General features: G+C 61.2%; 38 protein-coding genes, 1 tRNA gene and 2 pseudogenes. 19 read left to right on the plus strand and 22 right to left on the minus strand.

The features are described 5' to 3' along the window. A partial coding sequence (locus NKH57_RS23825) for a hypothetical protein (protein ID WP_352947829.1) occupies positions 1-242 on the plus strand: 242 nt, incomplete at its 5' end. 362 nt (positions 243-604) lie between these two features. Continuing rightward, positions 605-2005, plus strand: coding sequence for a Do family serine endopeptidase (locus tag NKH57_RS23830; RefSeq protein ID WP_352947831.1), 1401 nt, complete (start codon positions 605-607; stop codon positions 2003-2005). Between the two features lie 289 nt (positions 2006-2294). Here the strand turns inward: NKH57_RS23830 and NKH57_RS23835 are convergent, their stop codons facing one another. Continuing rightward, positions 2295-2501 carry a hypothetical protein gene (locus NKH57_RS23835; RefSeq protein ID WP_352947833.1) on the minus strand — a complete coding sequence of 69 codons (207 nt, stop codon included), beginning with the start codon at positions 2499-2501 and terminating at the stop codon, positions 2295-2297. Positions 2502-2565: 64 nt separating this feature from the next. On the opposite strand from NKH57_RS23835, the pseudogene NKH57_RS23840 reads away from it, so the two are divergent. The 8 genes and pseudogenes from NKH57_RS23840 to NKH57_RS23875 all read left to right on the plus strand — a co-directional run. Continuing rightward, positions 2566-3312 (plus strand): annotated as a pseudogene (locus NKH57_RS23840) (YoaK family protein); the annotation flags it as partial. 244 nt (positions 3313-3556) lie between these two features. Next, a complete protein-coding gene (locus tag NKH57_RS23845) occupies positions 3557-3871 on the plus strand; it encodes a helix-turn-helix domain-containing protein (RefSeq protein ID WP_023758334.1) in 315 nt (104 codons plus the stop codon). Next, positions 3868-5889 carry a hydrogenase 4 subunit B gene (gene hyfB, locus NKH57_RS23850; RefSeq protein WP_502907332.1) on the plus strand — a complete coding sequence of 674 codons (2022 nt, stop codon included), beginning with the start codon at positions 3868-3870 and terminating at the stop codon, positions 5887-5889. Before NKH57_RS23845 ends, hyfB begins: the two co-directional genes overlap by 4 nt. Further along, positions 5880-6836 carry a respiratory chain complex I subunit 1 family protein gene (locus NKH57_RS23855; RefSeq protein ID WP_352947837.1) on the plus strand — a complete coding sequence of 319 codons (957 nt, stop codon included), beginning with the start codon at positions 5880-5882 and terminating at the stop codon, positions 6834-6836. Before hyfB ends, NKH57_RS23855 begins: the two co-directional genes overlap by 10 nt. Continuing rightward, positions 6836-7498 carry a hydrogenase-4 component E gene (locus tag NKH57_RS23860; protein WP_023758337.1) on the plus strand — a complete coding sequence of 221 codons (663 nt, stop codon included), beginning with the start codon at positions 6836-6838 and terminating at the stop codon, positions 7496-7498. The genes NKH57_RS23855 and NKH57_RS23860 overlap by 1 nt, the downstream gene beginning before the upstream one ends. Then, positions 7495-8946, plus strand: a complete 1452-nt coding sequence (locus NKH57_RS23865; protein ID WP_352947841.1) for a hydrogenase 4 subunit F — start codon at positions 7495-7497, stop codon at positions 8944-8946. Before NKH57_RS23860 ends, NKH57_RS23865 begins: the two co-directional genes overlap by 4 nt. A 19-nt stretch (positions 8947-8965) precedes the next feature. Further along, positions 8966-10483 (plus strand): hydrogenase large subunit, encoded by a 1518-nt coding sequence (locus NKH57_RS23870; protein WP_352947884.1) that lies wholly within the window; start codon positions 8966-8968, stop codon positions 10481-10483. 12 nt (positions 10484-10495) lie between these two features. Next, positions 10496-11026, plus strand: a complete 531-nt coding sequence (locus tag NKH57_RS23875) for an NADH-quinone oxidoreductase subunit B family protein (protein WP_352947844.1) — start codon at positions 10496-10498, stop codon at positions 11024-11026. A 73-nt stretch (positions 11027-11099) separates the two neighbouring features. Here NKH57_RS23875 and NKH57_RS23880 read toward each other — a convergent pair whose 3' ends face one another. Continuing rightward, the gene (locus NKH57_RS23880; protein ID WP_352947887.1) at positions 11100-12260 is read right to left on the minus strand and encodes an aspartate aminotransferase family protein; all 1161 of its coding nucleotides are present in this window, start codon (positions 12258-12260) and stop codon (positions 11100-11102) included. 195 nt (positions 12261-12455) lie between these two features. Further along, a complete protein-coding gene (locus NKH57_RS23885) occupies positions 12456-13343 on the minus strand; it encodes a LysR family transcriptional regulator (protein WP_023758341.1) in 888 nt (295 codons plus the stop codon). A gap of 98 nt (positions 13344-13441) precedes the next feature. Between NKH57_RS23885 and NKH57_RS23890 the strand changes: the two genes are divergently transcribed. After that, complete coding sequence (locus NKH57_RS23890; protein ID WP_352734507.1) at positions 13442-14407, plus strand: alcohol dehydrogenase catalytic domain-containing protein; 966 nt, start codon at positions 13442-13444, stop codon at positions 14405-14407. Between the two features lie 236 nt (positions 14408-14643). On the opposite strand, the gene NKH57_RS23895 is transcribed toward NKH57_RS23890, so the two are convergent. Then, the gene (locus NKH57_RS23895; RefSeq protein ID WP_352734529.1) at positions 14644-15561 is read right to left on the minus strand and encodes an AraC family transcriptional regulator; all 918 of its coding nucleotides are present in this window, start codon (positions 15559-15561) and stop codon (positions 14644-14646) included. Positions 15562-15693: 132 nt separating this feature from the next. Here NKH57_RS23895 and NKH57_RS23900 point away from each other — a divergent pair. From NKH57_RS23900 to NKH57_RS23910, 3 genes and pseudogenes are all read left to right on the plus strand, one after another. Continuing rightward, positions 15694-16438: pseudogene (locus NKH57_RS23900) on the plus strand (SDR family NAD(P)-dependent oxidoreductase). 10 nt (positions 16439-16448) lie between these two features. Continuing rightward, entirely contained in the window at positions 16449-16850 is a 402-nt protein-coding gene (locus NKH57_RS23905; protein ID WP_352734511.1) for a VOC family protein, read from the plus strand. Between the two features lie 4 nt (positions 16851-16854). Continuing rightward, positions 16855-17196, plus strand: coding sequence for a nuclear transport factor 2 family protein (locus tag NKH57_RS23910; protein WP_352734513.1), 342 nt, complete (start codon positions 16855-16857; stop codon positions 17194-17196). Positions 17197-17344: 148 nt separating this feature from the next. Here the strand turns inward: NKH57_RS23910 and NKH57_RS23915 are convergent, their stop codons facing one another. The 5 genes from NKH57_RS23915 to NKH57_RS23935 all read right to left on the minus strand — a co-directional run bounded on the left by NKH57_RS23915 (position 17345) and on the right by NKH57_RS23935 (position 22059). Beyond that, a complete protein-coding gene (locus NKH57_RS23915) occupies positions 17345-18196 on the minus strand; it encodes a LysR family transcriptional regulator (protein WP_352734515.1) in 852 nt (283 codons plus the stop codon). Between the two features lie 167 nt (positions 18197-18363). Continuing rightward, a complete protein-coding gene (locus NKH57_RS23920) occupies positions 18364-18666 on the minus strand; it encodes a tautomerase family protein (protein WP_352947850.1) in 303 nt (100 codons plus the stop codon). 92 nt (positions 18667-18758) lie between these two features. Continuing rightward, positions 18759-19763 (minus strand): zinc-dependent alcohol dehydrogenase family protein, encoded by a 1005-nt coding sequence (locus tag NKH57_RS23925; RefSeq protein ID WP_352947852.1) that lies wholly within the window; start codon positions 19761-19763, stop codon positions 18759-18761. A 342-nt stretch (positions 19764-20105) separates the two neighbouring features. Continuing rightward, positions 20106-20570 (minus strand): 2Fe-2S iron-sulfur cluster-binding protein, encoded by a 465-nt coding sequence (locus tag NKH57_RS23930; RefSeq protein WP_352947855.1) that lies wholly within the window; start codon positions 20568-20570, stop codon positions 20106-20108. 31 nt (positions 20571-20601) lie between these two features. Beyond that, entirely contained in the window at positions 20602-22059 is a 1458-nt protein-coding gene (locus NKH57_RS23935) for an LVIVD repeat-containing protein (protein ID WP_352947857.1), read from the minus strand. Positions 22060-22161: 102 nt separating this feature from the next. Here NKH57_RS23935 and NKH57_RS23940 point away from each other — a divergent pair, with 102 nt between their 5' ends. Then, a complete protein-coding gene (locus tag NKH57_RS23940) occupies positions 22162-23061 on the plus strand; it encodes a LysR family transcriptional regulator (protein WP_352731698.1) in 900 nt (299 codons plus the stop codon). 9 nt (positions 23062-23070) lie between these two features. On the opposite strand, the gene NKH57_RS23945 is transcribed toward NKH57_RS23940, so the two are convergent. The 5 genes from NKH57_RS23945 to NKH57_RS23965 all read right to left on the minus strand — a co-directional run bounded on the left by NKH57_RS23945 (position 23071) and on the right by NKH57_RS23965 (position 27085). Next, on the minus strand, positions 23071-23583 hold the full coding sequence (locus NKH57_RS23945; RefSeq protein ID WP_023758353.1) for a nuclear transport factor 2 family protein: 513 nt from the start codon (positions 23581-23583) through the stop codon (positions 23071-23073). Positions 23584-23772: 189 nt separating this feature from the next. After that, positions 23773-24738, minus strand: coding sequence for an alpha/beta hydrolase (locus tag NKH57_RS23950; protein WP_352947860.1), 966 nt, complete (start codon positions 24736-24738; stop codon positions 23773-23775). A 98-nt stretch (positions 24739-24836) separates the two neighbouring features. Further along, positions 24837-25646 carry an AraC family transcriptional regulator gene (locus NKH57_RS23955; protein ID WP_352947862.1) on the minus strand — a complete coding sequence of 270 codons (810 nt, stop codon included), beginning with the start codon at positions 25644-25646 and terminating at the stop codon, positions 24837-24839. Positions 25647-26200: 554 nt separating this feature from the next. Further along, positions 26201-26277, minus strand: a tRNA-His gene (locus NKH57_RS23960). A 349-nt stretch (positions 26278-26626) separates the two neighbouring features. Continuing rightward, a complete protein-coding gene (locus NKH57_RS23965; RefSeq protein WP_352602390.1) occupies positions 26627-27085 on the minus strand; it encodes a phasin in 459 nt (152 codons plus the stop codon). 248 nt (positions 27086-27333) lie between these two features. Between NKH57_RS23965 and NKH57_RS23970 the strand changes: the two genes are divergently transcribed. Beyond that, positions 27334-31077, plus strand: coding sequence for a PAS domain S-box protein (locus tag NKH57_RS23970; protein ID WP_352947865.1), 3744 nt, complete (start codon positions 27334-27336; stop codon positions 31075-31077). Positions 31078-31480: 403 nt separating this feature from the next. On the opposite strand, the gene NKH57_RS23975 is transcribed toward NKH57_RS23970, so the two are convergent. Next, positions 31481-33451, minus strand: a complete 1971-nt coding sequence (locus NKH57_RS23975; RefSeq protein WP_352947868.1) for an acetoacetate--CoA ligase — start codon at positions 33449-33451, stop codon at positions 31481-31483. 212 nt (positions 33452-33663) lie between these two features. Between NKH57_RS23975 and NKH57_RS23980 the strand changes: the two genes are divergently transcribed. Further along, positions 33664-35517 (plus strand): AsmA family protein, encoded by a 1854-nt coding sequence (locus NKH57_RS23980; RefSeq protein WP_352947871.1) that lies wholly within the window; start codon positions 33664-33666, stop codon positions 35515-35517. A gap of 19 nt (positions 35518-35536) precedes the next feature. Here NKH57_RS23980 and NKH57_RS23985 read toward each other — a convergent pair whose 3' ends face one another. The 7 genes from NKH57_RS23985 to NKH57_RS24015 form a co-directional block, all read right to left on the minus strand. Continuing rightward, the gene (locus NKH57_RS23985) at positions 35537-36355 is read right to left on the minus strand and encodes an ABC transporter permease (protein ID WP_023758360.1); all 819 of its coding nucleotides are present in this window, start codon (positions 36353-36355) and stop codon (positions 35537-35539) included. 4 nt (positions 36356-36359) lie between these two features. Then, complete coding sequence (locus tag NKH57_RS23990; RefSeq protein ID WP_023758361.1) at positions 36360-37334, minus strand: ABC transporter permease subunit; 975 nt, start codon at positions 37332-37334, stop codon at positions 36360-36362. Positions 37335-37342: 8 nt separating this feature from the next. After that, positions 37343-38482, minus strand: coding sequence for an ABC transporter ATP-binding protein (locus tag NKH57_RS23995; RefSeq protein WP_023758362.1), 1140 nt, complete (start codon positions 38480-38482; stop codon positions 37343-37345). Positions 38483-38564: 82 nt separating this feature from the next. After that, a complete protein-coding gene (locus tag NKH57_RS24000) occupies positions 38565-39662 on the minus strand; it encodes a polyamine ABC transporter substrate-binding protein (protein ID WP_352602379.1) in 1098 nt (365 codons plus the stop codon). A gap of 344 nt (positions 39663-40006) precedes the next feature. Beyond that, positions 40007-40960, minus strand: coding sequence for a DMT family transporter (locus NKH57_RS24005; RefSeq protein ID WP_352602378.1), 954 nt, complete (start codon positions 40958-40960; stop codon positions 40007-40009). 178 nt (positions 40961-41138) lie between these two features. Next, complete coding sequence (locus NKH57_RS24010) at positions 41139-42038, minus strand: DUF2167 domain-containing protein (protein WP_023758365.1); 900 nt, start codon at positions 42036-42038, stop codon at positions 41139-41141. A gap of 151 nt (positions 42039-42189) precedes the next feature. Further along, positions 42190-43632, minus strand: a complete 1443-nt coding sequence (locus tag NKH57_RS24015) for a helix-turn-helix domain-containing protein (RefSeq protein ID WP_352947877.1) — start codon at positions 43630-43632, stop codon at positions 42190-42192. A gap of 235 nt (positions 43633-43867) precedes the next feature. Between NKH57_RS24015 and aceA the strand changes: the two genes are divergently transcribed. After that, positions 43868-45157: an isocitrate lyase gene (gene aceA, locus NKH57_RS24020; protein WP_352602374.1), complete on the plus strand. Its 1290-nt coding sequence runs from the start codon at positions 43868-43870 to the stop codon at positions 45155-45157. A 58-nt stretch (positions 45158-45215) separates the two neighbouring features. Further along, a complete protein-coding gene (locus NKH57_RS24025) occupies positions 45216-45458 on the plus strand; it encodes an SMc00767 family acetate metabolism repressor (RefSeq protein ID WP_006202762.1) in 243 nt (80 codons plus the stop codon). Positions 45459-45832 lie beyond the last annotated feature (374 nt).

Raw genomic sequence — 45832 nt, forward strand, 5'->3', positions numbered from 1 at the left:
GGTCGAAGCCGATGCTGGACCGGAACAGGGGGGCAAAATCAAGGTTTGTCCTCATAGCCATATCCTCCTTTGAGCAACATGGTTTACAAGAAGGTGCCAAAAAGGCTTGGCGCCTCCTCGGCTCATGCCGGCCCCTTTTGGCGGCCGGCCAACATGAATCTAAAAATCCGTTCCTGCGCCTTCAAGAGGATAGGAAAATTTTCACGTGGCGGGTAGCTTCCCGCGCCGTGACTTGCCGCTGAGTGAGAAGGATCCGCCGGCGGAACGGTCCGCCGATGCCGGCTGACCGTATTTCGCGAGTCGATTACCGCCCGATGCGCTCCATTCAGGTCGGACTCTGCTGACGTCCTAGAAGAGCGCGATAATCCGCCTCTTTGAACAATCTCCTTTGTTGTCGTGGATCGGCAGCTTTCGCGAACCGGTGAGATTTTTGGCGTTTTCGATCGATTTTCAATGGCCGAGGTAGGTTTCAGGCGCAGGATTTCAGCCCTTTGAGCGCCATTTTTTCGGTCCGGTGAAACAATCAGCGTGGATCGCAGTTCTTGCGTTCGTAGGGGCATAGTCACGCAGCGGCGCCGGGGCGGCCCGGGCAGGAGAACCAATCATGTCCTACATTTCGAAGAAGCAATTATGGGCTGGGCTCGTGGCGGGAACGCTGATCCTCTCGGTCGGCGACTTTGCTCCGACCGTAGCTCAGGAGATCCCGAACGATTTCACCGAAATCGTGCGGCAAAAGCTGCCGGCAGTTGTCGCGATCACGACGAGACAGATTATCCAGGACCAGACAACACTCAACGATTTTCTCGACCCGTTCGATAGTCGCGGCTTGGGACCTGCCCAACCGCAGGTACGAGAAGCCCTTGGCTCCGGGTTCGTGATCAGCCCCGAGGGCTATATTGTCACCAACAATCATGTTGTCGCCGACGCTACCGAAGTTCACGTCCTGTTTTCCGACAAGGAATCTAAGCCTGCTCGCCTTGTTGGCCGGGACCCGGCCACGGATATCGCCGTGCTGAAGATTGAGCCGCGGCCCAACATGACAACAGTCGCTTGGGGCGACTCGGACGCAATGCAGCCGGGTGCCTGGACAATCGCGATCGGCAGTCCATTCGGGCTCGGCGGAACCGTCACAGTTGGTGTGCTTTCTGCCCGTTCACGCGACATCCAATCCGGGCCTTTTGATGATTTCCTGCAAACAGACGCCTCCATCAACAGGGGCAATTCCGGCGGACCGTTGTTTAACGTGCGCGGCGAAGTGATCGGGGTCAATGCCGCCATCGTCTCGCCGTCCGGGGGCAGCATCGGCATCGGATTCGCCGTGCCTTCGCGGACTGCCCAGAGTGTCGTCGACCAGTTGATCCGCACCGGCCGCATCGAACGCGGCTTCATTGGAGTGCGGCTCCAGGAAGTCTCGCCGTCAATTGCCGAGGCTCTTGGAATGCCAGGGCCAATGGGCGTGCTGGTCGCTTCCGTCGAGCCCGGCAGTCCGGCCGACAAAGCAGGTTTACAGTCGGGTGACGTCATCACCCGTTTCAACGGCAAGGACATTCAAAGTGTTCACGATCTAACTCTTGCAGCAGCAAATCAGAAGCCAGGGTCAAAGGCGACGCTGACTAGAATCCGCGATGGCAGCCCGCAGGAACTGGCCCTGACAGTTGGTCAACGCAAGGACGAAGAGGTGCAGACGGGCGCTGTTCCTCCCCCCGCGGCCGCAGACCAACATCTTGGACTTTCGCTCAGCCCGATCCCGGACGAGGCGCGTCAGCAACTGGGTCTACAGCCGGGCACGACCGGCGTGTACATCCAGCGAGTGGCACCCAACAGCCTTGCCGAGGAAGGCGGCCTGAGGCCTGGCGACGTGATCGTCTCGGCCAACAACCGGAATGTGACGCAGCCTTCGGATATCCAGCAAGAGTGGTCGAAATCCCGTCAACAGAACAAGCCAATTTTGCTGCGCATCGACAGGCAGGGACAATCACTTTTCGTAGCCCTAGCGGCCTCCTGATATACAATGCGTCAGAACTGCTGCGTAGACTGCTGTGCCAAGTCAGGTGCCTGACGGAGCATCGGGTTCGACGGCGCCATAAGTCGCGCCTTCTGAGCCAGTACGCGATCTGCTCAAAAGATTGGGATACGCATCAAGGCTGCCGCTGCCCTTGTTCCTCGATCGCCTTCAAGCGGACGATCAAAACCGAGCAAAGGCCCTGCGCCATGACTTGCGTCGAGACGCTGCCGAGGTGGACGGCGGATTGCCGAGTGCGGGCGATCACTATTTTTCGATTTGTATTGATGTTTCATACTCCAATGATACCATGCTGAATATCATTTCTCATATCAGACATCAGCACCTCGATGATCACTGCTTCCCAGCTTGGTGCCGCCAGCGGCGTCAGGTTCGGCACCCAGAAACGCTGCTGGGCAGGCCAAACTAGATCATACAAAGCGCTTGGCGCCACGCATTCACCGTCCTTCGTCCTCCCTTTCCTTCCAGAAACACCCAATGAGCCTCTCCCGGCACGTCAGCTTGCGGTCCCGCTTTTCCGCTTGGAAGGGCAAGGTTCGCTCATGATCATGTATCTGCGCCGATTGACCGGAAAGGAACGAAGCGAAAGAACCGATCGGCATCTCGCCCGTTTCTTGACCTTTGTCGCAGGGGCGGCCAATGCCGGCGGCTTTCTGGCGGTTCAGCAGTACACGTCCCACATGTCCGGCATCGTTTCTTCGATGGCTGATCATTTGGCGCTCGGCAACGTCGAACTGGCGCTTTCCGGGTTGGGGGCCTTGTCGTCATTCGTCGCAGGTGCGGCCTGTTCGGCAGTCCTGGTCAATTGGGGAAGGCGGCAGAGCCTGCAGGGCGAGTATGCGTTTCCGCTGGTCCTGGAAGCGATCCTGCTGATCTGCTTCGGTCTGCTCGGCAGCCATCTTGCGCGCCATGAAGCCCTATTTGTGCCAATGACGGTGATGCTGCTTTGCTTCATCATGGGCTTGCAGAACGCCATCATCACCAAGCTGTCGGAAGCCAGAATTCGGACGACGCATGTCACTGGCCTGGTGACTGATATGGGCATCGAACTGGGCAAGCTGCTCTATTGGAACATCCCAGGCAATAACTCGGACGACCTGTTCGTGAAGGCAGATCGAAGGAAGCTGAGGCTGCTAGCCTCGCTGGTTTCATTGTTCTTTATCGGCGGCATCATCGGCGCCGTGGGTTTCAAACACGTCGGCTTTGCCGTGACCCTGTTTCTCGCAGCTATGCTCCTTGTGCTTGCCTCCATGCCCGTCCTGGAGGATGTGTCCGTTCGCGTGAGGCGGCTCTGGCCGTAGTTCGACAGACCCTTGCTACATGCCGGATTTTGCCGCGCGCCGGATTTGGCTGCACTGCTGCACCGACTTCACAAACCTTCTTCTGTGACCTTCGTCATGCGCCGCTTCGCACAAAGGCCGTAGCGGCCAAGGCAGATGCGTCACGCATCATTATTTGAATGCTCTACATTTTAATATATGCTGCAACTCGTAGAGATAATATCTCAACGCTGGGTAAGAGGGGGATGCGACCGTGATAACCGCTCCACAGTTGCGTGCTGCGAGGGCACTCCTTGGCATCGATCAGCGCAGGCTTGCCGAATTGTCCGGCCTTTCCGTGCCGACAATTCAACGCATGGAAGCCAGCGAGTCGATTATCCGGGGCAATGTCGATTCCCTCATGAAGTTGATCGGGGCACTCGATCTCGCCGGCGTCGAATTGATTGCCGAAGGTGCCTCTAGCCAAACGGGCGGGCGCGGCGTGCGGCTGAAGGCAGACTTTGACCCTGCCAAGGTTCTGGGCGGGGTCGATGCGGATGCCAAAATTCCCGTGAGGAGCGTGGCGTGATTTCAGGGGCCGCGGTCCTCCTATGGAGCGTTGCTGCGCTCCTGGGGACTGCGGTGCTTGCGATTGCGGAAAGCCGCAGGTCGGGCTCGGGAACACGCCTGATCTACAGCTTGACGCTCGGTATTTCGGCGGCTGTGCTGCTGGTTCTCGCCAGCCGCATCATCGATGATCCCGTCACTCCATCGACTGCCGCGTTGCCTCTTGGGTTGCCATGGATTGGCGCTCGTTTCCGCTTGGATGCGCTCTCCATGTTTTTCCTCGTCGTGGTCAACTTCGGCGGCGCCATGGCCAGTCTCTACGGCCTCGGATACGGCAGGCATGAATCCGCTCCACATCGAGTGTTGCCGTTCTTCCCGGCCTTCCTCGCAGGAATGAATCTTGTCGTGTTGGCCGACGATGCCTTCACCTTCCTGCTTTCCTGGGAATTCATGTCACTGGCCTCCTGGGCGCTCGTCATGGCGCACCATCGCGAGCGGGACAATGCGCGGGCGGGTTACATCTATCTCGTGATGGCGAGCTTCGGCACACTCGCGCTGCTGCTTGCATTCGGCCTCCTGTCAGGCCCTGGCGGGAACTACACGTTCGAAGCGATGCGTGCTGCCGCGCCCACCCCTTTCGTCGCAACTTTCGTCCTGGCGCTCATGTTGCTGGGCGCGGGCTCCAAGGCGGGACTGGTCCCTTTGCACGTCTGGCTCCCACTCGCTCACCCGGCCGCGCCAAGCCACGTCTCGGCTCTGATGAGCGGCGTCATGACGAAGGTGGCCATCTATGGTTTCATACGCGTTACCTTCGATCTGCTCGGTGAGCCGGCATGGTGGTCGGGCGTTGCAGTGCTTTTTCTCGGAGGCCTGACGGCGGTTCTCGGCATCCTTTACGCCTTGATGGAAAAGGACCTGAAGCGGCTTCTTGCCTATAGCACCATCGAAAACGTCGGCGTGATCTTCGTAAGCCTTGGACTGGCGCTGGCATTTAAGGCGAACGCGATGCCATCGGCAGCAGCATTGGCCCTCACCGCCGCGCTGTTCCACGTCCTCAACCATTCCTTTTTCAAGAGCTTGCTGTTCTTCGGTGCGGGCGCCGTGCTGACGGCAACCGGCGAGCGAGACATGGAGAAGCTTGGCGGGCTCATACATCGCATGCCCCTAACAAGTTTTGCCTTTCTTGTCGGCTGCGTCGCGATCTCGGCACTTCCACCTTTCAACGGGTTCGTTTCCGAGTGGCTGGCCTTTCAAGCCATATTGCAGAGTCCCGATCTGCCACAATGGGGGCTGAAAGTCATGGTGCCTGCCGTTGGTGGTCTGCTGGCACTCTCGGCGGCACTGGCCGCGGCCTGCTTCGTGAAGGCGTTCGGGATCACGTTCCTCGGCAGGCCACGCTCGGCCGCAGTTGAACGCGCGTACGAGGTCGATCGGTACTCGCTGGCGGCAATGTTCGCCCTCGCGGCACTTTGCCTGTTTGCAGGGATCCTTCCAGGTCTAGTCATAGACGGCCTCTCGTCGGTGACGCGCCCGCTGGTTGGCAGCCGCATGCCTGTGCAGATGGCGCAGGCCTGGCTGTCAATCGTGCCGATAGCGGCGAGCCGCAGTTCCTACAACGGCCTGCTGGTGTTCCTGTTCATCGCCTTTTCCGCCTCCGCCGCGGTATATGTGATCCATCGCTTCGCGTCGCATGCACTCCGCCGGGGTCCGGCCTGGGGTTGTGGTTTTCCGGATGTGATTCCAAGCTCGCAGTACACGGCCGTTAGCTTCGCACAGCCCATCCGCCGCGTCTTCGGTACATTCGTATTCCGCGCAAGGGAAACGGTCGAAATGCCGGCCCCTGGTGAGATCGGCCCAGCTCGTTTGAATGTCGAAATGCATGATGTGATCTGGGAGGTGGTCTACCAGCCCATCGCCAGGGGCATCGACTTTGCGACCGAGCACCTCAACCATCTGCAGTTCCTGACGATCAGGCGTTACCTGACCCTCGTCTTTCTTTTTCTCGTGGCCTTGCTTCTGGTGCTCGCACTATGGCCCTGATCCTTGAGTTGGGCGTTCAAGGTGCGCAGATGGCACTCGTGCTTTTGCTGGCACCGCTCCTGACCGGCTTCGTGCGCAAGGCAAAGGCACGACTGTTGCGCCGCCAGGGTCCCTCCCTGATCCAACCCTACCGCGATCTCCTGCGGCTGATGCGCAAGGAAGTCGTTCTGGCGGACAATGCATCCTGGCTGTTTCGCGTGACACCCTATCTGATCTTTGCCGCTACCTGGGTCGCCGCCGCACTCATCCCGACATTCGCCACCGGCCTCACATTCAGTTGGACCGCCGATCTCATAGCCATCGTCGCACTGCTTGGAAGCGCACGGTTCTTCCTGGCGCTGGCGGGGTTGGATGTCGGTACGAGCTTTGGCGGCATCGGCGCAAGCCGCGAGGTGATGATCGCTTCCCTGGCCGAGCCCGCCATGCTGCTGATCGTGTTCAGCCTGGCGCTCGTCGCCGGCGCCACGCAGTTGTCCACAGTCGCTGCCTTCATGGGCTCGCCACAGGTTGGCCTGCGCGTATCGCTCGGGATGTCCCTCATCGCTCTCGTGATGGTGGCGATTGCCGAAAACGCCCGCATACCGGTGGACAACCCATCGACCCACCTGGAACTCACCATGGTTCATGAAGCGATGGTGCTGGAATATTCGGGTCGACATCTGGCGATGATCGAGTTCGCGGCCTTCCTCAAACTCCTGCTGTATATGTCGTTGATTTCCTGCGTCTTCCTGCCTTGGGGGCTGGTGACCGCCCGAGCCGGACCGGGATCTTATGTTCTGGGCGTCGTTTTTTATATCGGCAAACTTGCCGTCAGCGGCACTCTCCTCGCCCTGTTTGAGACTGCCATCGCCAAGATGCGGGTCTTCCGCGTCCCGGATTTCCTGGGCGCCGCTTTGATGCTGGCCCTGCTCGGCACGCTTCTGCTGTTCGTCTCGCGGAGCCTGTGATGCACAGCCTCACCTTCGACATCGCTCACCTGCTCGCCGGCGGCCTGGTGCTGGTCAGCTTCATGATGCTGTACCAGGATCGCCTCTTTGCTCTGATCAACGTTTTTGCGCTTCATGCGATCGTCCTCGCCATGTCCGTGGCCTGGCAGGCATACATTCAGGACGCCCATCATCTCTATGTCACTGCGGCGATCGCTCTCGTTTTCAAGGCGATCGTAATTCCCGTTGGGCTTCATCGCATCATTCAGCGGCTCGGCATCCATCGCGACATCGAGACCGCCGTCGGCATCGGTCCGACCATGCTTGCCGGAATAGGCCTGGTGACGCTCTCGATGGTACTGATGCTGCGGGTAACTCCCGAGGCTGACCCCCTCGCCCGTGAGGACCTGGCCTTCGCGCTGTCGATCATATTGTTGGGGCTTCTGGTGATGGTCACCCGCCGTAATGCCGTCAGCCAGGTTGTCGGCTTCATGTCGCTCGAGAACGGCCTGGTGCTGGCCGCCACGGGAGCCAAGGGCATGCCGCTGGTCGTCGAGATAAGTGTCGCCTTCTCGATCCTAATCGCCTTCATCGTCATCGGCGTCTTCTTGTTTCGCATCCGCGAAAGGTTTGACTCGGTGGATGTCGGCGCGCTCGACGACTATAGGGGCGAGCGCCGATGACCGCGTTTTCCTTCGATGCCGTGGCCGCCATTTTGGTGATACCAGTCGTCGCGGCCGCGCTTTTCGCGGCGCTGCCGAACTATCGGTTGACGGCCGGCCTGAATGTCGCTGCGAGCTTCCTGACCTTGCTCGCCGCGCTGTCACTGTTCGTGATGGACCGACCAGAGCCCGGCCAGTATCTGCTCGTCGACGATCTCAACATCGTATTCATCGTGCTCAACACGTTCGTCGCTTTCACGACCAGCGTTTTCAGCGCCTCCTACATTGCGCACGAACTGCATACCGGACGACTGACCGCGCCGAATTTGCGGTTCTACCACGCAATGTACCAGATCATGATGTTCGGCATGAACCTCGCCTTTGTGTCGAACAATATCGGTTTGATGTGGGTGGCGGTGGAGCTTGCCACGCTGACCACCGTGCTCATGGTCGGCATCTATCGCACGCATGAAGCACTGGAGGCCGCCTGGAAATACTTCATTCTGGGAAGCGTCGGCATAGCACTTGCCCTCTTCGGAACCATCCTCGTCTACATGGCCGCCCAGCCAGTTGTCGGCGAGGGCACCAATGCCATGGTCTGGACAGTGCTTATCGATCACGCCTCGCGCTTCGATCCGGCATTGCTCAACGTCGCTTTTGTCTTCTTGCTGCTCGGCTACGGTACAAAAGTTGGGCTTGCACCCTTGCATGCCTGGCTGCCCGATGCGCACGCGGAAGGCCCGACGCCGATTTCCGCAGTGCTGTCGGGCTTGCTGCTGAACGTCGCGCTCTATGCCGTTCTGCGCTTCAAGCTGCTGCTCGCGGCAAGCCCAGAAGCAATCGCGCCTGGACCACTGATGATCACGATGGGGTTGACGTCGCTCGTTTTCGCGGCGTTCATGCTCTACCGCCGCCGCGACATCAAACGCCTGTTCGCGTACTCCTCGATCGAGCACATGGGCATCATCGTGTTCGCTTTCGGCATGGGTGGCCCGCTCGCCAACTTTGCCGGCCTGCTGCACATGGTCATGCACAGCCTGACCAAGTCGGCGATCTTTTTCACAGTCGGACATATTGCCCAGGTCAAGGGAACGCAAAACATAGCGGAGATCCGGGGGCTGACCGAAACGCATCCAGGGCTTGGCTGGGCGCTCGTCATCGGCGTCGTCGCCATTGCCGGCCTCCCCCCGCTCGGCATCTTCATGAGCGAATTCCTGGTCGTGAGTTCGACATTTGCAAGATACCCCCTTTTGGCGATGCCGTTGGTATTCGGGATTCTGCTCGCTTTCGGAGCCTTGCTGCTTCGACTGACCGGCGTCGCTTTCGGCGAACCGCACGGCAGCACCGCGCCCGCCAAGGCGTCCTACGTTCCGATGTATTCCCATTTGGCGTTGGTGTTTGCCGCCGGCATCTATCTGCCGCCTCCACTGGTCACATGGTTCCAGCATGTCGCAAGTATCCTGGGGTGAAGCGGACGGGAGAAAAAGCATGCCCGCACTGATCGACTTCATCTTCGCTGGCCAACGCGTCGAGAAGCATGCTCCGTGGCCGCGTGCTGTGGTGACACCGAGAACATGGAGCTTTGCCATCGAGCAACTGGTCGAGGGTCACTGGAGCTTGCTTGGTCTGTGGGGTGAGCCAAGCACCGTCCACGTGGCGCTTCTCGATGAAAATGCCAAGGACATCGGCGTTGTCAGCCTGGAATGCCGGGATGGCCGCTACCCGTCGGTCGGCCGGCTACATGCGCCCGCGTTGCGCCTCGAACGCGCGGCCGCTGACCTGTTTGGGCTCTTGCCGCAAGGCGCGCCCGATACACGACCGTGGCTTGATCATGGCCACTGGGGTGTCAGCTATCCATTGGCCACCCGCGTCCGGACATCTGCCCCGACAGCGTCCCCCTACCCCTTCCTGCCTACCGAGGGGGAAAGCCTGCATCAGATCCCGGTCGGACCCGTGCATGCCGGCATCATAGAGCCGGGGCATTTCCGGTTCACGGCGAGCGGTGAAACGGTCGTCCGGCTCGAGGAGCGCCTCGGATACACCCACAAGGGCATAGAAGGTCTGATGGCGGGGTCCGATATCGACCGCGCCGGTAAGCTGGCGGGCAGAATCTCGGGTGACAGCACCGTGGCATACTCCCTTGCATTTGCCCGCGCGGTCGAAGCGGCGCTGGGTATCCAGGTTCCATTACGTGCGGTCTGGTTGCGGGCGCTCATGGCCGAGTTGGAGCGCCTGGCCAATCATCTGGGCGACATCGGCGCCATCTGCAATGATGCTGCCTTCGCGCTCATGCATGCCCACTGCGGGGTATTGCGCGAGCGTGTATTGCGGGCAAACGATGCTGCTTTCGGCCATCGTTTGGTGCGCGACCTTATCGTACCCGGAGGGGTGGCAAGCGAACTAGGCGAGGAGGGAGCGCGCGCGGTTCGGTCGGTGATCGCGGAGATCAGGCAACGCTTTCCTCACCTGATTGAACTTTACGACAACACTGCCTCACTGCAGGACCGGACCGTCGGAACCGGCCGATTGAACGTGCAGCTTGCCCGGCAATACGCAGCCGGCGGCTATGTCGGTCGCGCCTCTGGTCGCGACTTCGACGCGCGGCGCAGTCCGGGCTACTCCCCTTACGACGAACTCACTTTCGACATAGCTGTCCTTAAGGAGGGCGACGTTAATGCCCGCGTCTGGATCCGCATCCGCGAGGTCGAACAGAGCCTGTCGCTCATCGAGCAAGTCCTGGAGCGGCTGCCCGGCGGTCCGATCCGCGTTGATCTCGCCGCAGCAGATGGGCCGCGCGAGGGCATGGCGCTGGTCGAGGGTTTTCGGGGCGACATTCTGGCCTGGCTGCGTATCGGCAAAGGCGGCTTGGTCGAGCGCTGTCACCTGCGCGATCCGTCATGGTTTCAATGGCCTCTGCTTGAAGCGGCGATCGAAGGAAACATCGTCGCCGACTTCCCGCTGTGCAACAAATCCTTCAACTGCTCTTATTCAGGCCATGATCTCTGAGGGTACGCTGTCATGCGCAAGCTGCTTTTTGAAAGCCTGATACGTCCGCCGCTGACAGAGCGTCCGCCGGTGGCGAGCGACACGGCGGTCGATGAACTCGCGCGCGCCCTCGACGGCGCTGCTCACAAACGATTGGGGCGAAGCCTGTCGATCCGGGCAGTCGATGCCGGTTCCTGCAATGGCTGCGAGCTTGAGATGAACGCTCTCGGCAACGCCTTCTATGACATCGAGCGTTTTGGAATCCGCTTCGTCGCGTCGCCTCGCCATGCCGATGTACTGCTCGTCACCGGGCCCGTGACCAAGAATATGCGAGAGGCATTGAAGCGAACCTACGACGCAACTCCCAATCCCAAATGGGTAGTCGCACTCGGAGATTGCGCCAGGAACGGCGGCTGTTTCGCCGGCAGCTATGCCGTATTGGGCGGCGTGTCGGAGGCTCTGCCCGTCGACCTGCACATTCCGGGGTGCCCGCCACCGCCAGTCGAAATTCTGAAAGGCCTGCTCGCCTTGCTTGAGGGCGTGAATTCAAAGAGCGGTCCCTGAGGTTGAATATCGATGTGGAGGCTTACCAGGCCGGCCTTATCGCTGCATGCGTCCAATGCAATGCATAGGACTGTCATAGAATGCCTGCTGGCGACGCCTGCCGCGACCAGATCAGTGGTGGACGGAGTTTGAGGGTGTTGGGCGTCCCTTTGCCGATGAGGATGTTCCGGGCAAGAATGTCTTCTATAAGGCGATCGGTTTGCTGAATTGCCGGTTCTTTGGTGAGGCGATCGGTCACCAGTTCGACGCCGGTCATCATCCCGCGACCACGTATGTCGCCGATGATTTCGTGGCACTCAGCCAAGCGGCGCAGCTCGCGCCGCAGATACTCACCTGTATCGGCGCTCCGCCTTACCAAGTCTTCTCGCTCGATGACGTCAAGCACGGCCATGCCGGCCGCGCATGCGACGGTGTTGCCGCCAAAGGTGCTGAATAGAAGCGGATATGTGCCGGTGAGGAATCGCTTCATGAGTGTCGAGCTAAAAATGACAACGCCGAGAGGGTGGCCGTTTCCGACCGGTTTGCCCATCGTTATGAAGTCGACGTTGTCGTCCTTTAGTCCATTTGCGCTGGACCCCCAGAATGTCCCCATGCGGCCGCAGCCGGCCTGTACCTCGTCCGCAATGACGAAGCCGCCCGCGGAGCGAACCTTCTCCGCAACGAGATTGAAATAGTTTTCAGGCGCCTGCAAAACCCCGCTCGAGCACAAGGCGGTGTCTACCATGAATGCTGCGGGCCTGTGGCCTCTTTCGCTCAAGGTGGCTATCGCCCGGTCGGCCTCGGCTGCGTACCTTTCAGCGGCTTGCGGGTCGCTGGCGTAAGGCCCCCTGTACATATCCGGTGCGATCAGGGTTTCAATCCGTTTGGGATGCTCTTCTGCAGGAAGATGACGCCAGCTTTCATTGGAGAGCGCCGTCGTGAGCTCGGTGCATCCGTGGTAAGCTTGGTCGATAATCAAGCCGCCATCATGCCGACTGAGCGACATGGCTATCTGCATCGCCAGGTCGTTGGCTTCGCTGCCCGAGTTGACGAAGATGCAGGTGTCGAGGTGATCAGGCAGGTCGGCGGTCAGGCGCGCTGCGTACTCGACCGCCACGTCGCACATGTAGCGCGTATTGGTGTTCAGCGCGCTGGCCTGGCGGTAGATCGCTCTCGCCACATGCGGATGGCAATGACCAATCTGGGGGAGGAGATCGTTGGTTGGCTGAGCGACAGCTCCATTTGTGCTGCAGATATGCCGCCATTGCGAACCACGCTTTCAAAGACACGAAACAAGTGGAGATCGGGGCCGGATATCTTCATGAATGCAAATTGCACCGAATGCGCTGGACGGCAAATCGTGGCGACACCCGCGTGTGGCGAGATCTGGGCGCAAGCAGCGCGGAACTGGGTCGAGCCAGCTTGTCTGTCGGCGCGCTTAGAGAAACGTTTACTCCGCCGAAATTCGATTGGCGAGCAATAGCTGTCGAACGACTGGAGGGGGGTTCTGCTTGCGCCAAGCGAGCCAGAAATCGACCGTATGGGTCCACCACGACAAGGATCGGAATTTGACGCCGGGTACTTGCGCCCGCGTGGCGCTCGCGGGGACGAAGCCTCGGCCCACGCCGGCCTCGACCAGCCCAAGCATCGCCGAAAGCTGAGACACTTCGTAACGAATTTCGGGCCGAAAGCCGGCGCTGGCATATTGCTGAGCAAACCGGACCTGCCAGTTGGTGTCCTCTTCCCGTGGCACAACGACCCATGCCGCCCCGTCCAGATCGGGCGGCCGGATCTGCCGCTTCCCAGCCAGCCTGTCGTCCACCGGCAGTGCTAGGAGAAGGCGATCCGCCAGCAGCTTGTGAACCACAACATCATCGTTTTCAGAGCGTGGCGTGTAGACGATCCCGGCATCGATCACTCCATCCGCGAGCGCCTTTAGCTGCAGTTCGCTATTGAGCGGTACGAGATCTACGGCGAGCGACGGGCAGCGCGCGCGCAGTTCCCGCAGGTGCTTCGACAGAAGGCCTCCTTGCATGGCTCCATCGACGTATCCAACCCGTATGCGACCCTGCTCTCCGGATGACAGCGATTGGGCTCGCTGCTTGAAGCCGTTGACCCGACTGAGGATCGCCTTCGCGTCATCCAGCAGCACCGCGCCGACGGCCGTCAAAGTCAAGCGCTGCTTCTGTCTCCGGAACAAGTCGACGCCCAACTCGCTTTCGAATTCCCGAATGGCCCTGCTCAGTGGCGGTTGCGACACGCGCAGGCGCTGCGCAGCCCTTGTCACAAGCTCGTTCTCCGCAACCGCGACGAAATATCTCAAATGACGCAGATCCATCTCATACCCTATTGATCTGAACTCATATCAAGAAAGTCCTTTTAGGTATAGCACGCCGCGCCTAGCGTTGTCGCGCAATTTGCCAAAAGGAGGCCCTTGTGAAGGCGATTGTGTTCGATCAGGCCGGCGCGGCCGAAGATGTTCTTCGCTACAGGGAGGTGCCGAAACCCGCGTGCGGTCCTCGGCAGGTCCTGCTGCGCGTTACCGCCCGTGTGATCCAGCCGGCCGACCGGCTGTTCATCGCCGGCAAATACGGCACGAAACCTGTCTTTCCGCAGGTTGCCGGGTACGACGGTGCCGGCATCGTCAAACACGTCGGCGCCGAAGTCCGCGAGATCGAGATCGGGTGTCGCGTGGCATTTCGCAGTCCCGGCGCATGGGCCGAATACGCTGCCGTTCCTGTCGAACAGGTGCATGCTGTACCCATTGAGCTCTCCGAGCGTCTGGCTGACGAAATGGTCTGTCAGTTTCCGCTCAACCCGCTAACCGCCTGGGGCATGCTGGACTTGGCTACGGCGGTGCCCGGCCATCGTGTTCTGCTCACTGCGGCGCGCTCCGCGGTTGCCGCCGTCGCCGATCATTTGGCAAGCACGCGAGGCATGGCTGTCGAACGCCTCGTGCGCGAGGGCGCAGGCTACCGTCTTCTTGATGCCGAAAATAGAGCTATCGGGCTCGGCGCCAGCATTGCAGAAGCCCTGAGCAAGGTGGAGCCTTATCATCTGGTGCTCGATCCGGTCGGCGGCCCCGATACGCTCGCGCTCATCGAACGGATTGCTCCCGGAGGAGCGCTGTTCTCCTACGGAGTCCTGGACGACCGGCCGGTTGAAGTTAGGGCCTCCACCCTGCTCTACAAGTCCCTGCGGTGGCAGGGTTTCGCGATCAGCGCCTGGCAGCGCAACGGTGGCAGGGAGACCCTCGCGAAGGCGACGCGAGAATGTTGGGCGCTGCTTGCCGAACATCCAGGCAAGCTGCCCATCGTCGCCCGCTACGGGCTGGAACAGTTCGGCGCCGCAATCGAACACGCGGCGAAGTCCGCGGGCGAAGGCAAGATTGTGCTGATCTGAATGCGCGAGCAACTCATGTCGAACTCATCTGCAGACGCAGCCCGCGGGTGCCCTGCTTTATCCTCGGCTACGCGAGGCGCCCGAAGTATGCTGTTCCCTCCCCTATCCCGCACCACTCTCAATGTCGGAAAAAGATGTGACTCGATAAGGATGTCATCTCCACGTCGGAGCAGGATTGAATTGAAGCCCTGTCGACGGTGTCGTCCTTCGTCGTCCGCCAGTTCGCCCCGCGACAATCATCCATTGCTGATCGCCAGCAAATGTTCGGCGTTACGTGGGCTCTTCTGGCGCAATCGCGCCACATCTCTCGACGGCGGCAATCCGAACTGACGAGCATATTCGCGGCTGAACTGGTTTGGGCTTTCGTAGCCCACACCGAACGCGATAGACGTGGCGTTGCCTTCTCCGGCAATGAGCAGGGATCGGGCATGTAGCAAGCGCACGTGCTTTTGGTACTGCAGCGGGCTGAGCGCCGTCACGGCCTTGAAATGGCGGTGGAACGCGGAAACACTGAGAGCCGCCATCTCCGCTAAAGCCTCGACGCGCAGCGGCTTGGCGAAGTTCTCCCTGATCCACTGGATGGCGATCCCGATCCGCGACAGAGCAGTGTCAGGCGTGGCGATATCACGGAGCAACCAGCCGAGCGGCCCCTGCAGCACGCGGAAAAGAATTTCGCGCTCGTAGGCAGGCGCCAGGGCTGCGATCTCGTTCGGACGCTCCATCAAGCGCAGCATGCGAAGCCAGGCGTCGAGCAGGTCCGGTGTGACCGGCGCGACGGAGAAACCGGGGCTGTAGAGTTCACCTCCAGCAGGTTTGGGCAGGTCGGCCAGCAGATTGGCAAGGATGGCCGGCTCCAGCGTCAGACTGATCGCCAGATAGGGTTCTCCGTTTTCAGATGGGTGCACGGAGCCAACCGCTGGCAGATCGACCGACATCACGAAATAGGTCGCGGGATCGTAGCGGAACGTCCGGTCGCCGACCGTCATCGTCTTCGACCCTCTCAGGATCAGATTGACCATGGGATCGTAGACGGCGGCAAGCTGATGTTCCGGTATCTCGCCCTGAACCATGGCGACGCGCGGAATGCCCGTCTCCGTGCGGCGGTTCTCCGCCCGAGAAGCCAGTTGCCTGAGTTCCTGAAGCTGCGTTCTCATGGGCAGCGTTGTTTCACAGCGATGCACGCGGATCAACGGGAAAGCAGAAATAGGCAAGATCCGAAGAGGATCGTGCGAGCGGCCGCGATCCCCCGTGCCTATCACCTGGTCAGCGAATCCAAGGAGCACCAAATGAGCATCGTCATCATCACCGGCGGGAGCCGCGGTCTCGGCGCCAGCGTCGCCATCCAGTGCGCCAGGCGCAGCATGGGTGTCATCCTGACTTACAACAGCAATCCAGATGCGGCAGCGAAGGTCGTCAAAGCGATCATAGCGGATGGCGGCAAGGCAGTCGCCATAAAGCTGGACGTCAGCGACAGTGCGGCGTTCCTTGCGTTTCGCGACGCAGTCGGCGAAGCGCTAGCAAAGACCTGGAACAGAAAGACCTTCGATTTCCTCGTCAATAATGCCGGGCACGGGCTCTACAACCCCATCGCGACGGTGACCGAAGAACAGTTCGAGGGACTGTTCCGCGTGCATCTCAAGGGGCCGTTCTTCCTCACGCAGGCCCTGCTTCCCCTGATCGCCGATGGCGGTCACATCGTGAACGTGACGAGCGCGACCAGCCGGGTTGCGACCGCCGGCGTCGCGCCATACGCCTCCTTCAAGGGCGGCCTTGAAGTGCTGACCCGCTACATGGCCAAGGAGTTCGGCGAGCGCCGCATCCGCGCCCAATTCCATCGCACCGGGACCGATCCGCACCGAACTCGGCGGAGGCCTCAGCGAAGAATTCGAGGCGCTGCTCGCCGGGCAGACTGCGCTCGGTCGCGTCGGCGAACCGGACGATATCGGCTGCATGGTCGCCGGCCTGCTGTCGGACGAGAACCGCTGGATCAACGCTCAGAACATCGAAATCGGCGGCGGCTACATGATTTGAGGAGGCTCACATGCTCGAACATATCTTCCTGACAGTAAATGACACGGCGCGCTCGATCGCCTTTTACGAGAGGATACTCCCGATCCTCGGCATCACCGCTCGCCTCGACTACGACGGCAAGGACGGCCCGGCCGGGCACCCCGACCTCAAGGGCTTCGGTTCGAAGGGCCGCATGTTCTTCTGGCTGAGGCAAGGCACAGCAACACCCGGCGCGGCGCATGTCGGCTTCGTCGACGATTCCGAAGCGATGGTGAATTCCGCCCATGCCGAAGCCTTGGCGGCCGGCGCGACCGAGATCCACGCACCGGGACCGCAGCTTCACTACGATCCCCGCTGTGCGGCGCAGGTCAGAGAGACCCCGGACGGTTACGGCCTCGAATTCGTCTTCAAGAGCTGGCAGCACGGGAGCTGAAGCGATGACCACCAACACTTTGCTCAAAGCGGCAGATGCGCTGATCGCGGCAACCAACGCCTTCGACGCCGACACGGCAGTGACCTTGTTCACGCCAGATGCGGTGATCGACGACCCGTCAACCGGCCACCGCTTCGACGGTCATGCCGGCGTCCGCGATTACATCGAGCGGTATTTCGTAGGCTATCACACGGTCACCCGCTTCCTCTCGATCGAGAGCATCGGCGATGGCCAAGCGCGCGTGCGGGTCGATTTCACCGGAGACTTTGGTCACGAGACCGGCCTTCTGGACATCTCAGTCAATGCCGCCGGGCAGATCGTTCGTATTGACGCCGATCTCGAATAACTCGGCTAACCCTACGCGCCCAGGCCGCCGCGATGTGCCGGTGAGGGTCCTTGGAGCGTGTGGTCCACGCCTTGCTGGCGTGGACGTAAATGCGAACGTCTCCTCGACGCGACAACGACGTGCACCACCGAATGGAATCGACAAGAGATCAATTTGCGAGCCGCTCTATCACTAGGTCGAGCAAGGCTCGTAACCGTGCGAGCCGCCGTAAGTCCCGGTGGTAGCCCACATAGGTATCCCGGCCGGGTGGCGTTTCGCCGATGTCCATCGTTGCGATCCCAGGCGTGCGGTCGCCCAATGGCCTCGGCAAAACCGCAAGCCCGGCACCCTGCGCACAAAGCTGTGCCTGGACCTCGCGATTGTTGCTGCGCAGGCAGACTTCAGCATTGGGCAGCTTCTGTTTAAGCCACACTGCGTCGGGCATTTCTGCGTATGCCATATCCATGGTGATCAGACGCGCGCCCGCACCGTCCCCCAGCATCGGGCAGGCCATGCCTGGAGGTGCGTAGAGCGCATAGGGAATGTGCATCAGTCGACGCGAGATCACTTCCGCGTCGCTGAATGGGGCAATCCGAAAAACCAGATCGGCCTCTCGCCGGGGGAGGCTGTAGAGGCGCGCGTCGGTGAGCAATTCCACGCACAGCTTCGGATGGCGGCGGCCAAACTCGGCTAGAACGGGAGCCAGCATGATGTGACCGAACCAATCCGACGACGATACGCGCAAGTTGCCCTCAAGATGTGCCTCGGCACCGGCAAGCTGCCGCTCGAAGGCCAGCGCCTCTTCCTCGATCCTTTCGGCATGACCGAGCACCGCTTGACCTTCGTCGGTCAGAACAAAACCGTCGGAGTTGCGTTGGAAAAGCGTATGGCCGACAGCCTCTTCCAGCGCGCGCAACCGCCGACCCATTGTCGGCTGCGTCTGCCCAAGTCGGCGCGCTGCCGCGCCCAAGGTGCCCTCGCGGGAAATAGCCAAAAATATCTTTAAATCGCTCCATTCCATCCTTGATACTCAAACGTGTTCGCATGGACTTTCACGAATATCGCTCAACTTCATGCGATTTCATATGCAGCAAACCGAGGTGGGGCGCATGGGAGGCGCGATATTTTCGAGCCGGGAATGCAGGCGCCGGCTCGAATTGTGGGATTCTTGAGAGCCCACGCTCCCCGTCACGGAGTTATGGGTGGGGCCAACCGAGCAAATTCCTCCCGCGTCGCGGGAGTTCCGTCAATCGACTCGTAAACCTTCTTGCTTCGTTCGAGCATGCCCATCAGAGACTTCGGACCTTCGAACGGACGTCCGCCAATGTGCCAGCCATCGGTGTGGAGTTCCTCGATCAAGACCCACACCACTTCGCGAAACGCCTCGGAACCTTCGAAGCGAACCATGACGTCTGTGAGGGCTTTGGCCATTTCATGCTTCTCCTCGGCGGAGAAGACGTTGTCGACCAACGTAACGCGAATATAGGGCATTATGTTTTCCTTTTAGGTTCTTGGAATCCGTGAACGGAGGCGTCGACTGGGGGCTGTCACGGTCCCGGAACAGCCCGCTTCGACGTTGCGCATCAAACGTCTATGTCGACGACCAGCTTGCCCTGGGCATTGCCATCTTCGATGACTGCGTAGGCATCGCTCGCTGTTTCGAGTGTAAAGAGACGCGGATCGACGATCGGGACAAGCTCGCCAGCCTCCGCTAGCCGCGTGGCCTCCCGCATGATCTCGCCGTGGTGTTCACGGCCAATGCCTGTCAGCAGCGGAAGAAGCGTGAACACGCCCGAATAGGTCGCCGCCTTGAACGACAGTGGCGCCAGCGCGTGACTAGCCCAACCGAGGGAACTGACGACATGGCCAAACCGCTTCACGGAGGCGAATGACGCGTCCAGCACCGCCCCGCCGCCGGTGTCGTAGACGACATCGAAGCCGAGACCGTCCGTGTATTCGGCGACATATTGCTCCACCGTCTTCTCGCGATAATCGATCGCGACCGCTCCGAGGCGCTCGATCAACGGCTTCTTAGCGGCTGCGTCAGTGGCGTACACTTCGGCGCCGAACGCCTTCGCGATCTGGATCGCGACATGCCCGACGCCGCCCGCGCCGCCCTGGACCAGGACCTTCTGACCTGCTGAAACCTTGGCACGATCGACGAGGCCCTCCCATGCGGTGATGAAGACCAGCGGCAGCGCTGCCGCCTCGCGCATGGACAGGTTCGCGGGCTTCGGTGCAAGCAGCCGCGCATCGACTGCTGCGAACTGGGCCAGCGAACCTTGGTTGCCGCCCACGCCTCCGGTCATGCCAAAGACCTCGTCTCCGCGTTTGAACACGGTGACACCCGGACCAACCTGCTCGACGACGCCGGCAAGGTCGATGCCGAGGATCCCCGGAAGCGGATGTTTCGCATGTGCCGCCGCGCCGGCGCGGATCTTGGTGTCGAGAGGATTGACGCCGCTCGCTCTGACCCTGACGAGAACCTCGCCATCGCCGGGAACGGGCCGCGTGACTTCCGACAGCCTGAAGGGCTGCTTGAATTGATCCAAGATCAGCGCATTCATGGTATGAGTGGATTGGGACATTGACGTGCTCCGTCGTTTGTTGGCGGAGTTACGTTGCCCCGTTTAAAGCCGCTTGGAAATTAACGATACTGCACGGCGTCCAAACATAAATGTTTGGCCCGAGCGCAGCCCTTGCGCACCACTGCCTGACCGAAGCTGAGGGCACTCCGTGTCTTGACTTGTTGCTGCGGCTGTCGCAGCACCGATGCCGCATTTGTGGACGGCGCCCGGGACATAATTGTCCTTGCCGCCGAGCTTGTCGATGTCGAGCGGCAGGATCAGGCCTTCCTGGCAGGCGATCTCGAGCTCTTCGCTTTCGGCATTGACGATGTCCCAGCCGCTGTCGCCGCCCTCGACCTTTCGTTAGTCGATCGTCTTGCGCGTGACGCCGGTCTCGGCGGTTACGGATTTGTCGAGCGTGCGAACGCCAGCTGAGGAAGGCGGCCTTCTCGGAACCATACCGGCCATGCCCTTGCCAAGGGACCTGCGGCCGCTGAACGCTACGGCCAGCGAATACATTGTCGTTCTTGCGCCGCCGGCGCGCTTGATGGACTGGGGGATGCCGAACGCGATACAGCACCGGGCTGTCGCTTTCGTATGATCGGTTTCGCAGCATGTGACGACAATCATGCGTTCAGGCCTAAGCGTCTCGACCGATTTGCCGGTGACATCTTCAAACAGAACCACACAGGATGCCGTGATCTCACCGTTGACGATCATGCGGCAGGAGCCGCATTGAGCCAGTCCGCAGCCGAATTTCGGGCCGCTGAGCTCGAAATCATTTCGCAGCACGTAGAGGAGAGGCGTGCCTGCTTTCGCGTTTGCCAAACCTCGGTGCCGTTGAGCCGGAAAGGCACCTTCATGGCCCGGCACCATCGGGTTTCGGCCCCGTGTAGCGGAGTGTCCAGAGCCCCTGGTTTTTGTCGCTGATATAGATGAAGCCGCGGCGATCCACGACGACATCCTCGGTCTGCAGGACCAGCTTGTCTTCGGGCATTGGCCCGTAGCGGCGGGTCGGTTCCGGCGGGATGAAATAGCCGACCTCACGCGGAAGCCGGGTGTTCGAGACGTCGTAGATCCTAAGCCCAGCATTGAAGTGCGCGATGTAGAACAGATCGCCCTGTTTCTGGACATCGGGATGATGCTGATGGTGGTTGATGTTGTGCGGCCCGCGCCAGCCGCCACGCGTTGTGAAATCCGAATAGGGAGCGCCTTCGGGCGGCACGGGTTCGGGCAACAGCGACAGTAGAAAGGGTTCGCTTGGATCGGAAATGTCGATGATCGACGCGTGATGCATCGGACCACGTCCATAGGTGACGTTCTCCGAATTGGCGAAGGCAATGCCGCGTTCTGGGATCGGCAGCACGCCATGCACACCGAAGCGCGAATGAAACGGAGGGCTGAAGCTTAGGCCGCCGACCTGCCTCGGCCGCGAGACGTCGCTGATGTCGAGCACAATCATACCGGCCGCACCGTAAGGCAAATAGACGAGATCGCCGGTGACATAGGGCGGGCCGTGCAGCGAGACATCCTCGCCCGTGCTGGCGCAGAAGGCGCCGCACATGCATTGCGGCTTCAGTCGCAACTGGTAGCGATCGGAGGTCTCCTGGTCGGCGGCGGGCTCCGCGACTGCGAAGCTCTCGCCGCCGGTCTCATGCTGGCCCGGCACCCACCAACGTCCGGCTTCGCGCGGCTTGGAGCGATCCGAGATATCGAGAATGACGTAGATGTTGCCCTTGTACCCCGGCATGCCGGCGGCAAGGTGAACGTAGCGCCCGCCGGGATAAAGATTGCGGTGAGTGCCGTTTCCGCCAGTTCGGTAGTGGCTCAGTTGTTTCGGATTGACGGGATCGGCGATATCCCAGATCAGAACCCCTTCTCCGAACGGCGCATCGGGATCGCCACCGAAATTCGCGAATGGCTTTTCGAGTGCGGTCACCATCGTGTCGCCGGACAAATCGATCTGCAGCGTCCAGGTGTTCGTGCCGGGATAAGGCACGAATTTGAGGACCTCCGGCTTTGCCGGGTCGGTTACATCGATGATGCTCCATCCGGAGTGCCAGAAGTGCCCGGTATAAAGATACCATCGCTCGCCTACCTGCCTGATCGCCATCTTGAAGGCCGGGCGATGATCGAGATCGGTATAGCCAACCGCTTCGACATTATGGGCGAAGGCGCCGGAAGGTGCCGGCGACGAAGCTGGAACCGGCTGTGCAAGTGCCTCGCAGACAAGCCCGGATTGAGATGCTGCTGCGAGCGCCGCTCCGGCAAGCGGCACCTTGAGCATCTGGCGGCGTGAAATCTCGGAATTCTTCAAAATCCTGCCTCCTTCTTTTGCGGCTTTTCAGATTTTGCAGGCTCCAATACTTTCAGTCCAATATCGATTGGACTCGCAGTAATTCGATTTGGGAAACTAGAAATGGACCACAAGCTCATGCAGTCCTTCGTGGCTGTAGCGGAAGAACTGCATTTCGGGCGCGCCGCAATACGCCTGCACATCTCCCAACCCCCTCTGACAAAGCAGATCCAGCAGCTGGAGCAGGCCATCGGCGTGCGCCTACTCGATCGCACCAAGCGCAAGGTCGAACTGACTGCTGCCGGCCGTGTGTTTCTGGACGAAGCGCGGGCAGTGCTTCATCAGACGGGGCAAGCGGTGGAGCTTGCCCGCAAAGCCGATCGTGGTGAAACCGGCCATCTGTCCGTCGGGTTCATCGATGCGGCGATCTACAGTGTCGTGCCTGCAATCGTTCAGCGCTTTGTTGAAGCCTATCCAGAGGTCGAGTTGAGCCTGACGGACCTGCGTATTCCCAGTCAGATCAAACTCGTGGCTGAAGGCCAACTCGATATCGGCTTTGTTCATCCGCCTATTGTTCACAACGCTCTGCAGGTCGAAAGCATATTGGTCGAACCTTTGATCGTAGCCTTGCCGGAAACGCATCGGTTGGCCTCGGAAGCCGAGGTGGCGCTGGCGGACTTGGCACCAGAGGCACTGATTCAATTTCCGCGCGGCATCAATCCATCCCTTTATGACGAGATCGTCGGGCTGTGCCGGGCGTCGGGCTTCAGCCCAAGGATCGTGCGGGAAGCAACGCCCAAGCAGACGATCATCGGCCTTGTATCTGTCGGGCTTGGCGTTTCACTGTTGCCAGCCTGCCTTCAGAACCTGCGTCGATCCGGCGTGGTCTATCGTCCAATTCGGGGCCGAAACCTGGCTATCGATACCTCCATCATCTATCGGCGCGAACAGCCCTCACCGGTGCTGAAGGCATTCCTCGACGTCGTGCGGAGCACGACGCAGACCAATGGCCGTGGGCGGTAGTCTCGGCAATCACTTGGCTCGCGCGACCTTGGCTGTAGCCTCTTCGACGAGAGTGCGATCGCCGCTTTCCTCGGCCAAGTGAAGCGTCATCCGCGAGACCTGCCAGCCGCTGCCGGTGCGGATAAGCGCGTATTCGTAAGATCCGGCCACGACCCACATGCGATCGCCCAGCCAGTGCGTTGCGCGGACACTGGCTTGTGCCGTTGCCGCGCCATCGCCGATCTCGACCTGGATATCGGAAAGCTCATGACGCGTGGCGTCGAAACCCGGCAGCAGGTCGGCCCAGGCATCCATCAACGCCGAGGGCGCAAAGCGCTGCGGCTCGCCACCCCACAAGGACGTGTAATCGATCGTCGTTTCCGGTGCGAAGAAGCGTTCGAGAGGGCGGAAATCGCGATTGTCGGCGTAGACGGCGACGGCGGAGATTACGCCGGCTATGCGGGCTTCGTCGGCGGGCGACGCAAAGGACGTCTGAGCGCCAGCGACTGTGAGCAGCGCGGCGCCGAGCAACGCCGCCTTCATTCCACGACATCTTTGGCCGGTGGTTCCAGTGGGTCGCGTCGATGCTGGGTTTGAATGATTAGGTTCCATGGAAATATCCTCCTTGTTTGCATGCAAGCGTTTCGTTACCATCCATCAATCCGCCAGCCGCCCGAGCAGCGGCTTTGGTGCAAGGTAGGCCCAGCGCCCTGGCACCGGGGTAGTTCTGTTTCAAGAACCACTATTGATTCGGTTGAAATGCGCCGCAGCTGCATCGGCGGCCCGCGTCACGTTCTCGGGCTTGTCGTAGAAGTCGAACTGGGCGACGTCGTCCAGCCAGAGTTCGGACCGGTCGCCCTCAAGAAGCGCGAAGAAAGCATGCGCACCCTGCGGGATCGCTGCGGCTTCCGAGTGGACGATGAGCGTGGGCTTGTCGAGCTGCGCACCGACGGCCACGGAGTCGTAGGTCAGCCACGGTTCCCAAGAGGCCAGGTTGAACTTGTTGTCATAGGCCGGGATGAGGCCCCGGTTACTCTCCGTGTAATAGGGTATCTGGTACATCAGCGACGTCCGGTCGCTCATGCTCGCGGCGACGACGATCCGGGGTCGGCCCTCGCGCTCGGCGGCCTCGGCCTCTCGCGATGTCGCAATCAGTGCGGCCACACCTTCTGGACCGCCATAGACCTGTTCGACGATGCGGGCGTCATGCAGCCAGGGAGCCACCAGCGCCACGCTGGCGAAGTTCGCATTGGCTGATGCGGCCTGCGCCATGTAGCCGGCTGAGGCGCAGATACCGAGGCCCGCGATCTTTGCCGCGTCGACATCAGGCAAACTCGCCATGAAACGGCCGGCAGCAACAATATCCGACTTCTTGGCCGCAGGGTCTTCCCTGAACCTGGCAGTCCCGCCGGACTCACCCCAGCCGCGGAAGTCGAAGGCAAGGGACACGTAGCCGCGTTCTGCCATTTCTCGGGCATAGAGGCCGGACATCTGCTCCTTGACCGATGTCCAGGCGCCGGTCACCAGCACGCCGGGGCGCTTCTCGCCAGGCCGGTAATCGGCGGGCAGATAAAGTGTGCCGATCAGGGCGACCCCTTCATTGTCAAAGGAAACCTTGCGGGTCTGAACCTCAGCGGCAAGCGCAGCTCCGGCAAAAAACATCGAAGCCGCCGCGGCGATAAACGAGAGCACGGACATGGGAAAAGCCTCCTCAGGACAGGATTTCCTCAAGCATCGCGCCATGACGTCCGCTCGTCAGCGCCCGTCCTTGCGCTTTGCCGATCCGATCTTGCGCTTCAGTGCCCGCGCCAGGCTCCCGGTCTCTCGCCCACCAGCTTGCGGAACTGCGCCGCGAACTTTGCCGGATTGGAATAACCGACCCGCCATGCGACCTCGGCGATCGGTAGTCGGGTTGAGCGCAACAGATCCTTCGCCCGCTCGATCCGGCGCGAGACGACAAAGGCATGTGGCGGCACGCCAACGGCAGCGCGAAATGCGCGCGCGAAGTGGAACCGACTCATCACCGCTACCGCCGCCAGGTCATCGAGCGTGATATCATCCGCAAGATGCGCCTCGATATAGTCGAGCGCCCGCAGAATACGTGGCTCTGCCGCAGGCGGATCGCCTGCAGGCTGGCCCGCGAGACGCGTGAGCTGCGCTGCGAGTGCGACAGCCAAAGCGTCGCGATACAGCCGAGGCGCGGGATTTCCTGCAGCGTGAAGGCTGACGGCGAGTTGAGTCACCAACGCATCGATCGTACCTGACCGAGGCACAAAGGACGGTGCTGGCATCCCCGCACCCATGAGGAGATCGTCGTCGATCTCGACATTGAGGAAGTCGTTCGGCTCATCCCACCGGCACCAGCCCTCGAAGCCGGCGGGGAAAACCCAGCCTTGGCCCGGCAGCAATGGCAAGGCCCGGCGGCGGTCATTCCCATAAGCGGCATGATGGCTTCTAAGCGGCGCCAGCACCACGCCCACGGTCACGCGCTTGAAATGGAACGCACCTTCGCCAGGACCGGCCCTGAGAAACGTGGACGCCCCTCCCGACCATTCATATGAACCGGCGCGCAGTTCTCGCCTGGTCTGTTCCAGCCCGATCAACATGGATTCAAAATAGCAACAGACGTCGCAAGCTGCCAGTGAACCGCTTCAAATACGGCTCTGCCGCAAACCTTTCGGTAATCGGAGCATGCATGGAACGCTCCTCAGCCATGGAGGAGCACGTGATGTTCAAGGGCCGCCATTTCGACCTCTGTCGAAACACGGTTGTATGCGTCAAGTTCTGCAAAAATGGCGTGGCGGTGTGGGGCGGTTACTCTAAACATTGGCGCTGCCTTTCGTTTCCGGACAGCGACATCAAATGTTGCAGCCGTCCATGCGTGGATCAGTCTGCAGCTTCAAGCCCCTTCACCTTCGGGCCTGGCGGTTTCCACAAGCGGTAGGCTCCCGTGGCCGTCGGCATTTTTCGGCTGCGTAAAGACCTCAAAGCAGAACGACGGCCGACGTCGTTGGCGGGGTCCACTCCCACCGCCAACTTTGTTGACCGTCATGGGCATAACTGAACGCCCTCCGTATGATACCAGAATGGTACCCATCCGTAGGGAGCCTACCTCACTGCCCCAATAACCTTTAAGTAATTGAAATTATTTGATGAACTATGGTACCGTTGGCTGGGATCGAACCAGCGACCTCCGGATCCACAATCCGGCGCTCTAACCATCTGAGCTACAACGGCACGTCTGCCTGAACGGGTCGAAGCGGAAACTCATCCCACTCGACCGCTCTGTCGTTCGGCGATGCGTCCTTACGGGCTTATGGATTCTAATTCAAGGCTTTTGGAAAGCAAAGGTCACTTCCCCACATCGGCGCGATATTCACGGCGCCAGGCAAAGAAAAAGGCCGGCGGGAGGAGGTGCCGGCCTTTTCCTGTTACGAGCCAGCGGGAGGAGGTGCTGGCTGGTCACCCCGGCAAGCAGAGGGAGGAGGTTCCACCCGCCGGGTATTCCTTGATTGCCGACATCATACGACCGATCTTTTTTAAGAAAATGCGACCTTTTGTTGCATCTTCAGATCATGCGTAAATGTTAAGCAATCTTGATATCCTTCATCGCCTTCTCGAAGGCGGTCTTGATCGGCTTGGAGACGTCCTCGGCTGCCTTGGAGGCGACAGCCTGGAAGTCCTTGGCCTGCTCTACCGTCGTCTCAACGCGCTTGCGCAGGAACGCGGTCTGCAACTCGACGACTTCCGACAACGACTTGGCGCCAATCAGCGCTTCGAGATGGGAGAAGCCGGCCTCGGCATTGGCACGCAGAGCGGAAATGGTCTTGAGCGACAGGTCGCTGGAAACGGTCTTGGCGGTCTCGAAAGTCGACTCCAGAGCCTTCTGGGTCTCCTCGGCGCCGGTCTTCAGCTTGGCATAGGCTTCCTTTGACTGCTCAACACCCTTTTCGGCGAAAGCGCGCATCTGGTCGGTAGCCTTGGAAGCGTCGAAGCTCGGGAATTCAACGTTTTCAATCGTCTCGGCAGTCTTGGTCCTGGACATTTTCCATCCTTTTCAGCGCCAGCGGCTTTGACAGAAAGCCGTCTCGTTCATGTATGATGGCAATATAAAGGCAAATTTTGTGCATTGCAATATCTTTGTTGCAGTGCACCATAAATTCTTTTGGGCCGTTAACCAAGAGCCCAGATTCCGGCCTTTGCACGTTCTGGCTTGTGGACCTTCGCGCCTCCGGCTTTTATTAACAAAGCGTTAACTGCAAATTCGCCGCTCCGTGAGGGTTCGCCAAGCGCATGCCGTCCGAATATTCCTTCCTTGACGTCGCCGTGCTCGACGCGGTCCGCCAGCGCTTTGCCGCCGGCGACGCGATCGCGATCCTGTCGGCGGACCTGGAGCAGGTGATCTGGGCCAATGGGCCGGGAGCCGCGATGTTCGGCTATCCCGACATCGAGGCCATCATCGGCACCTCGGCGCAACTGCCCTTGATAGCCAGGCGCCAGATCATGGCGACCAGCGGATTTCCCGAGATCGGCAATGACAGGGCTATCACGGTGCGGCTTGCGACCGGCATGACCAGCCGCGCCGTCAGCTTCCTGGCCAGCGCCGTGTCCATGCCGGATGCCGAAAAGGCGATCATGCTGGCCGTGCCGGCGGCGCAGACGGGCTCACGCAGTGCCGGCGAAATCGCCGCTCGCGGCATAGGCGGGTTTACCGAGGACGGCCATTTCATCGCCTTTGTCGATGCCGCAGGCAACGTCGAGGCCGCCTCGGAGGGGTTTTCTGCGCTGGGCATCCTGCCGGAGACGCTGGCTGCGCTCGTCGCCGACGTCGCGGCCGAGAGCGACCGCATCGTCAAACGCCTCGTCCCCGGCGGCACGGCCGCCTATCCGGCGGGGCTGGCACGATTGACCGAGGAGCGGCATCTGCTGGTGGTAATCGACGAGAACCAACTCGACGACACCGCAGCTGGCGGCGAACACCCGGCGCAAACCATCGCCGAGGCCGCGCCGGCTGGCGACGCTGCTGTTCAGCCGGAACAGGGTGCCGAGCCGGCCGACGAACCGGGTGCCTCACAACCGACCAGCGATATCGCCGCATCGCAGGCGCATGAGATCGCCGACGCGACGGTGCAGCCGCCGACAGCCGCCAACAGCGATCACCCACCTGCGCGCACGCCGGCGCAGCACGACCATTGGTACTTCAACACCGGCGAGGACGAGGAGCAACAGGCGCACCAGCCAGCCGCGCCTGAACCTGAAGCGCCCGCAGAACCGGCCGCTCTGGACACTCCCGCCCAAAACACGAAACAACAAGACCCGATACGGAATGATGTCCAGGCCACCTTCGCGGCCGCGCCTGGGACCGTTCCGGTGATAGACCGCATGGCGCCGCCGCTGCGCTTCGTCTGGCGCACCGATGCCGAAGGCAAATTCAGTGCGCTGTCGCCGGAATTCGCCTCCATCGTCGGCAAGCCCGCAGCCGACGTGATCGGCCGGCGCTTCAGGGATGTCGCGGCCACTTTCGGCCTCGACCCCTCCGGCGAGATCGCAGGCCTCCTGGAACGGCGCGATACCTGGTCCGGGCGCTCCGTGCTGTGGCCGGTGGTCGGCACCGATCTGAAGATACCTGTCGACCTGGCGGCGCTGCCTGTCTATGGCCGCAGCCGTGCCTTCGAGGGTTTTCGCGGCTTCGGCGTCGCCCGCGCCAGTGATGCGGTCGTCGATCCTGAAGCCATCGGCATGGCGCTGGTGCCCAACGGTGCGGCACCGGCGGCACCGGAACCGAAAACCCTCGAACCAGCATCGGGAGAGCCGAAGGCCGAGGGCCCACCGGCTTCGGACCCCTTCAAGGGCGAGGTGCCGGCGCTGACCATCGTGCCGAAACCGGAACGGCGCTTTGCCGACAAGGTGATCCGGCTGGCCGAACATCGTCAGCCGGCCAACGACAAGGGCCTGTCGAGCCTGGAACGCAGCGCGTTCCGCGAGATCGGCGAACGGCTGAGGAAGGACAGTTCCCCGGTCGAGCCGACGAGCGAGACAGCGCCAGCCGAACCGTCCGATGTCGATGCCGAGGACGAGCGGGATCTGGCGCGGCTTGATGGCGGCCACCCGGACGAAAGGGTTCAGGAACCCGATGCGCCGCCGAATGCGACGGGCTCGTTGCTGGATTATGCCGGCCATGTCAACGAAAGCGACGCTGCCGCGAACAATAGTGGCGCGTCCCCGGTCTCCGAACCGGTGGCGACGGAACCAGACATCACCAAACCCGGTGCGACCGGCGAGGAGCCGGTTGGCGCCGATGCGCGACGTGATGCCGTCGATGACGACAGCATGACATCAGCTGATTTTCGCGATGCCGAAGATAGTGAAGATTGGGCGCAGCCCGACGAGAAAGCCTCGCCCGACCAGCAGGCGGTGGCGTCCGCCGAGAAAACTGCCAGCGCAGAGGACGTCGTGGAAACACGCATCGAGCGCCCGCGCCTGCAGGTGCCGCCGCTCAAGGCCGAAGGGTTCGTGCCGTCGGCGTTTTCGGCCGGAGATGAGCACAAGGTTCCCGACACTTCGCTTCTCGGCAAGCTGCCCGTGCCGCTGCTCATCCATTCCGGCGACGAGCTGCACTATGCGAACGGGGAATTCCTCAACCTGACCGGCTATGAGGCGCTCGACGACCTTGCGGATGCCGGTGGCCTCGGCGCCCTGTTTGCCGACCCCTACGCCGATGACGGTTCTTCCGACGGCGCCGATCGCGCGCTGCGGCTGAAGACGCGTGACGGGCAGGAATTTCCGATCGAAGCTATTCTACGCTCGGTCCCCTGGCGCGACGGCAAGGCGCTGATGCTGGTGGTGCGCCGCCACGGCGAGGACGACGCACCGGTGCATGCGGTCGGCGACGAGCAGACGCAGCCCGACATTCCCGAGCTCAAGGCGCGCATCGCCGAGATGCGCACCATCATCGACACCGCCACCGACGGCGTCGTGCTGATCGGCCGTGACGGCACCATCCGCTCGATCAGCCGTCCGGCCGAAGCGCTGTTCGGTTTCGACAGCGACGACGTTACCGGCAAGCCGTTCGCTTCACTATTTGCAATCGAAAGCCAGCGCGCGGCGCGCGACTATCTCAACGGACTGTCCGAACCCGGTGTGGCGAGCGTGATGAATGACGGCCGCGAGGTAATCGGGCGCGAGGCGCAGGGGCGGTTCATCCCGCTGTTCATGACCATCGGCCGGCTGCCCAACGACAGCGGCTTCTGTGCTGTCGTGCGTGACATCACGCAGTGGAAGCGGGCCGAAGAGGACTTGACGCAAGCGCGTGCGATGGCAGAGCGCGCGTCCTCGCAAAAGACCGATTTCCTCGCCCGCATCAGCCACGAGATCCGCACGCCGCTCAATGCCATCATCGGCTTTTCCGAACTGATGGTCGACGAGAAGTTCGGACCTGTCGCCAATGACCGCTACCGCGACTATCTGCGCGACATCAACCGCTCGGGCAATCATGTGCTCGACCTGGTCAACGACCTGCTCGACATCTCGAAGATCGAGGCCGGCCAGCAGGAAATGGCCTACGAGGCGGTGTCGCTCAACGACACGCTGGCTGAGACGGTGGCGATGATGCAGCCACAGGCCAACCGTGAGCGCGTCATCATCCGCTCCAGCTTCGCTTCGCGTTTGCCGGAAGTGGTGGCCGACCTGCGCAGCGTGCGCCAGATCGCGCTCAACATCCTGTCGAACGCCATCCGCTATACCCAGGCCGGCGGCCAGGTGATCGTCTCGACCGCCTATGAAACGTCGGGTGACGTCGTGATGCGGGTACGCGACACCGGCATCGGCATGAGCCAGGCCGAGATCGAGCAGGCGCTGAAGCCATTCAAGCAGATTAACGCGCTGAAGCGCGGACGTGGCGACGGCACCGGGCTTGGATTGCCGTTGACCAAGGCGATGGTCGAAGCCAACCGCGCCCGGTTCATCATCAACTCCACACCGGGTGAAGGCACGCTGGTCGAGGTCGCGTTTCCGTCGACTCGTGTGCTTGCGGAATAGGCCAGCGCCCTCCACAGCTCGATCCCTTTTGTTTGTCGCAACTCCCAAAGGGATGCGCTTTTCCCGGGAAAAACGCTCACGCTTTTCCTGGAATTGCTTCGGCAAAAGAAAAGGCGCCCAAAAGGACGCCTTAAGAGATGGAATTGCTGTCACAACGGGGGCTTGAGCGAATCGGATCCTCCGGGGGCCGAGGAACGGGATTTCTCCCTCAAGTTGTATGCGACTATCGACGCCAGACCTTAACAACTCCTTACCGAGGCGGCGGAAAATTTACGAATGTGTACCACTGATGAAATCTAGGTAAATTCTACCGACATATTTCGGTAACCATGCTGGAAATCCTTGTTTCATGCAGGTCGTTGGCTCAAAGCCCGAGCCAATTTGTGCAACACGCATTGGCTGGTCACCCGGCCAGTTGCGGCAGGTTCTTGAACAGCTCAAGCGCCTCTGGGTTGGCGAGCGCCTCCTTATTCTTGATGGCGCGGCCATGCACCACGTCGCGCACCGCAAGCTCGGTGATCTTGCCCGATTTGGTGCGCGGGATGTCGGTGACGGCGACGATCCTGGCCGGCACGTGACGCGGGCTCGCCCCGCTGCGGATTTTTGCCCGTATGCGTTTCTCGAGTTCCTCATCGAGTTGCACGCCAGCGGCCAGGCGCACGAACAGCACGACGCGCACGTCATTGTCGAAATCCTGGCCGATGCACAGCGCCTCCAGGATCTCGGGCATCTGCTCGACCTGGTTGTAGATCTCCGCCGTGCCAATTCTCACGCCGCCCGGGTTGAGCGTGGCGTCGGAGCGGCCGTGGATGATCAGGCCGCCATGCCCGGTCCATTCGGCGAAATCGCCATGACACCAGACATCGTCGAAGCGCTCGAAATAGGCCGCGTGGTATTTCTTGCCCCCGGGGTCGTTCCAGAAGCCGATCGGCATCGACGGAAAGGCCTTGGTGCAGACCAGTTCGCCCTTCTCCTGCCGGACCGGCTTGCCGTCGTCGTCCCAGACATCGACGGCAAGGCCGAGGCCGGGACCCTGGATCTCGCCGGTCCAGACAGGCTGCGTCGGCACGCCGAGCACGAAGCAGGAGACGATGTCGGTGCCGCCGGAGACCGAGGCCAGATGGACGTCCTTTTTGATGCCGTCGTAAACGAAGCGGAAATCTTCCGGCGACAGCGGCGACCCGGTGGAGGAAATCGCACGCACATCAGACAGATCATGGCTGCGGATCGGCTTCAGTCCGGCCTTGCGGACGGAATCGATGAACTTGGCCGACGTGCCGAAGAAGGTCATCTTCTCGGCATCGGCAAAGTCGAACAGCGCATTGCCGTCAGGGTAGAAGGGCGAGCCGTCATAGAGCAGCAGCGTGGCACCCGAAGCGAGCCCCGACACGAGCCAGTTCCACATCATCCAGCCGCAGGTGGTGAAGTAGAAGAAGCGGTCGCCCTCGATCAGCCCTGCATGCAGCCGGTGTTCCTTGACATGCTGGATCAGCGTGCCGCCGGCCGAATGGACGATGCATTTGGGAATGCCGGTCGTTCCTGATGAAAACAGGATGTAAAGCGGATGCGAAAACGGCAGCCGCTCGAAGCTAACGCGTTTGCCGGCGAAGGGCGACAGCGCCACTTCCAGCGCCACGGCCTTATCGATGGTCCCAGCGACGTCGCTCGATGTGCCGAGATAATCGACGACCAGGACCTTGCGGACGCTCGAGAGCTTGGCCGCGACCGCAGCGATCTTGTCGGCGACCTCGATCGCCTTGCCATTGTACCAATAGCCATCCGGCGCGATGAAGACGACAGGCTCGATCTGGCCGAAGCGATCGAGCACGCCCTGCTCGCCGAAATCGGGAGAGCAGGACGACCAGACGGCGCCGATAGAGGCGGCGGCAAGCATGGCGGCGACGGTCTCGGGCATGTTGGGCATCATCGCGGCAATGCGGTCGCCCTTCTTCACCTTGAGCGACAGGAATAGCTGCTGCAGCCGTGAGGTCAGCGCATGCAATTCGTTCCAGGACAGACGGCGCTCGACTTTGTCCTCGCCGCGAAACACGATTGCCTCACCGGTGCCGGTCTGCTTCAGGAGATTCTCGGCGAAATTCAGTGTCGCATAGGGAAAGAACGAGGCGCCGGGCATTCTATCGCCGTCGACAAGGATGGCATCGCCCGCATTGGTCCCCTTGTCGCCGACTATGCCGCAGAAATCCCAAACCAGGCTCCAGAACCCTTCACGATCCTCAACCGACCACGCGTGAAGCTGCGGATACGAAGAAAACGCTACACCGGCCCTCAGTGCGGCTGCCTTGGTGAAAGCGGTCAAGGGCGCCGCATCAACTTGCTCTTGCGTCGGGGTCCAGAGCGGTACTTCGGCAGCCATGATCGTTCCTCCACGGTCGCCATCGCTTATGCATATCGCAGCGCAGCAGAGCAAGATTTTGTTCGATTGATGCGGCTAGATGTGCGCAAATGCCATCGCCGGGCCATAAAGACTTGAAATGCCTCAGCCCTAGGTCGTAGTGACGACTGGGGTCGTAGTGACGACCAGGAAGTCGTGGTGACGACTGGGGTTACAGAAGCATACGGGGCGATATGCCATCATCTTTGATCCGGCGCGGAATATGGGCGATCGGCGCTGCCGTGATCGTCATCGCGCTGGTGGTTGCCACCCTGCCGCTGATCGCCTCCACCCGTATCGTGCGCGACCGCATCGCCTGGGAAATGAGTGCGTGGAGCGGCTTCCGGGTCGCCATCGAAGGCTCGCCGCGGATCGAGGTCTGGCCGACCTTCCGGGCGATCCTGACCGATGTGACGCTTTCGCAATGGACCGACACCGAGACGCCGCCGGTCGTCGAGGCCGAACGGGTCGAGGTCGACCTTTCCGCCATGGCGGCCTTGCGCGGCGACGTGGTGTTTTCGACGGCACGGCTGGTGCGGCCGACGATCCGGGTTCAGCGCACGCCAACCGGCCTTTTCCTGCCCGCCGTCCCAACCGGTGGGCGCATCACGCGTTCCATCGACACGGCCCGCGGCGTCGTCAATGCCGACCCCGCGAAGCCGAATCTCGACAAGCTGCCGACCGATAGTTTCGGCACGGTGGAGTTTCGCGACGGCCGCATGGTGGCTTCGGTCAACGGTAAGGACGTCGAGATTCTGAGCAGCCTGAGCGGACAGGCGACCTGGGCGGCGATGAACAGCAATGCAACGCTGTCGGCGACCGGGATCTGGCGCGGCGAAAGTGTGGCCGTGGATGCCGCCTCGGAGAAGCCGCTGGTGCTTTTTGCAGGCGGCTTGGCGCCGCTTTCCCTGTCGTTCAAGGCGCCCCCCGCCACCTTCTCTTTCGACGGCACGGCCAGCATGTCCGAAAACAGCTATTTCGACGGTCAGGCGAAGTTTTCGGCGCCCTCGCTACGCCGCGTGCTGGAATGGTTGCAGGCCGGCATCGCGCCGGGCGCAGCGATCGGCTCGGTCAGCATTTCGAGCAAGGTCACGGCAACGGCCGGGCGCGTCAAATTCGAAAATACCGCCATTGCGCTGGACAACAATCCGGGAATGGGAGCGCTGGACCTGTCGCTTGGCGAAGCTCAGCCGGTGATCTCCGGCACGCTCGCCTTCGACACGCTTGACCTCAGATCGTTCCTGTCGGCCTTCACGCCGCTGGCGCCCACCGGCGCGGTGGGGCCCAGCGACGTCGACACAAGTTTCGCCGACAAGATCAACCTCGATCTTAGGCTGTCCGCGGCACACGCCACCGCCGGGCCTATCCAGCTCGCCGACGTCGCCGCCACCGCCCAGGTCAAGGATGGCCTGTCGGTCTTCGATATCTCCGATGCCTCGGCCTTCGGCGGCAACATCCAGACCAGCCTTCGCTTCGACCGCAAGCCGGAAGGCTCCCAGGTCGAAATCCGGCTGCTGGCATCCGATATCGACGGCGGTGCTTTTGCCACGGCGGCGGGGATGACCCGGCTGGTGCCGGTTGGCACGGGGACCGTTTCGGTCATCCTGAAGGGGCCGGGCAGAACCTGGAACTCCATTTTCGACAATGCCGACGGCTCGGTTTCGGCGACCTTCGGACCAGGTGCGTTGAGCAAGCTCAACCTGCCGGCGTTCCTCAAGCATACCGAGCAAGGCGGCTTTTTCGCGCTCGACGACGTCTCCGACGGAACGCTGCCGATCGACGGCGCAGAGATCAAGGCCAGCATTTCGAAGGGCGTGGCACGGATCGACAAGGCCGAAGCCAATTCGGCGAAGTACAAGATCTGGTTGTCCGGGATCGCGTCCTACGCGGGACGCGGGCTGGCCCTGTCCGGCGGTGTCATTCAGCCGGACCAGGCTGCAACGCAGACCAATGGCCAACAAGGCCCCAACCAGGCATCGTTCTTCGTCGGCGGGACCTGGAGCACACCGTTCATTTCCCCGATCAGCCGCGGCGTTTCGGGAGAATAGGCAGCCGCGCTTTCCGCCTTCACCCGCGCTGTGCGGCCTGCTCGTCGAGCTGGCGCTGCACCTCGCGCCGCTTGTTGGCAAGCGAAGCGATGATGACGCCGATCGCCACGACGGCGATCAGGATGGTACAGGCGGCATTGATCTCCGGGGTTACGCCAAGGCGAACCTGGCTGTAGATCTTCATCGGCAGCGTCGTTGCGCCCGGCCCCGAGGTGAAACTGGCGATGACCAGATCGTCGAGCGAAAGCGTAAAGGCCAGCATCCAGCCGGAGACGATCGCCGGCATGATGACCGGCAGCGTGATCTGGAAGAAGGTCTTCACCGGCGTCGCGCCCAGATCCATCGCGGCCTCTTCCAGCGAGCGATCGAAGGTGATCAGGCGCGACTGCACGACGACGGCGACGAAGCACATGGTCAAGGTGATGTGAGCCAGCGTGACGGTCAGGATGCCGCGATTGAGACCGACGGCGACGAAGAGCAGCAGCAGAGACAGGCCGGTGATGACTTCCGGCATGACCAATGGCGCGAAGACCATGCCTGAGAACAGCACCCTGCCCTTGAAGCGCGTGTAGCGGGTCAAGGCGAGTGCCGCCAGCGTGCCGAGCACCGTCGCCACAGTGGCCGAGATCAGGCCGACGCGCGCCGTCACCCAGGTCGCGTCCATGAGGCCCTGGTTGTGGAACAGCGAGACGTACCATTTGGTCGAGAAGCCGCCCCAGACGGTGACCAGCTTGGACTCGTTGAAGGAGAAGACGATGAGCAGGACGATCGGCAAATAGAGGAAGGCAAAGCCGAGCACGACCGAGGTGATGTTGAAGCGGCTCCAGGTGGTGTTCATGATGTCACCGGTCCATTTCCTGAGCGCGCGCCTGCGCTCGCTGGAAGAGCATGATCGGCACAATCAGCAGCAGCAGCAGGATGACGGCCACAGCCGACGACAGCGGCCAGTCGCGGTTGCCGAAAAATTCATTCCACAAGGTCTTGCCGATCATCAGTGTCTGCGAGCCGCCGAGCAGGTCGGGAATGACGAACTCGCCGACGGCTGGAATGAACACCAGCAAGCAGCCGGCGATGACGCCCGGCAGCGACAGCGGAAAGGTGATCTTCCAGAACGCGCTGGTCGGCGGACAGCCGAGATCCTTTGCCGCCTCGATCAGCGAATAATCCATCTTTTCCAGAGCGGAATAGAGCGGCAGCACCATGAACGGCAGGTAGGAATAGACGATGCCGATGAAGATCGCCGTATATGTGTTGAGGATGATCAGCGGCTGATGGATGACGCCGGTGGCGAGCAGCAGCTGATTGAGCAGTCCCTCGGGCTTGAGAATGCCGATCCAGGCGTAGACGCGGATCAGGAACGATGTCCAGAACGGCAGGATCACCAGCATCAGCAAGGTTGGACGGATCGTCGCTGGCGCGCGCGCCATGCCGTACGCGATCGGATAGCCGACGAGCAATGTCAGAACCGTCGAGATCGCGGCGATGATGACGCTGGTCACATAGGCATTGAAGTAGAGCGCGTCCTGCGTCAGCCAGGTGTAATTGTCGAGGTTGAGTTGTTTCAGCTGAGCAAGAAATCCGGAAAAGCCGCCGCTGATATCGAGCGCCGGCGTATAGGGCGGAATGGCGATCGCCGTCTGCGATAGCGAAATCTTGAAAACGATGACGAACGGAATGAGGAAGAAAAACAGCAGCCAGACATAGGGGATAATGATGACCAGGCGGCCAGAGAATGCAGCGCCCAACCTGGCGTGGACGGATTTGCCGGTACTGGTTGCCGGAGAGGCTGATGCGGTGGTGACGGCGGCGCTCGACATGGTCGCTCCTACCGTGTCAGCACGACGCCGGCGTCAGGCCGGAAGGAGACCCAGGCTCGGTCGTTCCAGCTCAACGGATCCTCGGTGATGCGGGCCGCGTTCATGGTGCTCGCGCGCACGACCTGTCCGTCGTCCAGCCTGACGTGAAAGACGGTCATGTCGCCGAGATAGGCGATGTCGTAGACCTCGCCCTCGATGGCGTTGATTGCCTCGGCCGGCTTCTTGGACGACACCTTGATCTTTTCCGGCCTGATGGCGAAGGTGACAGCCGTTCCGGCGCTGGCGGTGCCGGCATTGTCGGTGCGGATGGTGATGCCATTACCGGCATCGATGCTGGCAGCGCCAGCCTCGCCACGCGCGATCTTGCCCTCGAACATGTTCACATTGCCGACGAAACCGGCGACGAAGCGCGACCCCGGCGCCTCGTAGACTTCGGCCGGTGTTGCCACCTGCATCACCTCGCCCTTGTCGATGATGGCGATGCGATCGGCCATCGTCATCGCCTCTTCCTGGTCGTGGGTGACGACGACGAAGGTCAGACCGAGGTTCTGCTGCAGGTCCATCAGTTCGAACTGCGTTTCCTCGCGCAGCTTCTTGTCCAATGCGCCGAGCGGCTCGTCGAGCAAAAGCACCTTCGGCCGCTTGGCGACAGAGCGGGCGAGCGCAACGCGCTGGCGCTGGCCACCGGACAACTGGTGCGGCTTGCGCTTGGCGAACTGTTCGAGCTTGACCAGCCTGAGCATTTCGGCGACGCGGGCCGCGATTTCGGGCTTCGGCATGCCATCCTGCTTGAGGCCGAAGGCGATGTTGTTCTCGACAGTCATATGCGGGAACAGCGCATAGGACTGGAACATCATGTTGACCGGCCGGCGATAGGGCGGGATGCCGCGCAAATCCTGGCCATCGAGCAGGATACGACCGGCCGTCGGCTCCTCGAAACCGGCGAGCATCCTGAGCAGCGTCGACTTTCCGCAGCCCGAGGCGCCGAGCAGAGCGAAGAACTCGCGCTCGAAGATGGTCAGCGACAGATTGTTGACGGCGGTGAAGTCGCCGAACTTCTTGGTGACGTTATCGAACTGGATGTATGGCTTGGCGTTCGGGTCGTTCCACGGCGTAAAATCCCTGCGGATGCTGCCAAGCGATTTCATGTCCCACTCCGTCCTGATTCTTGCTTCTTGCCCCAGAAAAGAATGGTCCCGGCAGGTGGCTGCCGGGACCATCTCAGATTGCTTACTGGCCAGTGACGATCTTGGTCCAGGTACGCGTGATGACGCGCTGGGTCTTGGGATCGTAAGGCGAGACGGTGTAAAGCTTCTTTATCGTCTCGGCATCGGGATAAACCGAAGGATCATCCAACAGCGCCTTGTCGACGAATTGCTGCGAAGCCTTGTTGCCATTCGCGTAGAGCACATAGTTGGACGACTTGGCGATAACTTCCGGCTTCATCATGTAGTTGATGAACTCGAGCGCCTCCGCGACATGCGGCGCATCAGCGGGGATAGCCATCTGGTCGAACCACATCTGAGCGCCCTCCTTCGGCACGGAATAGCCGATCTCGACGCCTTGCTTGGCCTCGACCGCGCGGTTGCGGGCCTGGAACACGTCACCCGACCAGCCGACCGCCAGGCAGATATCGCCGTTGGCGAGGGCGTTGATGTATTCGGAGGAGTGGAATTTCCTGATATAGGGCCGGACCTTGAGCAAAACCTCTTCGGCCTTGGCGATGTCGTCTGATGACGTGCTGTTCGGGTCGAGGCCGAGATATTTCAACGCCGCCGGAATGATGTCGGCCGGGGAGTCCAATACGTAGACGCCGCAGTCCTTCAATTTGGCCAGGCTGTCCGGATTGAAGAAAACATCCCAGCTGTCGATCTTGTCGGTGCCGAGTGCTGCCTGCACCTTCTTGATGTTGTAACCGATGCCAACCGTGCCCCACATGTAGTTGACCGAGTATTCGTTGCCGGGGTCATATTTGGCGGTGCGCTCTGAAACTGTGTCCCACATGTTGGAAATGTTCGGCAGCTTCGACTTGTCGAGCTTCTGGAACACACCGGCCTGGATTTGGCGCGCAAGAAAATTGCCGCTGGGTACGACGACGTCATAGCCGCTGCCGCCGGCAAGCAGCTTGGTTTCCAGGATTTCGTTGGAATCGAACGTGTCGTAGACGACCTTGATGCCCGTCTCCTTGGTGAAATCGTCGATAATCGAACTGTCGATATAATCCGACCAGTTGAAGACATTGAGGACGCGATCCTCGGCATGACCGCCGACGGTGAAAAGCGTCAGAAATACCGAAGTTGCCGAAAGCCAGAGCGCTTTGCGGATCATGCTATTCTCCTTTGATGAGTGTTCCTTCGCCGGCTCGTCGCGGTTCCAGCGCGGCCGGGCATTTGTTTCAGGCTATTGAGCTTTCCAAAAGGCGACAAGCGTGAACTGCCAGCGCTATGCAGGCAGTTCGATGAGAGGCAGGCGTTGCGTCGTCGCTGGGACTCGTGTGGCGTGCAAATGCCGTCATAGGCTTTCGCCGTGGCGCAGGCAGAGATACGACGATGTGGTCCGGTCTCGATCTGACCGGCAGGGAGACTTGGCAAGATAAGCCTGTCTTGTTGTTGCCGTAATCTCAGCCTGCCCGCGCGGCAGCGGCATTGTCAATGGCAAAGCTGCGCGCCACGTCAATTAGGCGATGGAACTCCGGTGACCCCTGCACGTTCGGGCCCCGCCTGGCGCTTGAATTCGAGCCCGATATGGACGAGCAGCGCCGTGACAACCACCGCGCCACCGACGATGGTGCGCCCCGACGGCACCTCGGAATGGACGAGCCAGACCCATATGGGCCCCAGGATCGGCTCGAACGTGCCGAGCAGTGCTGCTATTGCCGCGGGTATCAGCCGAGCGCCGGTGGCGAAAAAGGCCAGGCCGAGGCCCAGATTGACCACGCCGAAGACAAAGAGAAAAGCCATGTCACTGGTCGACACAGCGAATGTCGAGGTCTGCGATGCGGCAAAGCCTGCCGCAAGCATGGTGCCAAGGCAGGTTGCCGGCGTCATGCGGACACCGGCAAACCGCCGGGTAATGACGGTGGCGATCGAGAACATCACCGCGATCAACAGCGCCAGCCCGTCACCTATCGGCGAGACGGCGCCATCAAGCGATTCCGACACCATGATGGCGACGCCGGCGATGACGGCAGCGATGGCCAGCCAGGTCGCGACACCCACCCTTTCACGAAACAACGCCCAGGCGAACAGCGCCGCCAGCAACGGCACGCCGGCCTGCATCAACAGGATATTGGCCACGGTGGTGTAGGCAAGTGCCACGACAAAGGCGGTCGATGCCGTGGCGAAGCAGACGCCGACGGCAAGGCCGGGCAGACCCATGTCGCGGAACATTTTCGACATGCCGCGCCAGCCGTCGCGCCAGACCATGAAGCAGATCAGGAAAGCCGCTGCCCAGACAGAACGCCAGAAAACAACCGTCCAGCTATCGCCGACAGTGATGAAGCGGGCGATGGTGCCGCCGAAACTCCACATCAGTGCCGACAGGAACACCAAAAGCATGCCGACGCGTTCGTCGCGCCGCGAGGCGGTCGATGAAGCAAGGATCGGCGATGATGCAGTGTCGGTCATGGGCGCGACTGTCGGGCTTTTGTGGACGGGACGATGCGCAAGGGACGACGAAAAGATGGCCTGTTCGCGTAACGCAAAGATGCGCGCTGGGGCTGAGCCAGTTCGATTTGCCGTTTGGGGCACTGAGAAGCCGTCTTGGTCTCAGCCGGACGGGCGAACCAGACCGTCGCAACAGAGTCTATGAGGTACTCTTGTTGCCGCGGATGAAGCGCCAGAGCCCGGCCAATGGAACCAGCAGGATCAGACCGAACTTCTTCAACGCAACCAGAGCCACGATCAAAAAGCCTGCCTTCGCCGCCAACTTGCCGGCAATCAGCCCACCAACGCCTACCGCTGCAACCGTATCGACGCCTGGCACGAAATCGGCGTATGTCTTGCCGGCGCCGAAGTCCGCCAAATCTAGAACCTCATCCAGGCTCTGTTTTATTTCCGGCAATTGCTTCACGGTGGCGATGTAGCTCATCACAAAAACGCCTTCCCTGCCGAGAAAGCGGACGTCATAGTTGAGCGTGTGGACCGCGTCGCTGCCAAATTCCAATTCCTTGGCCCAGTGAAGCCGCTTGTTGACCGCATCATAGACAGGCGGTGAGGCCCAACCGACCAGCGTAACGGGCTGAAAGCCGTCCTTTACTCGCTGGTCATTGGCCGACGAGGTGTCCGCCTGCATGCTGCGCAGCAATTCGTCGTAGTCGATGGAGTTGGCGTCGCTATCGTCGACATATCCTATCTTCTCCCAGCGCAACTCTATCCCCCAATTGTTGTCGGCAATGGGATCGTTTGCCGCGGGAAAGATCATGCCGAGCGCATCGGCACCGGAGCCGGGCGGATTGCCCCAAGCTTCGGTCAGGACGGCTGCCGTGTCCTTCTTGTTCAGGAAGTAGAACTTGTCCTTGAGGTCAAGATGCACGCCCTCGGCGAGGTCTATCGCGCCGGTTTTCGGATCGATCTTGTCCAGGAATGCCTTGCCGGCGTCGTTGTACTGTTGGTAAGACTTGAAGAAGGCCGACGACTTTTCCGCTGCGGCAGGGCCGACCGAAAAGGCGAACGCCAAACTCAACCAGAAAACTGTCTTGCCCATCAATGATCCCCCGACCCATATGCAGCTTGCGTTTTGATATCCTGCCGGCAATGCTCGAGCAATATTGTAACTGTTACATCACGATCGACAGCCAGCATCTTTCACAAATACACACATTTCGTTGTATTGTTCTGCGACCAACAGTCATGACTTACTGGAAATCGAAAGCGCTCAGGCCCGTTACCATCTCGTCGAGGCCGAGCGGACGCGTCACCGGCGGCTCGGCGCGCGCCAGGCAGCCGACGCGCTCGCAAAGCCGGCAGGCGGGTCCGACCGGTGTCGCCGCGACGCTGCCTGCCTTTGCGGCGATTGCCGCACCGGGCAGCGCCGCGCCATAGACGATGTCTTCGCGAAAGCCGATGTCGCAACCGAGCAGCAGCGCGGTGCGGCGCGGGCGCTCCGAGAAGGCGCCTTGCGGTCCTTCCAGCGTGCGGGCAATGCACAGGAACTCGGCGCCGTCGGGCATTTCCACCGCCTCCACGAAGATCTGGCCGGGCTGGGTGAAAGCGACATGCACGGGCAGTTTGGGGCAGGCGCCGCCGAAGCGGCTTTGCGGAAAGCCCTGGCTCCCGGCCTTGCGGAAGCGGTTGCCGGCATTGTCGACCTCCAGCATAAAAAACGGCACACCCGAGGCACCCTGCCGCTGCAGCGTGGTCAACCGGTTCGCCGCCTGTTCGAAGGAGACACCGAAGCGCGAACGCAGGACATCGATATCATAACGGGCACGCACGGCAGCCGTGTGAAAGGCCTGGTAGGGCATCATCAAGGCATGCGCCGAATAACGGCCAAGTTCGAAGCGGGCGAGCCGGCGGGCCTCGTCGGTGGCCAGCTTGAGCGCCTGGATCTCGCCGGCGACCGCGACCGTCATGCGGATCAGACAGGCCTCCATCGCGACTTCGCGTAATTGGTCGAACGGCGACAGCCGCTCGGACAGGAACAGGCGCTGCGAGTGGCGGTCATAACGGCGACGCCAGTTCGGCATGGTGGCGACCGGCAGCACCTTGACCACGATGCCGTATTCGCGCTTCAGCCAAGCCTTCAGCGCGCCGAACAGATCGTCGCCGGGATCAAGCACCGAGGTGAACGCCGCGGCCTCCTCCTCGAGGGCTGCGAAATGGTTCGGCCGGCGCTCGAAAATCTCGTGCACCTCGTCGATCGGCAGGCGGGCACCGGAAACTGCGGTCGTCCGGCCCTCGCGCGCCAAAAGCTCGTTGAGGTCGGACAGGCGCTCGGCCTGTTCGCGATAGGCGCGAAACAGCTTTATCACCGCCGCGGACGCGTTGGGCGCCGCCTCGGCAAGTTCTATCAGCTCCTGATCGCCCGGCAGCTCGCCGACCAGCAGAGGATCGGTGAACACCTCCTTCAAAGCGGCGACTGACCCCCTTGCCTCGCCCTGCAACTCATGCGGATCGATCTTGTAGACGGACGCCAGCTTGAGGATCAGCTGCACGGTTAGCGGCCGCTGGTTGCGCTCAATCAGGTTGAGATAGGACGGGGAAATGCCAAGCCCCTCGGCCATCGCCGTCTGGGTCAGGCCCTTGGCGTTGCGGATGCGGCGGATGCGCGGCCCGGCAAATATCTTCTGGTCAGCCATCGACTGTCCTTGACAGGAATTTACACAAGGTTCGCGACAATCTCGATGCGCCGCTCTTTACAATCATGACAAATTTACAGCGTGCGCCTGTCAAACGCAACACAGGTTTTCCCTTATATTTCGCCGATTTTCTTGATTCTGCTGGCTCATCTCGCGCCGCAATGTAAATTCAGTCACACCCCGCGCTCGATGATCGATGCCCGGACACGGATGCAGTAATCCTTCGGAGTGACCAATGACTGATTTTTACAACCTCGTCCCATCGGCGCCGGAAGGTCGCTTCGACGGTATCGAACGGCCTTACTCCGCGGAAGACGTGAAGCGGCTGCGCGGCTCGGTGCAGATCCGCCAGAGCCTTGCCGAAATGGGCGCCAACCGGCTGTGGAAGCTCATCCACGAGGAGGACTTCGTCAATGCGCTCGGCGCCATGTCCGGCAACCAGGCGATGCAGCAGGTGCGCGCCGGGCTGAAGGCGATCTATCTGTCGGGCTGGCAGGTCGCCGCCGACGCCAACACCGCATCTGCGATGTATCCGGACCAGTCGCTCTATCCGGCCAATGCGGCGCCCGAGCTGGTCAAGCGCATCAACCGCACGCTGCAGCGCGCCGACCAGATCGAGACGTCCGAGGGCAACGGGCTTTCGGTCGAGACCTGGTTCGCGCCGATCGTCGCCGACGCGGAAGCCGGATTCGGCGGACCGCTCAACGCCTTCGAGATCATGAAGGCATTCATCGAGGCGGGCGCCGCTGGCGTCCACTATGAGGACCAGCTGGCGTCGGAAAAGAAGTGCGGCCATCTCGGTGGCAAGGTGCTGATCCCGACTGCGGCGCATATCCGCAATCTCAACGCAGCGCGCCTGGCAGCGGACGTGATGGGCACGCCGACCCTGGTCGTCGCGCGCACCGACGCGGAAGCCGCCAAGCTGCTCACCTCCGACATCGACGAGCGCGACCAGCCTTTCGTCGACTACGGCGCTGGGCGCACGGTGGAAGGCTTCTATCACGTCAGCAACGGCATCGAGCCCTGCATTGCGCGGGCCATCGCCTATGCGCCTTACGCGGATCTGATCTGGTGCGAGACCTCGAAGCCTGACCTGGCGCAGGCCAGGAAATTCGCCGAGGGCGTGCGCAAGCACCACCCCGACAAGCTGCTCGCCTACAATTGCTCGCCATCGTTCAACTGGAAGAAGAACCTCGACGACGCGACGATCGCCAGGTTCCAGAAGGAACTCGGCGCCATGGGCTACAAGTTCCAGTTCATCACGCTCGCCGGCTTTCACCAGCTCAACTACGGCATGTTCGAACTGGCTCGCGGCTACAAGGCACGGCAAATGGCGGCCTATTCCGAGTTGCAGGAAGCGGAGTTCGCGGCCGAGGCCAATGGCTACACCGCGACCAAGCACCAGCGCGAGGTCGGCACCGGCTATTTCGATGCCGTGTCGATGGCGATCACCGGCGGCCGGTCGTCGACCACCGCCATGCACGAGTCCACCGAGCACGCGCAGTTCAAACCGGCAGCGGAATAGCGAGCTGCAAAGTACAGAGGAAACGCCCAGCAGGGCTTGGGACACAAGGAGAAGACCAATGGCATCGATAAGCCGTGTCAAGGAACGCGCCGAGGAACAGTCCACGACGATGAGCGTCGACCAGCAAGCGACGATCCGCATGCTGGCCAACGATCTGCACCGCCTCAACCAATCGGTGATGAAGGCGGTCGAGGCGGGCGTCTCGGTGGAGCTCGTGCGCTCGGCACGCCATCACGGCGGCGACGGCAACTGGGGCGACCTGCTGATCCCGGTGATCGTCACGCAACAAAGCCACGGCTGATCGCAATCCGTGCAACCGCCCTTTCACCTGCGCGGTCGCCGTGCAGGTGAATTTTCTTTCATGACATCCCGGTGGACAGTCCAGTACAGTAGAGTTGCTTGAAATTCACTGCTCCCAGGCATGATCTCGGGGTCTTTTATTTCAACTTGACATAAGCCACGATCTCACGCCAATTGCACCCCAGATTCAACTCTGCATTGAAATAGGGGCGAGCTTCTTGGCCGACTTGTGTGCCCATTGAATCACGAAGGCGAGACTCCAAGACATCTGAATCGGGCGCCGCGCGACGCTAGAGCGGGATGAATTTAGGTTGGGCATAGCCAGCCTCGGTGAAGTAATTTCGGCATTCGGTTGACGTGACCTCGCCGAGGATT

It is taken from the genome of Mesorhizobium sp. M1050 (genome assembly GCF_040318715.1).
Taxonomy (GTDB): domain Bacteria; phylum Pseudomonadota; class Alphaproteobacteria; order Rhizobiales; family Rhizobiaceae; genus Mesorhizobium.

Excerpts from the sequence above, each read along its gene's own strand:
- NKH57_RS23830 (WP_352947831.1), top strand. The coding sequence starts at position 605 with ATGTCCTACATTTCGAAGAAGCAATTATGGGCTGGGCTCGTGGCGGGA.
- NKH57_RS23855 (WP_352947837.1), top strand. The coding sequence starts at position 5,880 with ATGGCCCTGATCCTTGAGTTGGGCGTTCAAGGTGCGCAGATGGCACTC.
- NKH57_RS23860 (WP_023758337.1), top strand. The coding sequence starts at position 6,836 with ATGCACAGCCTCACCTTCGACATCGCTCACCTGCTCGCCGGCGGCCTG.
- NKH57_RS23865 (WP_352947841.1), top strand. The coding sequence starts at position 7,495 with ATGACCGCGTTTTCCTTCGATGCCGTGGCCGCCATTTTGGTGATACCA.
- NKH57_RS23870 (WP_352947884.1), top strand. The coding sequence starts at position 8,966 with ATGCCCGCACTGATCGACTTCATCTTCGCTGGCCAACGCGTCGAGAAG.
- NKH57_RS23875 (WP_352947844.1), top strand. The coding sequence starts at position 10,496 with ATGCGCAAGCTGCTTTTTGAAAGCCTGATACGTCCGCCGCTGACAGAG.
- NKH57_RS23885 (WP_023758341.1), bottom strand. The coding sequence starts at position 13,343 with ATGGATCTGCGTCATTTGAGATATTTCGTCGCGGTTGCGGAGAACGAG.
- NKH57_RS23895 (WP_352734529.1), bottom strand. The coding sequence starts at position 15,561 with ATGAGAACGCAGCTTCAGGAACTCAGGCAACTGGCTTCTCGGGCGGAG.
- NKH57_RS23905 (WP_352734511.1), top strand. The coding sequence starts at position 16,449 with ATGCTCGAACATATCTTCCTGACAGTAAATGACACGGCGCGCTCGATC.
- NKH57_RS23910 (WP_352734513.1), top strand. The coding sequence starts at position 16,855 with ATGACCACCAACACTTTGCTCAAAGCGGCAGATGCGCTGATCGCGGCA.
- NKH57_RS23915 (WP_352734515.1), bottom strand. The coding sequence starts at position 18,196 with ATGGAATGGAGCGATTTAAAGATATTTTTGGCTATTTCCCGCGAGGGC.
- NKH57_RS23920 (WP_352947850.1), bottom strand. The coding sequence starts at position 18,666 with ATGCCCTATATTCGCGTTACGTTGGTCGACAACGTCTTCTCCGCCGAG.
- NKH57_RS23925 (WP_352947852.1), bottom strand. The coding sequence starts at position 19,763 with ATGTCCCAATCCACTCATACCATGAATGCGCTGATCTTGGATCAATTC.
- NKH57_RS23940 (WP_352731698.1), top strand. The coding sequence starts at position 22,162 with ATGGACCACAAGCTCATGCAGTCCTTCGTGGCTGTAGCGGAAGAACTG.
- NKH57_RS23945 (WP_023758353.1), bottom strand. The coding sequence starts at position 23,583 with ATGAAGGCGGCGTTGCTCGGCGCCGCGCTGCTCACAGTCGCTGGCGCT.
- NKH57_RS23950 (WP_352947860.1), bottom strand. The coding sequence starts at position 24,738 with ATGTCCGTGCTCTCGTTTATCGCCGCGGCGGCTTCGATGTTTTTTGCC.
- NKH57_RS23955 (WP_352947862.1), bottom strand. The coding sequence starts at position 25,646 with ATGTTGATCGGGCTGGAACAGACCAGGCGAGAACTGCGCGCCGGTTCA.
- NKH57_RS23965 (WP_352602390.1), bottom strand. The coding sequence starts at position 27,085 with ATGTCCAGGACCAAGACTGCCGAGACGATTGAAAACGTTGAATTCCCG.
- NKH57_RS23970 (WP_352947865.1), top strand. The coding sequence starts at position 27,334 with ATGCCGTCCGAATATTCCTTCCTTGACGTCGCCGTGCTCGACGCGGTC.
- NKH57_RS23975 (WP_352947868.1), bottom strand. The coding sequence starts at position 33,451 with ATGGCTGCCGAAGTACCGCTCTGGACCCCGACGCAAGAGCAAGTTGAT.
- NKH57_RS23980 (WP_352947871.1), top strand. The coding sequence starts at position 33,664 with ATGCCATCATCTTTGATCCGGCGCGGAATATGGGCGATCGGCGCTGCC.
- NKH57_RS23985 (WP_023758360.1), bottom strand. The coding sequence starts at position 36,355 with ATGAACACCACCTGGAGCCGCTTCAACATCACCTCGGTCGTGCTCGGC.
- NKH57_RS23990 (WP_023758361.1), bottom strand. The coding sequence starts at position 37,334 with ATGTCGAGCGCCGCCGTCACCACCGCATCAGCCTCTCCGGCAACCAGT.
- NKH57_RS23995 (WP_023758362.1), bottom strand. The coding sequence starts at position 38,482 with ATGAAATCGCTTGGCAGCATCCGCAGGGATTTTACGCCGTGGAACGAC.
- NKH57_RS24000 (WP_352602379.1), bottom strand. The coding sequence starts at position 39,662 with ATGATCCGCAAAGCGCTCTGGCTTTCGGCAACTTCGGTATTTCTGACG.
- NKH57_RS24005 (WP_352602378.1), bottom strand. The coding sequence starts at position 40,960 with ATGACCGACACTGCATCATCGCCGATCCTTGCTTCATCGACCGCCTCG.
- NKH57_RS24010 (WP_023758365.1), bottom strand. The coding sequence starts at position 42,038 with ATGGGCAAGACAGTTTTCTGGTTGAGTTTGGCGTTCGCCTTTTCGGTC.
- NKH57_RS24015 (WP_352947877.1), bottom strand. The coding sequence starts at position 43,632 with ATGGCTGACCAGAAGATATTTGCCGGGCCGCGCATCCGCCGCATCCGC.
- aceA (WP_352602374.1), top strand. The coding sequence starts at position 43,868 with ATGACTGATTTTTACAACCTCGTCCCATCGGCGCCGGAAGGTCGCTTC.
- NKH57_RS24025 (WP_006202762.1), top strand. The coding sequence starts at position 45,216 with ATGGCATCGATAAGCCGTGTCAAGGAACGCGCCGAGGAACAGTCCACG.